We start from the raw sequence: 56,781 nt of genomic DNA, 5'->3' as shown, positions 1-56,781 counted from the left end.
CATGACTTCGGTCTGCCAGGTCTCATCGCCCTCTTCGCGCCAGCGGATGCGCACTGCGAGTTTGTCGTGACCGTCGGCGAACACCTTGCTGGTGACCACGATCTCGCGACCGGCGATCGCCTTGACGGCAAACTGTCCACCGTCGAGGGTCGGTGCGGTGTTTTCAATGACGATGCGCGGCAGCAACAGCGCCTGCGACAGCGGGATGTGCGGGTTGTAGCTCAGTTCGGAGGGTTTTTCAGCAGTCATTGAGCATCTCTCCTTAACGCCCCAAGGACGCTCGTTTGCCTGTTTGGCGGTCACGGCCGGGCCTGCGCCCGGTGATGAAATCTCTCAGGTTCCGAGCGGCCATCGCCGGGAAAAGTTCACAGGGATTTGCCCCGCCACAAAATCGGATCGATTTCGCAGTGCAGTGGTCAATCCACTTAAGCACTTCCTACGCCAAGTGCCACACGGAGGTTTACCCGATGACTATTCCGATTCCGGCCGAAACACCTGACCCGAATATCGACAAACCGGTCCTGCCCGAGACCGAACCGCAACCAATCCCCGAACAGGAACCCCCTGGCACCACGCCACCGCCCAAGGAGGAACCGCCGACGACCATGCCGCCGGTGATTGTCTGATCAGCGAGGATCGCTGTGATCCTTCTCGATGCGGTCCTTATCCGGCTGATCCTTCTCGAACACGCTGACGATCCGCGGCATGACACTGAAGATCCCCAGCGCCAGCAACGTACTGAACACCGCCGTCGCCTCGCGGCCCAACCCGGCCGCGACGCCGATGGCGGCGGTCATCCACAAACCCGCGGCGGTGGTCAGACCCTTGACGTGGCCTTCGTCGCCTTCGTGATTCTTCAGGATGGTCCCGGCGCCGAGAAAGCCGATGCCGGCGATTACCCCTTGCACCACCCGACTCATGGCATCGGCCTGAGACCCGGACAATTGCGGCACCAGCACAAACAACGCCGCGCCGAGGGCCACCAGCATGTGCGTTCGCACCCCGGCGGCCTTGCCTTTGTGCTCGCGCTCGAACCCGAGAATCCCGCCCAATAGCGCCGCCATGAGCAGGCGCACGGTGATCCGCGTCAGCTGCGATGCATCGCCGATGTCGGCGAATTCCGCTTGCAGGGTTTCCCACACTTCATGCCACCAGGCGTTCATCCTGCAGTCCTTGTAAAGAGGCGATAAAAGGTGGACAGCAGCGACCATTAATCGGTTGCGTAGAACGATCGGCGCAGCGTAGGCCCTAACCCTTCAGATCCCCTGTGAAAAAGGACTGGCCCATGCCCCTGCGTATCGATGACAGCAATCCGGAATCGAAAGTATGTTTTTTCACCGTTGAAAATGGTGAGGAAATCCGGATCTGCGACACCCTGGAAGTCAGGACAGATAGCGAAAAATCCATGTCGTTCGTCGAAGTGTACGGCCGGCGCATCTACGTCACCGAAGCCGAAGCGGATGCATTGACCGTTGCAGGTGCCAGCGATGGACGCAAACACCTGAAGGCCGACGACAGTGATTCGGTGATTTGACTGACCTCGATCAACGACCGGCGCAGACGTCTGGGATAGGCATCTGCGCCCTGGCCGGCGTGCTGCTTCAAGTTGTCGCAGGCATGCCTGAAAAAGCCATCTGATACGCTTTTTATTGAAATACCTGAGTCTGTTATGCAAACAGATCGGCGCTCATAGTTCCCCGGCCTGATGGAGGCTGATGAGCGAACGACCATGAGCGAACGAATCCCCGTCCGAACCGTAGAAGCATCTCCCCAGATAAAAACAGTACCGGCGCGCCCAATGAAGGCGAAGCACGCCACCAGCGATAACCAGATTTTCACCCGCAGCTTCACCGGCCTGTTCCGCACCTTGCGCATGAGCGGTGCGGGATTTCTGTTCCTGCTGTTCTTCGGCACCGTATGGCTGAACTGGGGCGGTCGTCAGGCAGTGCTCTGGGACCTTTCCGAAAGCAAATTCCACATCTTTGGCGCAACCTTCTGGCCACAGGATTTCATTCTGCTGTCGGCGCTGCTGATCATCGCCGCGTTCGGCCTGTTCGCCATTACTGTGTTCGCCGGCCGGGTCTGGTGTGGTTACACCTGCCCGCAGAGTTCGTGGACATGGATCTTCATGTGGTGCGAAAAAATCACCGAAGGCGAACGCAACCAGCGCATCAAGCTGCAAGCAGCGCCCTGGAGCCTGAACAAACTCGCCCGGCGCGCGGCCAAGCACACGTTGTGGCTGGCGATCAGTGTGCTGACCGGCCTGACCTTTGTCGGCTATTTCACCCCGATCCGGCCACTGGCCGAAGAATTGCTGACCCTGCGGATCGGCGGCGTAAGCCTGTTCTGGGTGCTGTTCTTCACCGCCGCCACCTACATCAATGCCGGCTGGCTGCGCGAAGCGGTATGCATGCACATGTGCCCGTATGCGCGGTTTCAGAGCGTGATGTTCGACAAGGACACTCTGGCGATTTCCTACGACGCCGCCCGAGGCGAAAACCGCGGCCCGCGCAAACGCGACGTGAAACCCGCCGAAACCGGGCTCGGCGATTGCATCGATTGCCAGTTGTGCGTACAGGTCTGCCCGACCGGCATCGACATCCGCGACGGCCTGCAAATGGAATGCATCGGCTGCGCGGCGTGCATCGACGCCTGCGATTCGATCATGGACAAGATGAATTACGCCCGTGGCTTGATCCGCTATACCTCCGAACGCGAATTGCAGGGCGGCAAGACGCATCTGCTGCGTCCGCGACTGATCGGCTACGTTGCAGTACTGGTCGTGATGATCGGCGCACTCGCCCTGGCATTGGTCGAACGGCCAATGGTGTCGCTGGACGTGACCAAGGACCGTGGCCTGTTCCGCGAGAATGGTCAGGGGCAGATCGAAAACATCTACACACTAAAGGTCATCAACAAGACCCAGCAGCGCCAGGACTACAACCTGAGCCTGGTGGACGGTGACGGCTTCCAGCTGCAAGGCAAGACCCAACTGAGCCTGGCGCCGGGCGAGATTGTCGATGTGCCGGTGTCGGTGGCGATGACTGCCGAACGTGCGGCCAGCAGCTCGCAGACCTTGAGCTTCAGGATTGCCGACAGTGATGAGCCCGAGATTTATAGCGTGGCGAAGAGCCGGTTTGTTGCGCCGATGAATCGCTGATCCCTTAGACTGCGGCGCGGCCATTCGCGAGCAAGCTCGCTCCCACAGAGGAATACGGTCAACTGTGGGAGCGAGCTTGCTCGCGAATGAAGGCGACACGGTCTTCCAGAAAGAAATCAATCCGGACCCAAGATGAAACGCTACGAAAAATTCGCCGACGACATCGCTGAACTGATCCGCTCCGGCGTCCTCGGCCCCGGCCAGCGGGTGCCGTCGGTGCGCTACGCAAGTCAGACCTACGGCGTCAGTCCGTCCACCGTGTTCCAGGCCTATTACCTGCTGGAACGCCGCGGCCTGATCCGTGCCCGCCCGCGTTCCGGCTACTTCGTCAACACCCACGCCCCGAGCCCGTTCTCGGAGCCGGTGATCAGCAGCCAGGTCAACGAATCCACCAAGGTCGACGTCAGCGAACTGGTGTTCTCGGTGCTTGAGTCGATCAAGGACCCCAGCACCGTGCCGTTCGGCTCGGCGTTCCCCAGCCCGACCCTGTTCCCGCTGCAGCGCCTGTCCCGTTCACTGGCCAGTGCTGCGCGGGAAATGGACCCGCGCATGGTGGTCACCGACATGTCGCCGGGTAATCCGCAATTGCGTCGGCAGATTGCCCTGCGCTACATGGTCGGCGGCCTGATGCTGCCGATGGAAGAACTGCTGATCACCAACGGCGCCCTCGAAGCGCTGAACCTGTGCCTGCAAGCGGTCACCGAACCCGGCGATCTGGTGGCCATCGAAGCCCCGGCGTTTTATGCCAGCCTGCAAGTGCTGGAGCGGCTGAAACTCAAAGCCGTGGAAATCCCCGTGCACCCGCGCGACGGCATCGACCTCGGCGTGCTCGCCCAAACGCTGGAGCGGCACCCGATCAAGGCCTGCTGGTGCATGACCAGTTTCCAGAACCCGATGGGCGCAACCATGCCCGAAGCCAAGAAACAGGAACTGGTGGAGCTGTTGAAGCAGCATCAGGTGCCACTGATCGAAGACGACGTCTACGCCGAACTCTATTACGGCCAGCAGGCGCCGAAACCGGCCAAGGCCTTCGACACTGAAGGTCTGGTGATGCATTGCGGCTCGTTCGCCAAGAGCCTGGCTCCCGGCTACCGCATCGGCTGGGTCGCCGCCGGGCGCTACGCACAGAAAATCGAACGACTGAAACTGATGACCTCGCTATGCGCCTCGATGCCCGCGCAAGCGGCTATCGCCGACTACCTGCAACACGGCGGCTACGACCGCCACCTGCGCAAACTGCGCTACGCCCTGGAAGAGCAGCAAAGCGCGATGCTCGCGGCCATTGCTCGCTACTTCCCGGCGCAGACGCGCGTGAGCCAACCGGCTGGCGGCTACTTCCTGTGGCTGGAACTGCCACCGCAGATGGATTCGTTGAAGTTGTTTCAGATGGCATTGGCGCAGGGGATCAGCATCGCGCCGGGGCCGATATTTTCGCCGACTCAGCGCTTTCGCAATTGCATTCGATTGAACTACGGCAGCCCGTGGACCGAGGATGCGGAGAAGGCGATGGAGACGCTGGGACGGATTGTGCGGTCGTTTTGAGTTACCGGTGATCGTTCCCACTCTCTGCGTGGGAATGCCTCAAGGGACGCTCCGCGTTCCAGCTCTGGAAGGGACGCGGAGCGTCCCGGGCTACATTCCCACGCAGAGCGTGGGAACGATCGGTAGGGTTTTAGCGCCCGCCGCCGAGGTCGACAAAGGTCCCGGTGGCATACGAAGCCTTGTCCGACAGCAACCACACAATCGCTTCCGCCACTTCATCCGGCCGCCCGCCCCGCGCCATCGGAATCGCCGACTCCAGCTTGCTGACCCGATCCGGGTCGCCGCTCAAGGCGTGGAAATCGGTATAGATGTAGCCCGGACGCACCGCATTCACCCGAATCCCCTCGCCCGCCACTTCTTTGGACAGGCCGATGGTGAACGTATCCAGCGCACCTTTGGACGCTGCGTAATCGACGTATTCGTTAGGCGAACCCAGCCGGGCGGCGACCGAGGAGACGTTGACGATGCTGCCGCCCTGCCCGCCGTGTTTGGGCGACATGCGCAGGATGGCGTGCTTGGCGCAGAGGATCGGCGCCAGCACATTGGTTTTCATGATTTTGAGGATGCGGAATTCGGACATTTCGTCGACCCGGGACTTGTGTCCCACGGTGCCGGCATTGTTCACCAGGGCGGTGACGCGGCCCAGTTCGCTGTCGACCCTGTTGAACAGCGCGACCACTTCGTCTTCGATACTGACATCGGCGCGCACGGCGATGGCCGTGGCGCCGCGCTCGCGCACCTGGTCGAGCACCTGGTGAGCCGCCTGTTCGTCCGTCTGGTAATTGATGCAGATCCGATAGCCTTGCTCGGCAGCCAACAACGCAGTGGCGGCGCCGATTCCACGACCGCCGCCAGTGATCACAATGACTTTATCCATGCTGGCCTTTCCCCCGATGCACACGTAACAGTCGGGGCAAGAATAACCGCCATTGCCGGCTTTTGCATGACCTGCGATTAGCGGCTCAACTCACCGCCAATTGTTTGCCGCGCACGATGTCCTGCAGGAAGCGATCGGCCGGCATCGGGTGACCGAGCAGATAACCTTGCAGCGAATCGCAGCCCAGTTGCGTCAGGAAGTCCTGTTGCGAATCGGTTTCTACACCTTCAGCAACGATGCGCAGGCCCAGCGCCTGACCGAGGGCGACGATCGCCGAAACGATGGCCGCGTCATCACTGTCGTGCTCCAGATCGCGGACGAAACCGCGATCAATCTTCAGCTCATTGGCCGGCAAACGCTTGAGGTACATCAGGCTTGAATAACCGGTGCCAAAGTCGTCGATGGACAGGTCGACGCCCATATCGGCCAGCTCCTGCAACACCGTCATGCTCGCGTCGGCGTCGCTCATGGCAGTGGTTTCGGTGATTTCCAGGGTCAGGCTGTTGGCCGGCAAATGATGAGTGGCCAAGGCCTTGGCCACGCTGCGCACCAGCCCTGAGTGGCAGAACTGCAAAGCCGACAGGTTCACCGCGATCCGCCAGTCGGTGTAGCCCAGCACGTACCACTCGCGCATCTGCCGGCAGGCTTCGTTGAGCACCCATTCGCCAATCGGAATGATCAGCCCGGTCTTCTCTGCCAGATCGATGAACTTGTCCGGCATCAGCATGCCGTGGGTCGGATGTTCCCAGCGCAACAGCGCCTCGGCACCGACCGGACGACCGTCTGCCGCATGGAATTTGGGTTGGTAATGCAGGCTGAACTCGCCGTGTTCCAGTGCAGCGCGCAAATCCTGCAGCAGTTGCAGTTGCTTGCGCGCGTTGCTGTTCATCGAGGCGTCGAAGAAGCTGTAACCGTTCTTGCCGCCGCCCTTGGCGTGGTACATCGCGGCGTCGGCGTTCATCAGCAGTTCCTGGGCGTTCTGGCCGTTGCCCGGGTACAGCGCGATGCCGACGCTGGCGGAAATCTGCAGGTCATGTTCGGCGACCCGGAACGATTGCGCGATCAGGCCGACCTGACGGGCCGCCAGCCCCAGCGCATCGTTGGGTTCGGTCAGGCGCACCAGCAGGACAAATTCATCGCCGCCGATCCGCGCCAGGGTATCCAGGCTGCGCAAGTCTTCACGCAGACGCACTGCCACTTCGCGCAGCAACTGGTCGCCCATGTGGTGGCCAAAAGCGTCGTTGACCGGTTTGAAGCCGTCCAGATCGATGAACATCAAAGCAAAGCAACCGCCCTGCTCGTTGACCTTTTTCATCGCCTGATTGATCCGGTCATCCAGCAGCATGCGGTTGGGCAGGCCGGTCAGGGTGTCGTGCAGCGCCAGTTGGGTGAGTTCGCGGTTGGCCACGGTCAACGAATGGGCCAGATCGGCGGTGCGGGCTTCAAGGCGGGCGTCGAGAATCGAAGTCAGCAGCGCGATGGCCAGCACCGCCAGCGTGGTGATCAACACCAGATTGTCGAGGCCGTTGCCGTTCAGGCCGCTGAGTGCCGCACCGCAGAAACTGCCGTCAGGAAACCGCGCCGCTGCCATGCCGGTGTAATGCATGCCGACAATCGCCACGCCCATGACAATCGCCGCCCCGGCACGGAACAGTCGCACGTAAGGCGAATGCTGACGCAGACGAAAGGCGATCCACAGCGCTGCGGCCGACGCACCGACCGCGATCAGCAACGAGGCGCCGAACAGCGTCGGATCGTAGTCGATGCCCGGTTGCATGCGCATCGCGGCCATACCGGTGTAATGCATGGCGCTGATGCCGGCGCCCATGATCAGCGCACCAAAGGCCAGTTGCCAGGCCGGCAGTTTCGGCTGGCTGACCAGCCACAGGGCGAATCCGCAGGACAGCACGGCGATCAGCAATGAAAGCGCCGTGATCGAAATGTCGTAACCGAGACTGATCGGCAGCTTGAACGCCAGCATGCCAATGAAGTGCATCGACCAGACGCCGATGCCCATGGCAAACGCCCCGCCGGCCGTCCATAAATGCACGGCGCGGCCCTTGGCAGTGGCAATGCGCCCGGTGAGATCGAGCGCGGTATAGGAAGCAAGGATCGCCACACACAGCGAAATGAAAACCAGCGTGAAGGAATAGCTACCGATGAGCATGAAAATTCTCGTGACCACCCCGCTGTACTGCGTCCGTTCTCGGCGGGGCCAAATGCGCCGATTGTACTGATTGCGTAAAAGAATTCACTGACAAAGTTATCAAATAGCCATCAACCCGATGAAACGCTTGTTTGATCGTCTGACAAGCCTCTGATTCAGGGTTCTGATCGTTCCAACGCTTTGCGTGGGAATGCAGCCCGGGACGCTCCGCGTCCCTTCCAAGGCAGGACGCAGAGCGTCCGTGGAGGCATTCCCACGCAGAGCGTGGGAACGATCAACGATCAACGATCAACGATCAATGAGACTAGCGGTTATCAGTGGTTTCCAACTGGCCGTCCCAACCACCGCCCAGCGCCGCGATCAACTGCACGCTGGCGATCAAGCGGTTCTGCAGAATATTCAGGACAGTGCGCTCATTACTCAGGGCAGTCGCCTGCACCACCACCACATCCAGATAAGCGATTACGCCAGCCTTGTACTGGTTTTCGGTCAGACGCAACGAGTCCCGTGCCGCATCAAGGGCTTCCTGGCGCACCGCCGCTTCGTCCTCGTACACCTTCAACTGCACCAGGTAGTTTTCCACTTCACGGAAGCCGTCGAGCACGGTCTGGCGGTATTTGGCCACGGTCTGGTCGTACACCGCTTCGGTGCGGTCGACTTCGGCCGAACGGATGCCGCCGTCGAACAGCGGCAGGGTCATTTTCGGCCCCACCGACCAGAAGCGGTTCGGCAGGCTGATCAGGTTCTGCGAGGTACTGCTGCTGTAGCCGCCGCTCAAGCTCAGGCTGAAATCCGGGTAGTACGCAGCCTTGGCCACACCGATGTTGGCATTGGCGGCGATCACCGAACGCTCGGCCGAAGCAATGTCCGGGCGGCGTTCGAGCAATTGCGACGGCAGGCTCAGCGGGATCTGCGGCAGCTTGGGAATGTCCTGGGTTTCGGCAATGTTGAATTCGGCGGGCGGCTGGCCGGTCAGTACCGCGATGGCGTTTTCGAACTGCGCCCGTTGCCAGACCAGGTCCACCAGATCGCCCTGGGCCGTTTTCAGCTGGGTCTGCGCCTGCGCCACCGCATCGCGCCCGGAAACCCCGGCGTTGTACTGGTTCATGGTCATTTTCAGCGAGCGCTCGTAAGCCGCGACTGTCGATTCGAGCAGGCGTTTCTGCTGATCGATCACCCGCAATTGCAGGTAGTTCTGCACCAGTTCCGACTGCTGGCTCAAACGCATCGCCGCCAGATCGGCGTAGCTCGCCTGGGCACTGGCTTCATTGGCTTCGAGGCCACGACGCAATTTGCCCCAGACATCCGCTTCCCAACTCACGCCCAGTTGCGCGTTGTAGGTGTCACGAATCCCGCTGGCGGAACTGCTAAGGCTCGAACTGCTGCTGCCGGTGCCCTGACTGGAGCGTGTCTTGCCGGCGCTCAGATCGACGCTCGGGTAAAACGCCCCCCGCGCGCTGCGCACCAGGGCCTGGGCTTGACGGTACTGGGCTTCGGACTGGGCGACGGTCTGGTTGGAGCTGTTGAGTTTCTCGATCAGCTCGTTGAGCTGACGGTCGCCATACAGCTCCCACCAGGCACCACGCGCCAGGGAATCGCTCGGGTTGGCCTGACGCCAGCCTTCGGCTTCCTTGTACTGGGCGATTTCGGCGGTCTGCGGGCGCTGGTAGTCCGGGCCGACGGCGCAGGCACTGAGCATCGCCACGCACAGAGACAGGCTCAGCAGGCGCGAGCCGCGAACGGTAGCCAGATTGATAAGCGAACGGTCAGTCATAGCGGAATTTCCAGAGCGGCATCGGTGCGCACGCCACGCCATTTGTTGAAACGATGGCGCAGCTTGTCGAGATAGAGGTAAACCACAGGCGTGGTGTAAAGGGTCAGCACCTGGCTGAAGACCAGCCCGCCGATGATGGTCAGGCCCAGCGGCTGGCGCATTTCGGCACCTTCAGCCCGGCCGAGCAACAACGGCAAGGCGCCGAGGATCGCCGCCAGCGTGGTCATCAGGATCGGCCGCAAACGTTGCAGACAGGCGCTGCGGATCGATTCCAGCGGCGCCATGCCTTGATGACGCTCCAGTTGCAACGCCAGGTCGATCATCAGGATCGCATTCTTCTTCACCACGCCGATCAGCAGGAACAGCCCGAGCAGCGAGATCAGGCTGAACTCGCCGCCCAGCGCATAGATCGACAGCAACGCACCGACGCCGGCCGACGGCAATGTCGAGAGGATTGTCAGCGGGTGAATGTAGCTTTCATACAAAACGCCCAGCACCAGGTACACAGCCAGCAACGCACCGAGGATCATGAACGGCTGACTCTTCTGAGTCGCGGCGAAAGCGTCAGCGGTGCCGGCCATTTTCGCGATCACGTCTTCCGGCAGGCCGACCTTGGCAATCGCCCGCTCGATGGCGGCGCTGCCCTGCTCCACCGTCACGCCTTCGGCCATGTCGAAGGCAATGCTCTCGGAGGCGAACTGGCCTTCGTGGCTGACCCGGTCGTCTTCCAGGCTGTTTTCATAATGGGCGAACGTCGACAACGGAATCCGCGCACCGTCGGCAGTGATCACCTGAACCTGCTTGAGCGTCACCGGATCCTGGGCATATTTCGGATTGACCTCCATCACCACCTGATACTGGTTGAGGCTGTCGTAGATCGTGGAAATCTGCCGCTGACTGTAGGCGTTGTTGAGCACGGCGGTGACCATGTTCATGTCCACGCCCAGGCGCTTGGCCTGATCGCGGTCGACGATCAACGTCACCTGCTGCGCACCGCGCCCTTCACGGGCGTCGATGGCCGTCAGTTCCGGCAAGGCTCGCAGCGCGGTGACCACTTTCGGGTACCACTCGCGCAAGGCGCCCAGATCACCACTTTGCAGGATGTAGCTGTACTGCGACGTGGTCTGCTCGCGGCCGCCGCCGAATTGCAGATCCTGGTCGGCCATCAGCATCAGTTGTGCGCCTGGCACTTTGGGCATTTCCTTGCGCAGGCGCTCGATGACCTTTTGCGCCGAGATATTGCGTTCCTTGATCGGCTTCAGGCGTACCAGCATGAACGCGTTGTTGGTGCCGTTGGTCCCACCGATGAACCCGGCAACACTCTCGACCGCGTCGTCCTTGAGCACCGCTCGGCGGAAGGTCTCCATTTTCGGCTGCATCACGCTGAACGACAGACCATCGTCACCGCGCACGAAACCGATCAACTGGCCGGTGTCCTGCTGCGGCATGAAGGTTTTCGGCACGACGACATAGAGGGCGACGTTCACCCCGACCGTGATGATCAGGCTCAGCAACGTCAGGCGACGGTGACGCAACACCCAGTCGAGGCTGGTGGCGTATTTGCCGACCATCCAGTCGTTGGTGCGCCGGCTCCAGCGTTGCAGGCGGTTTTCCTCGCCCGGCTTGTGGGGTTTGAGCCAGCGGGCGCAGAGCATCGGGGTCAGCGTCAGGGAAACCACCAGCGACACCACGATAGCCGCCGCCAGGGTGATGGAGAATTCGCGGAACAGGCTTTCGATGATCCCGCCCATGAACAGGATCGACAGGAACACCGCCACCAGCGAGACGTTCATCGACAGCAAGGTAAAACCGACTTCCCTGGCCCCGAGGTAGGCGGCCTTCATCGGTTTTACGCCTTCGTCGATGTGCCGGGAAATGTTCTCCAGCACCACGATGGCGTCGTCCACCACCAGCCCGGTGGCGAGAATCAGCGCCATCAGCGACAGGTTGTTGAGCGAGAATCCGTAGAGGTACATCACTGCAAAGGTGCCGACCAGCGACACCGGCACCGCCAAGGTCGGAATCAGGGACGCGCGGAAGTTACCGAGGAACAGGAACACCACCAGAATCACCAGTGCCACGGCGATTAGCAGGGTCATCTCCGCCTCATGCAGGGTAGCCTTGATCACCGGCGAACGGTCCATCGCCAGGTTCAGTTTGACGCTGGCCGGCAAGACCGCTTGCAACGCCGGCAACTGCGCCTTGATCTCGTTGACCGTCTCGATGATGTTGGCGCCGGCCTGGCGGTTGATCACCAGCAGCACCGCCGCGTCATCGTTGAAGAAACCGCTGTTGTAGCGGTCTTCCACGCCGTCGCTGACCTTGGCCACGTCTTTCAGACGCAGGGCCGCGCCGCCGTTGTAGTGGATGATCAGCGATTCGTAATCCTTGGCTTTCTCCAACTGGTCGTTGGCCTGAATCTGCCACAGGCGCTGGTCATCCTCGACCGAGCCCTTGGGCCGGCGCACGTTGGATTCGGCGATGGTCTTGCGCACATCGTCGAGCGCTACGCCGTACTGGTTCAGCGCCTGGGGTTCGAGTTCGATGCGCACCGCCGGCAGCGAGCTGCCGCCGATCTGCACTTCACCGACGCCCTGCACCTGGGACAGGCTCTGGGACAGGATGGTCGAGGCCAAGTCGTAGAGCTGACCCTTTTCCAGCACGTCCGAGGTCAGCGACAACACCATGATCGGTGCCTGCGACGGGTTGACCTTCTTGTAGGTCGGCATGCTGCGCATCCCGCTCGGCAGCAGGTTGCGCGAAGCGTTGATCGCCGCCTGCACTTCCCGCGCCGCGCCGTTGATGTCGCGGTCGAGGTCGAATTGCAGAATCACCCGGGTCGAGCCCTGGCTGGAGCGACTGCTCATGGTGTTGACGCCAGCGATGGCGCCGAACGAGCGCTCCAGCGGCGTGGCCACCGTGGAGGCCATGACTTCCGGACTGGCGCCGGGCAGGCTCGCCTGCACGACGATCACCGGGAAGTCCATTTGCGGCAGCGGCGACACCGGCAGCAGGCCGAAGCTCACACCGCCCAGCAGCATGATCGCCAGGCTCAGGAGCATGGTCGCCACCGGACGCTTGATGAAAGGGCCGGACAGGTTCATGGCTGTTCCACCGGCTCCACGGCCGACGGTGCACGGCCCCAGCGCCGACCGAGACGATCGAAGTACAGGTAGATCACCGGGGTGGTGAACAGCGTCAGCACCTGACTCACCAGCAACCCGCCGACCATCACCAGACCCAGCGGTTGACGCAATTCAGCGCCGGAACCGGTGGCCAGCATCAACGGCACTGCACCGAACAGCGCCGCCAGCGTGGTCATCAGAATCGGCCGGAAGCGCAACAGCGCCGCCTGATAGATCGCCTGCTCCGGCGCCATGCCCTGGGTGCGTTCGGCGTCGAGGGCGAAGTCGATCATCATGATCGCGTTCTTCTTCACGATACCGATCAGCAGGATGATGCCGATGATCGCGATCATGCCCAGATCGTTGCCACTGAGCAGCAACGCCAGCAAGGCCCCCACCGCTGCCGACGGCAAGGTCGACAGGATGGTGATCGGATGAATGTAGCTCTCGTAAAGCACCCCGAGCACGATGTACATGGTCACCACCGCCGCCAGAATCAGCAGCAAGGTGCTCGACAACGAGGCCTGGAACGCTTCGGCTGCGCCCTGGAACTGGGTCTGCACGCCGAGCGGCATGCCGATGTCCTTTTGCACCTGCTCGATGATGTCCACCGCATGCCCCAGCGCCACGCCCGGCGCGAGGTTGAACGACATCATCACCGCCGGGAACTGGCCGATGTGGGTGATCGCCAGTTGCGCCTGCCGTTCCTCGACGTGGGCCAGACTCGACAACCGCACCTGCCCGCCATCGGTGGTCTTGACGTGAATCTGGTCCAGCGCCTGCGGGCCGATCTTCTCTCCAGCCTGAGCCTGCAGCACCACACGGTACTGGCTGGCCTGGGTATAGATGGTCGAAATCTGCCGCTGGCCAAACGCGTCGTACAACGCATCGGTGATGTTCGATACCGACACGCCCAGCCGTGAAGCGGCATCGCGGTCGATCACCAGGAACACCTGCAAGCCCTTGTCCTGCAAGTCACTGGCAACGTCGGTCAGTTCCGGTCGCTGGGCCAGCGCCTCGACCAGGCGCCCGCTCCACAGGCTGAGCAATTCGGAATCCGGCGAGGACATGCTGAACTGATACTGGGTGCGGCTGACGCGGTCTTCGATGGTCAGGTCCTGCACCGGCTGCATGAACAGGCGGATGCCCACCAGTTTGTCCAGTTGCGGTTGCAGGCGGGCAATCACTTCGGTGGCGGTCAGATCACGCTGGCCATGAGGCTTGAGGTTGATCAGCAGCCGACCGCTGTTGAGCGTGGCATTGTCACCGTCGACACCGATGTAGGACGACAGGCTTTCCACCGCCGGATCTTCCAGAATCACCTTGGCCAGCGCCTGCTGACGCTCGCCCATGGCGGCAAAGGAAATCGACTGTGGCGCTTCGGAAATCCCCTGGATCACCCCGGTGTCCTGCACCGGGAAGAAGCCCTTGGGCACCACCATATAAAGGAACACGGTCAGGGCCAGCGTACCGATGGCCACCAGCAGGGTCAGCGGCTGGTGCTTGAGTACCCACTGCAACTTGCGCCCGTAGGCGGCAATCATCCAGTCGATAAACGCACCGCTGGCACGGTAGAAGCGGCCCTGTTCATGTTCTTCCGGCTCACGCTTGAGCAGACGCGCACACATCATCGGCGTCAGGGTCAGCGAAACCACCAGGGAAATCAGGATCGCCACCGCCAGGGTGATGGCGAATTCGCGGAACAACCGCCCCACTACGTCGGCCATGAACAGCAGCGGAATCAGTACCGCGATCAGCGACAGAGTCAGGGAAATCAGGGTGAAGCCGATCTGCTTCGCGCCCTTGAGCGCGGCCTGCATCGGGCTGTCGCCCTCCTCGATGAAGCGCGCGATGTTTTCCAGCATCACGATCGCATCGTCGACCACAAAACCGGTGGCGATGGTCAGCGCCATCAAGGTCAGGTTATTGACCGAGAACCCGGCCAAATACATCACGCCGAACGTACCGATCAGCGACAACGGCACGGCCACCGACGGAATGATCGTGGCGCTGGCCCGTCGCAGGAACAGGAACGTCACCATCACCACCAGCGCGATGGCGATCAGCAATTCATGCTGCACGTCGGTCACGGAGGCGCGGATGGTCTGGGTGCGGTCGGTCAGCACGACAACGTCGAGACCGGCCGGCAGGTTGTCGGTGATGCTTGGCAGCAGCGCCTTGATCCGGTCGACCACCTCGATCACGTTGGCGCCCGGCTGACGCTGGATGTTCAGCAGAACCGCCTGATTCTGGTTGGCCCACGCCGCCAGACGCTCGTTTTCGGCGCCGTCGACGATCTGCGCGACATCCTTGAGCCGCAATGGCGCGCCGTTGGCGTAGGCCAGGATCAGGTTGGCGTAATCCTTGGGCGAGGTCAGCTGGTCGTTGGCATCGAGCATCGACACCCGGGTCGGGCCGTCGAAGTTGCCCTTGGGCTGGTTGACGTTGGACGCGCCGATCAGCGTGCGCACGTCCGACAGGTTCAGGCCGTTGGCGGCGAGCGCCTCGGGGTTGACCTTGATCCGTACCGCCTGACGCTGACCGCCGGCAATGCTGACCATGCCGACGCCGCTGATCTGGGCGATCTTCTGCGCCATGCGCGTATCGACCAGATCATTGAGTTTGGGCAGCAACATGGTTTTCGAAGTGATGGCCAGGGTCAGCACCGGGGTGTCCGCCGGGTTGACCTTGTTGTAAACCGGCGGCGCCGGCAAGTCGGTCGGCAGCAGGTTGGTCGCAGCGTTGATCGCGGCCTGCACCTGCTGTTCGGCGACGTCCATGTTGATGTCGAGGCTGAAACGCAGGGTCAGCACCGAGGCACCGCCGGAGCTGGTCGAAGCCATTTGCGTGAGACCCGGCATCTGCCCGAACTGACGTTCCAGCGGCGCGGTGACGGCACTGGTCATTACGTCCGGACTGGCGCCGGGATAAAGAGTCATGACCCGGATAGTCGGGTAATCGACCTGCGGCAACGCCGACACCGGCAGCAGGCGATAGGCAATCAGACCGGCCAGCACGATGGCCAGCATGCTCAGCGTGGTGGCGACCGGGCGGAGGATGAACAGGCGCGAAATGTTCATGCGCCCTTCTTGGCCTTGTCGGTGACGGTGGCGTCAGGCGCGTTCGCGGCCGACTTGCCTTGCAGGTGCTCGGTCGGAGTGGTCGGTACGTCCTTGCTGTCGTTGACCACTTCCACTTCGCTGCCTTCCTTCAGGCGGTCGGTGCCTTCCAGCACCACGCGATCGCCAGCGGCGAGGCCTTCGGTGATCACGGTGTTTTCGCCGTCGCTGGCACCGATCTTCAACTGGCGGATGGTGACTTTCTTGTCGCCGTCCAGCGCGTAGACGAAGGTGCCATTGGTGCCGAACTGAATGGCCGCCGAGGGCGCCAGCACCACACCTTTCAAGGTGTCTGCCAGCAGGTGGATGTTGACGAACTGATTGGGGAACAGCGACTGATCGCGGTTCTCGTAGCGAGCCTTGAATTTCAGGGTGCCGGTGGTCACGTCAATCTGGTTGTCGAGGCTTTGCAGCACACCGGTGGCTTGCAGTTTGGTGTCGCCACGATCCCAGGCTTCGGCGGGCAGCTTGGCGCCGCTGCGGTAGCGGGCAAGCACGGTTTCCAGGCTGTTTTCCGGCAGGGTGAAGGCGACGCTGATCGGCTGGGTCTGGGTGATCACCGCCAGGGAAGTCGTGTCGTTCGCCGCCACCAGGTTGCCGACGTCGAGCTGACGCAGGCCGACGCGACCGGCAATCGGTGCGCGGATTTTGGTGAATTCAAGATTGAGCTTGGCGTCGTTGACCGCCGCCTGATTGGTTTTCACGGTCCCGAGGTACTGGCCGACCAGCGCTTCGGCGGTATCCAGGGTCTGCTTGGCGATGCTGTCTTCCTTGTAAAGACCGCGATAACGCTCGACATCGACCTGGGCGTTCTTCAACTGCGCCTGATTCTGCAGCAAGGTGCCTTCAGCCTGAAGCAAGGCGTTCTGGTACGGACGCGGGTCGATCTCCGCCAGCAGGTCGCCGGCCTTGACCATCTGCCCTTCCTCGAAATAGATCTTCACCAGCTCGCCACCGACCCGGCTGCGCACATTGATGGTGTTAAGCGCCGTTACCGTGCCCAGTGCCTTGTAATACAGCGGGAAGTCCCCGGTGACCGCCGGCGCCACGCGCACCGGAATCGGCCCCGCCGCGCCGCCGAAGCCCGGCCGCATCATCCCGGAACGCCCCGTGTGACCGGCCTGCGCCTTCTCGCCGCCCTCCTTTTGGGTCGAACCGGCGGGCCAGAATTTCCAGCACAGACCGGCAATGACCAGCAAGACAAGCAGGCTCAACAGCCAGCGACGGGAGTTTCGGGAAGACGATTGCATGGAGTGATTAACCATTGGGCGCGTGGGCTTCTTTTACGGGAGGCTGAACGATAAGCACTGGCCGGGATTTAGCAAAGCAGCTTTACCGGCAATTTACCTTCAACTTACGTTTCAAGGTGTGAGGCAAAACACTGATACACAAATGAAAACGGCCTGGACAGGGCCAGGCCGTTAACAATTGTAAAAGCGCTGTTCAGAACACTTATTTCAAAACCGAGAGTGCCGCGTCGTAGTTAGGCTCTTCTGCAATTTCCTTGACCAGTTCGCTGTACAGGACGTTGTCGTTTTCGTCCAGAACAACCACCGCACGGGCGGTCAGACCTTTCAGCGGGCCGTCAGCGATGGCCACACCGTAGTTCTCGATGAACTCGGCGCCGCGCAGGGTCGACAGGTTTTGTACGTTTTCCAGGCCTTCGGCGCCGCAGAAGCGAGCCTGGGCGAACGGCAGGTCAGCCGAGATGCACAGCACCACGGTGTTGCTGATGTCGTTGGCCTGAGCGTTGAACTTGCGCACGGAAGTGGCGCAGGTCGGGGTGTCGACGCTTGGGAAGATGTTCAGCACTTTGCGCTTGCCGGCGAAGTCTTTCAGGGTGACGTCGGACAGATTGCCGGCTACCAGGGAAAAGGCTGGCGCCTTGGAACCGGCTTGTGGCAGTTGGCCGTTGACTTGAACCGGGTTGCCTTTGAGCGTGACTTGAGCCATGAACGGAGTCCTTCTTAACGTTGTTGGGAAAGCATGCAAGAGGCGGAAGTTAACCACGAAATTGTCCGACGACCTATGCCTGAACTGAAATTGTCATGTGCTGGCGCCCAAAACTGGATACACATTCTCCAGGCTTCCCATATCCCTGCTCTCAAAGAAGGTGCTGCTTGTTAAAACGCAAGTCTGCATCTTTTCTTTAACGACCTGTCGATTCCGACCCGAGCCGTTCGACTAAGCCATGAATCCCCTACCTGACTGTGGAGAAACACCATGCGCTTCATGATCATTGTCAAAGCCAGCCACGACTCCGAAGCCGGCGTGATGCCCAGCGAGCAACTGCTGACCGACATGGGCAATTACAACGAGGAACTGGCCAAGGCCGGCATTCTGGTTTCCGCCGACGGCCTGCACCCCAGCAGCAAAGGCGCCCGTGTGCGCTTCAGCGGCGAAAACCGTAGCGTGATCGACGGCCCGTTCGCTGAAACCAAGGAGCTGATCGCCGGCTACTGGATCTGGGACGTGAAGTCCAAAGAAGAAGCCATCGAATGGGTCAAGCGCTGCCCGAACCCCATGCCGGGCACTGAATCGGAAATCGAGATTCGCCAGGTGTTCAGCGCGGAAGATTTCGGTGCCGAGTTCACCCCGGAACTGCGCGAGCAGGAAGAACGCATACGCGAACAAGCCAAAAAACACTGAAGCCCGGATGGAGAACATCAGCATTTTCTGTAAGGCCGGTGGCGACTGAACGAGACACGAGGACTTTTCGACGCGAAACAGGTAGGGTGCGCAACATCACAATGCCACCACTGGATCGCGTCGCGGTTTTTATGGAGTTGTCATCGCAATGAGTTGCTGGACCGTCCTTGGCCTGTCGGCCGACGCCGATGTGCGCACTATCAAACGCCAATATGCCGTCCTGCTCAAACAGACCCGCCCCGACGACGACCCCGAGGGTTTCCAGCGACTGCGCGATGCCTATGAGCAGGCGCTGGCCTACAAGGAATGGCAGCAGTATCACGCGCAGGATCAGGACGAAGTGCAGGAACAAGCGCAGGACCAGCGCATTGAGGAATCCTGGGACTTGAGCGGCCTGACCGTGGTCGAGGTCGACGCCCTGCAACTGGCAACCCGCTCGCTGGACGGGCTCAGCGTTGAAGAGCTCGAACGTCGCCACACCATCGCCCTCGAACAAGGCTGTGCGCACATCTTCGAGGACACGCTACTGCATCACTGCATCGAACACCCGCAATCCTCCGACACTCTGGTGGACTGGGCAGTGCCGACCTTTTTCTGGTTCAGCGCCTGGCAACGGCTGGAGCTGGATGAGGAATCGATCGAGCTGTTGCTGGCCCGGCAGCGCACGCGTATCACGCAACCGATGCGTGATGCCCTCGAACGCGAAGACGTTGACGAATTCCTCCAGGCCTACGCCCGCCGTGCGGATTTCAACTGGCTGGCGATTGAACAACATCAGCAATGGTTCAACCGTGCCCTGAGCCAGATGCTGCTGGATTCGTCTTTCTGGTCTCCCGAGGTATTCGAACGGGTGCGCACCGGTCAGGGTTGGCACGGCGGCACAGGAAATCCCTGCCCTGACGGCGAATGGCAACGTCTGCTGGCTCGACAAAATGCGCCGTTTTTTGTGGCACGCCAGCAACAGCTCGCCCTGGAACCACCCGCCACCCCCGAACACCGCGCCGCCCGCCTGCTGCTGGGTACCGGCTCGTTCAGCGCCCGCCGTGCGCTGGCCCGACGCTTGCGCGAAGAAGACTGGGCGCAGTGCCGCAAATTGAGTTCCGAGCTGTACGCCAATCACCCCAATGTCTGCGCGCAGATGCCCGGCGGCACGGCGTTTTTCTGGCGCGACTGGGAACTGAGTTTCAACGACTGGCCAACCTACGTGGGCGTGGTGTTGGCCTGCCTGATCGGCGCGTTCACCCATTACATTCCGTTGGGCGCGCGCCTCAGTGGACTGATCAATATCGTCATGATCTCGACCGTGGTGTTTGGCGTGATCGTGGCGGGGCTCAATTGGCTGGTGCACAACGTTGCACATCGCGTATGGCGGCTGGATGACCGGCTCAGCGCAAGTCTTTGCCCCGGATCCCTCAAAGACTCGCCGCCGTTCGGCGTGCTGCGCGACTTCGTGCCCGGCGCGCTGATGGTGGCCGGGCTTGGCTGGTTTTTCGGCCCGATTGCCGGCGTGGTGTATGCCGCAACCCTTGCATCGTTCGGACTGGTGCGGCGCTGGCAGTCCCGGCCACGGGTGTCCTGGGAAGAGAGCCGACCTGCCGTGAAAGTCGGCGTGACGATCCTCGGGATTGTAGTGCTGGCCCTTGTGCTCGGCGTGTTCAAGGTGGTCGCCAGCCAAGGCACAGTCAATCGCAATCAGGGCCTGCAACCCTGGACCGAACGCCTGTGCAGCCGCTTGCCGGCCACCACCGCCGAATGCAGCGCACCGGCCACCGTTGAACAGTGGTACGGCAAGGAGGCGCGACCATGAGCAGCAGAGTGATGTTTTGCGTCGGTATTTTCTTCGCGCTGGTGGTGATGGCGCTGACCAGTGCGACCCGACCTTTCCTCCAGCTCGATCTCTGGCTGGATGGACGCGATGCGCCGGTCACCGCTCAGGCCAATGCCCTGAGCCCGCTGATCGCGTGCGTCAACCGGATCGACGTGCAATGGCGAGCGGCCTACGATCGCTACAAGAACCCTCAACCGCCCTTGCCTCGCGACCAGCGCTGGTTGAAGAGCCTCAAGGATTTCGACGACAGTGACGCGTTCAACGTGCGCGACATACAGCGTGATGTCTGCGGTCAGGGCCTCACGGAAAAACTCGAATTGCTGACCTGGCAACCAGAGCTGGCGCGACAGGCCAACGAGTATGTCCGGGCGCTGAATCACGTCACGACGACCATTGCTCCAGCGCGCTTTTATCGAGAGGCGAGTTTCATCTCCGGATCGCAACAGCCCTCCCCTGGCGAACTCGCGGCGATCGAGCGCGTGTCACAGGAGTACATCGGCACTTCGACGGCTCTGCGGCAAAGCCTGCTGCCGCTCGACGCCGCGCAGCGTCCCGAACAGCTCAAGCTGATCGAAGCGCGTCTGGGCAGGGACATTCACTGGGACTTGCTGGCGTACATGATTCAGGCGCGGGAGACCGTCGATGTGCTCGACGAAGCGATGAAAAACCGCACCCTGACCCCGAAATTGCTGGCCGAGACCATCGCAAAGCTGCAACAGGCCTGGAACCGTCGCGAACCCTGGCTCGCGCCGCGCACCGGTGGGTTCCAGAACAAGACCGATGCCGCGCGTGATCTGTGGCTGCGCATTGGCGAGCCGGGGCAAAACTATCTCGAGGCGTTGAACACCCTGCAGGCAGACTGGCAGAACCATGCACAGCCTCAGCGCCTGAGCGAGGACTATTACGCCGTGACCCGCAGTTACGACGGCTTGCTCAGCCATTACAACCGACTGGCACGCGCCAACTTCTGACGCAGTGACCCCGCCGGGTCGTCCGTTGGGGCAACCCGGCGCGCCGGTCTTACTTGGCCTTGAGCTTGAGGTAGGACTGATGCAGATCCGCCGCCCAGCCGTCGATCACGCTTTTCACGTCATCGGCCTTCATCACCTGCGAATCGTTTTCCAGTGGTTTGCCGGTGCCCTTGCGCACCACTTGCGCCGCCACCTTATTGGTGCCGCCGTCGAGGAACACCGCTTCGGTCGCCAGGGTGGTTTCCTGATCACGAATCCCGCTGGCGGTACTGACCGCTGCGGCGACCAGAGCAATCGGAATCACTTCATAGGCATGCAGGCCTTCGGTCTTGCTGCTCACGGCGGTGATGGCCGCGCGCACCACGATCACACCCGGTCCGGGGCCTGAGGCCAACGGCAGGGATTTGCCCAATTCACGCTTGAGTGCCTGATCGTAATAGCTGGTGATGCCGTTGAGGGTCTGCTGCGGAATCTTCACGGTGGGTTGCGGTTTGGGATAGAGCTGGGTCGGTTCGACGTAGACGCTGGTGAATTTGCCGATGTCGATTTTCGGGTCGATCCAGCGCATCACTTCGGCCCCCGACGGAGATTTGGCCTCCCTGAGCTGACTGTAGTCCTTGAGGAAGCCTGAGTATTCGTCGGGTGCGACGGTTTTGCTGGAGCAGCCCACTACGCCCAGCGTGGCAATGCACAGGGTGCTCATCATTACGGCTAGCTTCATGCTGTAACTCCTGTCGGAAGGCCGAATTTATTGCGTCGGGGGGAGTTACAGGTATAGCTGAATCCGCGTCGTTTGCGATCAGAAACGCCGACACTGGGCAATGCCGGGCCCGGACCTTTGAAGGGCCCGGGCCATCACCGGTACTTGAAGCTTCCTGCTACCAGCTCGAAGTCTCCCCGCTCCTCAACGCCATCTCCCGCCGGCTGTTTGCCCGCATCGCCTTGATCAGCGACACCGTGCCCACCAGCAAAATTGCCGCTCCGAACAGAAAATCGATGTTGTACAGCTGGAAATCCTGCACCGGCCCCACCAGCACAGTGCGTACCACGCCGATTCCCACCAGCGTGGCGAGGAAGTCGATCCCCGGTTCATCGCGGTAGAACACCAGCAGCAACGGCAGGCACAGCACCAGCAGCATCAACAGCACCACGACCTTGAACGAGCCTTTGCGCTCGACGCTGAACGCGCATTCGTGGGGGCCGTAGGCCTTGTAGTCTTCGTCGCGGATCATCGAGTTTTTCTCGTTGATGTAGTCGGCGCGGTTGTACTTCTGGATCGGCGTGAAGGTGTTGGACATCTCCATCAGCGTGGTGATGTTCTTGAAGCGCAGGTCGATACGCTCGCTGCCCTTGAGGTAATACAGCACTGGTTTGTAGCCGTAGCGATAGGTGTCGAAGGGAAACTCGGTGACCCGGCCCTGAACGCTGATCGGGCGCGATTCGAGTTCGGCGAAGGCGCTCTTGTCGGTCGAGGCGAGGTTGCGGCTCAGGGGCAGGACTTTCACCTGTTCAAGGAAGATCGGCGTGACGCCAAACGACCACTGCAACGGTTCCAGGCGCAGACGCAGTTCGTTGCGGCCCAGGTCATAGCGGTTGAAAGTACGTTCGGAGACCACCACCGCGCCGCTGAGCATGAACTCGCCACGCAGGTTGTTGGTGATGCGCAAGGTCAATTGATCCTTGCCCTGCAGCGCCGCTTGTGTGTTCGGCGGCGTGCCGCACCAGGCGGTGCTTTCGCCGACGCCACCGAGCTGACCGCCACGGTTTTCGTTGAACACATAGATGTAACCGGCCCACAGCGTCACCATCAGCAGCAACGCGGTGATGCCCAGAATTTTTTTGCCCGGACTCACTGATCAGACTCCCTTCTTCGTTCCGTCGTCCAGCCGAAAACCCGCTGGCGACGGGGACTCTACCAAAAGGCCACCATCGACCCAAGGGAAAATCCCCGATTCATCAGGGTTCTAGGGGTTTCCCCTGCATCACCTGCGCCGGAACAGCGGTCGCGGTTCGATCACCGAGCGTCCGTACAACACGCTCATCCCGGCCAGGCCCTTGAGCGCATCCTCGGCGGATTTGTCCTCGCGCACCGCGAAGCTGTCGAAACCGCACTGGCGCATATGGCTGAGCTGGTCGCGCAGCACATCGCCAATGGCGCGCAACTCGCCTTTCCAGCCGAAACGGCTGCGCAGCAGATAGGCCTGACTGTAGGCGCGGCCATCGCGAAAGCTCGGGAAGTCGAGGGCGATCAATGGCAGCGAGGTCAGCCATGGCAGCAGGCTTTCGACGCCATCGTCGGGACCCAGCCAGACCGCATGGGTCGAGGGCGATTCAAGCCAGTGGGCCAGCGGCAGAATCAACATCCCGGCGCCGGGCTCCGTTTCAGGCGAACGGATCAGCGTCCATGGATCGTCGAGCACGATCCGCGCCCCGCCCGCCTCCATGCGCAGCAGATTGTTCATGCCGGCACCTCCAGCGCTTTCGGGTAGATCCGTTCCTTGAACGGCTCCAGTCCGATGCGCGCCACGGTATCGACGAACAACTCTTCGGCCTCGCGATAACGGACGAAGGTGCCGATGATCCGCTCGATCACCTGCGGCACTTCAGCGGCGCTGAACGACGGACCGATGACTTTGCCCAGTGCGCTGTTCTTGCCCTGAGCACCGCCGAGGGTGATCTGGTACCACTCGCTGCCGTTTTTATCGACGCCGAGGATCCCGATGTTGCCGATGTGATGATGGCCGCAAGCGTTCATGCAGCCGGAAATGTTCAGGCTGATGTCGCCCAGATCGTGCAGGTAGTCGAGGTTGTCAAAGCGCGCCTGAATCGCCTGGGCAATCGGGATCGATTTGGCGTTGGCCAGCGCACAGAAATCCCCGCCGGGGCAGGCAATGATGTCGGTCAGCAGACCGACGTTGGCCGCGCCCAGGCCCTGCTCTTTCGCCAGTTGCCACAACGCAAAAAGCTGGGATTTGGGCACGTCCGGCAGGACGATGTTCTGCTCGTGGGCGATGCGAATTTCGCCAAAACCGAAGCGCTCCGACCAGTCGGCCACGGCCAGCATCTGCAAACCGGTCACATCCCCCGGTGGCGAAGCCAGGCCCGGTTTGGTCGACAGCACCACGCTGGTGTAGCCCGGCACCTTGTGCGGCTGCACGTTGCGCGCGACCCAGCGGGCGAACGCCGCGTTCTCGGCCAGGTGCGTGCCGAAATCCAGATCCGTATCCGCCAGCGTGCGATAGCTCGGCGGCACGAAAGCACTGGCGACTCGCTGGTATTCATCCTCCGTCAGTTGCGCCGGGCCGTCCTTGAGGTGTTGCCACTCTTCCTCGACCTCTTTGGCGAACGCCTCGATGCCCAGCGCCTTGACCAGAATCTTGATCCGCGCCTTGTACTTGTTGTCGCGACGGCCGTGGCGGTTGTAGACCCGCAACACCGCCTCGACATAGGACAGCAAATGCTGCCACGGCAAGCCGTCGCGAATCTGCAAACCGAGGATCGGCGTGCGCCCCAGACCGCCGCCGACGATCACTCGCAAGAGCATCTGCCCGTCATGGCCGGGGTAAAGATAGAGGCCGATGTCATGCATCATGATCGCCGCGCGGTCCTGCTTCGCCGAGCAGATGGCGATCTTGAATTTGCGTGGCAGGAACAGGAACTCCGGGTTTATCGTCGACCATTGCCGCAGGATCTCCGCCAGCGGGCGCGGGTCGATCAACTCGTCCGCCGCGACGCCGGCGAAAGCTTCGGTGGTGATGTTGCGCACGCAGTTGCCCGAGGTCTGGATCGCATGCATGTTGACCTGCGCCAGACGTTGAAGGATGTCCGGCACCTGGTGCAGCTCGATCCAGTTGAACTGCATGTTCTGCCGCGTGGTGAAGTGGCCGTAACCTCGGTCGTAGTCACTGGCGATGCTCGCCAATGTGCGCATCTGCTCGGCGCTCAGCGTGCCGTAGGGAATCGCCACCCGCAGCATGTAAGCGTGCTTTTGCATGTACAGGCCGTTCTGCAGGCGCAGCGGCAGGAACTCTTCTTCGCTCAACTCCCCGGCCATGAAGCGCTCGACCTGATCGCGAAACTGCGCAACGCGCTCGAACACCAGCGCCCGGTCGTAATCGTCGTATTGATACATCGGCTACCTCATCAGCACTCAGCAAAAATCCTGTGGGAACGAGGCATCTAGAGATTGCGCGATCTGGCGCAATCTCTAGATGCCTCGTTCCCACAGATTCCTGAAAGCACTATGACGTTGCAGCGCAGCCCGTTACAGATTCAGCTGAACGCATAAAAACCGTATCAGGACGCGGCAGATGGCCGCAGGCAGCGCCTGGATCTGATCCGCATAAATGAACAATTCCTGAGCCTGTTTTGTTTCCGGCGGGGTTTCTACAGTGCAGCTCGTGCCAGACCGGGTGGCCTGGCAAGACTTTGCAACCGTGGAAGAATTGACCATGAGCACAGCAACAATCGGACAGGCTTATAACTACAAGGTCGTCCGCCAATTCGTCATCGCCACTGTTTTCTGGGGTGTCGTGGGCATGGCGATGGGGGTATGGATCGCCTCGCAACTGGTATGGCCGGACATGAATCTGGACCTGCCGTGGACCACCTTCGGCCGCTTGCGACCGTTGCACACCAGCCTGGTGATTTTCGGTTTCGCCGGCAGCGCGCAATTTGCCGCCAGTTATTACGCGGTGCAGCGGACCTGCCAGGTGCGACTGTACTCGGACAAACTCGCCGCGTTCACTTTCTGGGGCTGGCAGTCAGTGATCGTGATCATGCTGGTCAGCCTGCCGATGGGCTACACCACCACCAAGGAATACGCCGAAATCGAATTCTCCGGCGCGGTCTGGATGGCCGTGGTCTGGGTTGCATACGCCATCGTGTTTTTCACCACCGTGATGCAGCGCAAGACCAAACACATCTACGTCGGCAACTGGTTCTTCGGCGCATTCATTTTGGTGATCGCCATGCTGCACGTGGTCAATCACCTGTCGATCCCGGTGGACTGGTTCAAGTCCTATCCGGTGTATTCCGGCGCCACCGACGCCATGGTGCAGTGGTGGTACGGGCACAACGCGGTGGGCTTCTTTCTGACCACCGGGTTCCTCGGGATGATGTATTACTTCGTGCCGAAACAGGTCAATCGGCCGGTGTATTCGTACCGCCTGTCAATCGTGCACTTCTGGGCGTTGATCACCCTGTACATCTGGGCAGGTCCCCACCACTTGCATTACACCGCGCTGCCGGACTGGGCGCAGTCGTTGGGGATGGCGATGTCGCTGATCCTGCTCGCGCCGAGCTGGGGCGGCATGATCAACGGGATGATGACGCTGTCCGGCGCGTGGCATCAGTTGCGCACCGACCCGATCCTGCGTTTCCTCGTCCTGTCGCTGGCGTTCTACGGCATGTCGACCTTCGAAGGCCCGATGATGGCGATCAAGACCGTCAACGCCCTCTCCCACTACACCGACTGGACCATCGGCCACGTCCACGCCGGCGCCCTCGGCTGGGTGGCGATGATCACCTTCGGCGCGACCTATCACATGGTGCCGAAAGTCTTTGGCCGCGAGCGGATGCACAGCACGCCGCTGATCAACCTGCACTTCTGGCTGGCGACCATCGGTACCGTTTTGTACATCGCTTCGATGTGGGTCAACGGGATTACCCAGGGCCTGATGTGGCGGGCGATCAACGAGGACGGCACGCTGACTTATTCGTTCGTCGAGGCGCTGCAGGCCAGCCATCCCGGGTTTGTGGTGCGGTTTGCAGGCGGGGTGTTCTTCCTCAGCGGCATGCTGCTGATGGCCTACAACGTGTGGCGCACGGTGCGGGTGGCGGATGTTGCAATTGCCCACCGTGAAGCGCAGATCGCCTGATAAAGGGAGCCGGTCATGTTCGATGTTTTCTTGAATGTGCTGGGTGTGCTGTTTCTATGGTTGGCGGTTGAGTACTGCTTGCGCCATGAAACGGCTGAAAGCCTGGATGAGGCGAGTCTGACGCCGTTTGCGGATGATCCGGAGGTGGCTCGGCGAGTTGAGATGGCTACGGGTAAAACCGTGAAGGCGGTGGCGCCGGAGGTGGCGAAGCCGGGGTGGGTCAACCTCGAAATGTGAGTTGTGTCTGGGACAGCCCCCTCACCCTTGATCGTTCCCACGTCGAGGCGTCGAACCGTCTGCGTGGGAATGCCTCAAGGGACGCTCCGCGTTCCAGCTCCGGAAGGGACGCGGAGCGTCCCGGGCTGCATTCCCACGCGGAGCGTGGGAACGATCTTTCAAACCTTTGGCGTCTGGCGCAGACGCGCCATGCTCAGGGTGTCGACCCATTGCCCGTCACGCACGGCGTAATCGCGGAACAGCCCTTCGGTTTCGAAGCCGAACTTGCGATAGAGGCCGATGGCCGCCTCGTTGTCGGCGTACACCGAAAGCTCGACGCGGTGCAGGTTCATCCAGTTGTCGGCAACGTCCAGCGCCGCCGCCATCAGTTTCGTCCCCACCCCCTTGCCTTGCCAGGCTACCGCAACACTCAGCCCGATGCTGCCGGCATGACTGCGACGAATCCGGGAAAAAGCCTCCAGCCCCAGATAACCGATCACCACCCCTTGGTGCAGTGCCACCAGTTTCAACACCCGCTCGCTGTCCGGCATCAGGCGCTGGCGCCAGATCTCGGAGGATTGAAACGGCATCTGCAACACTTGCCGCGCTAACGCCGGGTCGTTGTAGAGCGCGGTGACGCCTTCAAGATGGCATTCGTTGAAGCGTTCGAGATCAATCGCGGGGTTGTGCTCAAGCATGAACGATCCCTCCTGGATCAGTGCGTGGCCGGTCAATGTAAACCGCTTCCTCACGGATTCGCCATGCCTGTTTAAAGCCGTTGACCGAAACTTCCAGCAAGCCACAACGCCTTGCGCCATTGCCTACGCATCCGCCAGAATCCGCCGGCTTGTGTGCCTTGGGGGCCGACTCTATCGTTTCCGGGTCGCTGATGAATCAGTGATCGGGTCTCGCAGCCCGCGATCTCTAGACGCACAACACCCTCCAGTTTTATGGCGGCTGTACGTGGGAGACCCTCGGGTCTGCCGGTTCTAGAGTCCCGGTCTGCGACCCGCGTATAGCTGCCACCCCTTCGTATCGCAGCGAATCGTGGCAGCTCCATGACTCTGGAGATTCAATCATGATCAAACCAACACCCAATCCACCCGAAACCGACCCGACCTCGCCCTACGAAACCCTCGATTCCAAGAAATTCCACGAAGCCGCCGAACGCGCCCTCGATCACTACCTCAATCCGTTCCACCCCAGAAAACCGCTGCTCAAACCCAACACCCGCTACCTCATCGCCCCCGGCGTCGACAGCGAAGAACTGCTGGCCGACGCCTGCGAAACCCTGACCTCGGCCAAAACCATGGCCAGCGATTTCGCCGGGCTGGTGGACGGCTCGCATCGGCATGTGCTGCTGGGGATTGCGCAATTGATCATGCTGGGGGAACTGGCGGTGAACCGGGCGCTGGATAATCTGGAGTTGAAGACTGAGGCGCCGCTTTAATTCGATGATCGTTCCCACGTCGAGGCGTCGAACCGTCTGCGTGGGAATGCAGCCCGGCACGCTCCGCGTCCCTTCCGGAGCTGGAACGCGGAGCGTCCCTTGAGGCATTCCCACGCGGACGGTTCGACGCCTCGACGTGGGAACGATCTACGATCTGAGAAAAACTACTCAAACCACTCCTGTCGCTCATTGAACGTGCGTTGAATCAACTCCACCAAGGTCTGCACCTCCCCGACCTCCTGCGATTCACTGTTCACCGCCAACCACGCCTGCAACCGCATCGCCTCCTCAAATACCCCCGGCAACGCCACCAGCCCGCGATCAAACCGGCTCATGTACATCGGCAACAAACCAATGCATGCGCTGCACCGGATCATCTCCAGCATCAGCTCGTAGGACTGCATCTGCACCACTCCGGCCAGGCGCTGTTCGACCAGATTGTTCCAGGGCCGGAAGCTGTCGATCTGCCGGTCATGCTGCCATTGCACCAGCATGAAATCGGCAAGATCATCCGGGCTTTCTGGTCGTGCGGTCACGCGGGAGTAGCGTTTGGCGATGTGCGGCTGATATTCCAGTTGCGCGAGGCGTTGCGGTTCGCTGGTGGCGAAGGTCGGGCCGGGGTGCGGGGTTTCGCCGTGGGCGAGCCACAGCACGATGTCGGCGCTGACGGCGCGCAGGGCCAGTTCGCTGTCGAGGGCGATGATCTCAAGGCGCACGCTGGCGTTGCGGCGCAGCAGTGCGATGAGGTCGCGTCCGAGGATGTCGTGCAGGATCGATTCGGCGACCGCCAGCCTGATCAGGGGCTGCTCGATCACCGGGAGTTTGCGTTCGTGGGCCAGGGCCACCAGTTGCGCCTGCAATTGCTGGCCTTCGCGGGTCAGGCTGAGAGCGCTGCCCTGGAAGCTGAACAGCGCACATTGCAGTTGTTGTTCCAGTTGCGCCAGTTGTTTGCGCAGCAGGGTCGAGCGCACGTTGAGGCTGCGGGCGGCCTGCATGAAGCAGCCGCAACGTGCGCTGACCAGAAAGTATTGCGCGACGTCACTGTCGAGCGTCGCGGCTTGCGCCAGCCAGGGTTCATCCTTGTCCTTGGGCCAGCGAAATTCGGCGCTGCTTTGTCGTGCTGCGGGTTCGGTGAATGACATCGATGACTCCCTGTCGATCTTTGTTGTTTGCCTTTGCATAAATCCATTGTGGGAGCGAGCTTGCTCGCGAAGGCATCGGCACACGCAACATCTCATTGCCAGATACACCGCTTTCGTCGGAACGCCGCCCGGAGCAAGCTCGCTCCCACAGAGTTCAGAGGTGGATCTGAATTACAGTTTTTCCTCCAGCACTTTATTGAGCTCGGCCCCGTCGATGCTCAGCGTCGCGGTGTTGAGCATGCCGTCCAGATACGCCTGGGCGATCTGCTCCTGACGTTGAGCCCGCAAGGCCTGGGTCAGTTGATCGCGCAGTTCGTCGAGGGTCGCGATACGGGCCGGTTGCTGTTCGGTGAGTTTGATGACGTGGAAACCGGCGCTGCTTTGAACGGGATCGGACACCGCGCCAACCTTGAGTCGCGCCACGGCACCACGCACTTGCGGCACCAGTTGCTGCAACGGTTGCAGGCCGGTGTCACCGCCACGTTCAGCGGTCAGGCGGTCCTGGGAAAATTCCTTGGCCAGCGCTGCAAACTCCGCCGGGGCCGCCTGGGCTTTCTTGCTCAATTCCGTAGCCTGCTTGCGCACGGTTTCAAGATTCTGCGGCTCGTTCACCCCGAGGAAAATCTGGCTGACCCGATACAGCGCCGGCGTCTGCCAGTTGGCCTTGCCCGCGTCATACGCCTGCTGCAACTCGGCGTCGCTCGGGTAATCCGCCGGCACCTGGCTCACCGACTGCAAATAGTCGCGAAACACGATCTGCTCGGTGGCGGCACGGGTTTGCCGAACCACGTCCGGACGTTGCGCCCAGCCTTGGGCATCAGCCTGTTCCAGCACGGCTTTTTCGGCCAGGCGTGAACGTATCCAGCGCTCCAGCGCCTCACGATTGCCGCGCAGTTGTTCGCGGGTCTGGGGCGGTACGGCGGCCAGCAGCGCCTGCAATTCTTCCGGCGAAACCTGCTGATTGCCTAATCTGGCCACTGCCGGTCCATTGTTCGCCGCAATCACCGGCGCCGGTTGCTGGGCGGCGACCGGGTCATTGCCCGGCCGCACCACCAGCGCCACGGCCACCACCAACAGCGCCACCGCAGCGGCGCTGATTACCATGGCAGGTTTCGTCACAGCGCAACTTCCTCTTGCTCAACCTTTGGAGCCTGAGCGGCAGCGGCGTTCTGGGTGAAATCACGCAGGTAAACGATGAATTCCTGCAACAGACGGTCCCACAATTCCAGGTTGCCGCGCAGGTGATCGTTGCTGACGCCAGCGGCCACCACCACGTCCATTTCCATCACCAGGAACTCGCCCTGCAACGACAACCGGGCAAAGCGGCGGGTCGCGTTCCACTGCTCGGCCACACCGGCCGGCAACTCACCCTGCACGCGCAAGGCGCAGCTGAAGGTGAAGTCGACGTAGCTGCCCTGTTCCGCCACCGCCGGGTTGCCGAAACGCACGGCGTAACCGATGCCCTGGCTGGCGCTGAGCAACTGGACGATGCCGTTCTGTTCGGTCTGGTTGACACGATAACCGGCGGCTTGAAGCACGTCGGTCAGGGATTGCGGGGATACGTGGGAGATCAATTGAGTCATTACGTCTTCCTTGTCCATGAGTCTTTTAATCAGTGCGCAATCGCGGCTTGCGGCGCATCGAATTGAGTCTTGTACAGTTCATCGCCGAAACCCTGAGCCAGCTCATCGAACTTGACCCGGGCGCTGCCGGCGAAGGGCTGGCGAATCTTCATCACCTCGGCCACATCGATGTTTTCGTAGGCGCTGAGAATCTGCTTGGCCACGCCGTACATCTGCTGATTCTTGACCGAACATTGCTGCACTTGTGTGTCACGCTCAGTCAATTGCGCTTGAAGCTTAGACCGTTCTGCCTCTTTGGCACGGGCCAGGACCAACAGCTCTTCGTAGGCCTTCTTGAACTTGCCGGTCTGCTCGTTGCTGGCGGCGACTTGCGCCTGGGCCTGGCTGTGCAAGGTTTGCTGCTGCCCGGCCAGTTGCTCGGCAAGGCCTTTGGCCTTGGCCAGTTCAGCGGTCAATTGCTTGATTTGCGCCTGTGCTGCCTTGGCCTCGTTCTGCGCCGCCAGTTGCGCGGCGCTGGCCTGGGCCTGCTGGCTTTGCAGGGTTTGCAGTTGCTGGGTAGTGCTGCGCAATTGCGTGCGCAGGCGTTCCTCCATGCCTTCGGCGCTCGCCCCGGTGGCGATCAACATCCCGAGCCCAAGCCATAAAAAGCGGATTTTCATAACCCTCTCCCGGCGCTCTAGAAGCGCGTGTTGATCTCAAGCTGCATGACGTCGACGTCGAACGGCGCACCGTACACCGCCTCGGTGCTCATCCAGCGGCCGGTGGCGTAAACGTTCTTTGCCAGGCCGTAGTTGCCGCCGAGGATATAGCCCTTGGCGTTGGTGCCGCCGAGGTGAAAGGACGAGTCGTTGAAGCCATCCGGCAAGGCATCTGGCTGGATGTACTTGTAGCCGGCGAACAGGTTCCAGTCGCCCTGCTTCTTCAGCTCCAGCGCGTTGCCGAGGGTGAACTGGACCATCCACGCATTGGCGCCGCTTTCGATGTTGCCGCTGCTGTCGAGGTTGTTGACCAGTTGCCCGGCCGAACGCTTGCGCATGTCGCCTTCGTCGTAGCCGAGATTGTGGATGTAGTTGCCCTGGCTGCGCAGTTTGAAGTCTTCCGGCAGGTCGGCGTCCCACACCACGTTGAGGTCCAGCAGGTTGAACTCGGACGCCAGGCCGACGAATTGCGGCTGCGGCGTGGTGCTCGGGTTGAGCGGGTTCGGCGTGATGTCACGCAGCAGAAACACGCTGTTGCCCTTCTGCATGAACGCCGCACGCGTACCATCGCTGTCGCAGCCCGGTGCGCCGGCCCAGGGTTCGCAAGGGCTGGAGCGCTGGCCTTCGATGTCGTCGAAGCGGTAGTAGGCCAGCGCGCCTTTCAAGCGGTTGTTGCTGTTGATCGCCCATTTGGCGCCGATTTGCGCGCCGTACAGCCATTTGTTATCGCTTTCTTCCTTGTCGAAGCCGTTGCTGGTGGTGGTGTCGTTGGTGTAGTCCACCGGGAACGCGCCGAGGGTGCCGAACACGCCCCAGTCGCGGTTGAGCTTGTGGTCGAAGATGGCCGCCACGCCGTCGAAGTTGAGGTCGTTGGAATACAGCATGTCGGTGGACAGGAACGGGTTGGCGAAGCGGCCACCGGTCAGGGTCAGCTCATCCGACGGCTTCCAGGTCAGGTAACCCTGATCGAGCCAGATGTCCTTTTTCGAGAAGCCACCGCCGAGGTTCTGGGTGGTCGACACCGGGTTGTTGTCCGAGCCGGTGCCGATGCGGATGCCGGCGGTCCATTGCGGTGAAATCGCCGCTTTCATGCCCAGCCGTGCGCGCAGGCGGAACAGGTTTTCGCGGTCTTCGCGGGTGTTGAGCAACGGCGGCAACGCGGTGCTGCTGTTTGGATTCACGTCGTAAGGGCCGTTGTTGTTGAGCTTGGCAAAGTCGACGATTTCGTTGCTGTTGCTGCCCGAGTAGTAGCGCGATTCGTCACGCAGACGAATGTCACCGTCAAAGCTGATGCGTGACGCCCAGTCCGGGAAAGTGTTGGGCGCGGCCCAGTTTTCCTGTTTGGCGGTGGCCATGACTTCGGCCTTGACCTGATCACGGATCTGGTCGCGCACCGCCGCCGGCACGTATTGCACCCGCACATCGCCCGGTGCGGCGACCGGCCCGGCGGCCACAGCGGTGGACGCCGCAGCCTGTTTGGCCTGGGCCGCTTCGTTCTGGGCCTGGGCGATCAGCGCGTCGGCCTTGTCCTGTTTCAGAATGCCCTGCTCGACCAGCAAGCGGATCAGATTGATCGTGGCGTTCTCCGAGGGCGCTGGCGCTGCCGCGGCCTGACCGACCAGGGTCGCGATGACCATGCCGACCGCCAGGGACAATCGATTCACGTTGGAAATCATCTGCACACAACTCCTTTTCATACAGCTTTATGAATTCGGTTAACCCGGACGCCGCCCTTGCAGGGACATGCGCACAGGCAAGGTGATGGAGGCCGGTGGCCGCTCGCTTAAAGCGGGCGCGTTGCGCAGCGCGGCGAGCACTTGCGTATCGATCTCGGGGTTGCCGCTGGACTTGATCAGCTCGACCCGGGTGATCTCGCCGACACTGCTCAGCCACACATCGGCCTGCAGCGAAAACGCCAGGTTGCGCAGGTCGGGGTTTTCGCGCAGCAGCTTCTGGAAGGTGAACGCTAGGAACTGGCTGTAGGTGCCGTTGCCCAGTCGCCCACCGCCGGCGCCGGCCATGCCACCGCCCTTGCCCGCGCCGATGTTGAACGCGTCGCTGCCGCTCTGGGCGTCGCCGTCGATCTGCATCGGGTTGGCCAGGTCGTCGGCCGGCGATGGCGGTGCTTCCTCTTCAGGCTTGACCTCTTGCGGCTCCGGCGTTGGCTCGGGCTCGACGACTTTTTCCTCGACCGGGGTTTCCGGCTCCGGCGGTTTTTCCGGCGGCGGAGGTGGCGGTGGCGGCAAGGGAATGATCGTCGGCACCTTCGGCGCTTCCCGACGGATACCGCTCATGTCGTTGGCCCACTGCCACAGGAACCACGCGGCGAGCGCACCGAGGATCAGCCCGGCGCCCCACTTCACGTAGCGCAGTGGCGACTTCTTCACCGGTAGAGGCTCGATTGGCAGTTGTGCAGTCATCACTCAGCCCTGCGTCGGTTTGCCGGTAACGAGACCGACCTGGGACAGTTCGAGCCGGCGCAACAGATCCAGCACTTCGATGACCTTTTGGTATTGCACCGTGGCATCGCCGCGCACGATCACCGGGAAGTCCGGGTTCTGCGCCTTCTCGATGCGCAGGCGTTCTTCCAGCTCCGGCAGCGTCACCGGGTAGGCGTCGAGGAACACCTGGCCGCCATCGTTGACCGAAATCGCCTTGGTCTTGGCCTCGGACAGCGACACGGCGGCGCTGGCCTTGGGCAGGTTGATCTGAATCCCGGAGACCTGCGCGGTGGCAGTGAGGATGAACATCACCAGCACCACCATCAGCACGTCCACCAGTGGCGTGATGTTGATGCTGTCCACCGCTGCATCTTCGTCATCGTCGTGGGAGGCATTTACGGACGCCATGTCAGTGCTCCTCAGGCCGGTACGGAGTGATTGGCGTGATGACCGCGCTGATGCGCCGCCTCACTGGACTGGCCTTCGCCGTGCATCTCCGCCAGACGGGTGATGAACTCGTCGACAAACACACGCATGTCGGCGCTGACTTCCTTGTTGCGAGTGATCAGGCGGTTGTAGCCAAACAGCGCCGGGATCGCGACGAACAGGCCCATGGCGGTAGCGAGCAATGCTGCCGCCATGCCTGGCGCGATGGCGTTGATGTTTACGTCACCGGCCATGGCCGTGCCGAGGAACACCACCATGATCCCCAGCACGGTGCCGAGCAGGCCGATGTACGGGCCGCCGGCGATGGCGTTGGACAGGGTCGAGAGTTTCGAACTCAGTTGCTGGTTTTCCCGGGTGCGCACGCCGTCCATGGAGCAGCGGATCGCTTCGATGGTCGCCGCCGAAACCGACGAGGTATCGGCGCCCTGCTCGCGGCGGGTGCGGATCTCTTTCACCGCCACCTGATACAGGCGCCACAGCGGCGAATGCTGCAAGCGCTGGGCGAGCTGGGTGTCGTCGGCGAACATTTCCAGGCGAGTGCCAACCTTGGCGAATTGCACGCGGAAGTCTTCGTTGGCGGCGGTGACGCGGCTGAGGGTGCGGTTCTTGCGCAGCATGATGATCCACGACTGGAACATCATCAGCACCAGCACCGCGATGATCACCCAGGCATCGACCGGCACGGCGTTGAGCAGGAAACCGAGGCTGCCGAAACCGAAGCCGGACTGTTCTTCATCGACGCCGTAAGCCACCAGTTTCGACTCGGCGCCCTGGGAAGTGGCGTCAGCCAGCAACAGCGGCGCCGGACGGGCGACTTTCGACAGACGCAGCTCATCGATGGCACCCACGAACGGCTGGAAAGGACCTTCATGCAGATCAGCGCCGATGGCCATGACCGAGTTGAACGCCGGCATCGCTTGAGCGAGCGATGCGCCTTCGCGACCGTTGATGTACAGCGTCACTTTGGCGCCTTCAGCGGTCAGTGCGACGTGCTGCCATTGACCTGGATTCAGCGGTTGCGTGGCGACGGCGCGCTGGCCGTCGATTTCCACGAACGGTACGCCCTGATTCACACCGACCAGCAGGCTGTGGGCGCCTTCGCGACGGGCCAGAATCAGTTGCTCGCCGTTAGCCTGATCCAGTCGCAACCAGGCACTGAAGGTGAACGCGCTGCCGGCGTTGTGCTGCAGCGACGGACTGGCCGGCAACAGCAACGGCTGGCCGCTGAACTGCAAGGCCCGGCCTACTACGCCGTCAATCGCGCTGCCAGTGGCGCTCTGCGCGGTGTTGCCGTAGGCGGTGGTGTCTTTTGCCGGGGTGCCGGTGGCGCCCTCGAAGTGATAGAGCGCGGTGTAATTCGGATCGAACGTAAGCTGGCCGTTGCCAGTGGCCGGCGCCTTCTGGTTGCCGTAGTACATCCAGATGTCCTGACGCTGACCGCCCTCGACATTCGGCACGTCGACCCAGATCAGCGCCATGCCCATCAGCGCGTCGAAGCTTTCGATCTGGTGGTTGAGCACGGTCTTGTCATCGGCGGCGACGAAACGCAGGTCCGAGCCGTCCTCTTTCACGCCGTCAAACGTGAAGTTGCCGGTGTGCAGGCGCACCAGCAGCGCGGTGCGGCCAAGGGCCTGATTGATCGCGGCGCCTTGCGGCGTGGTGTCGACGGCGATCTGTTTGCGGTAGTGCCAGTCGTCCTGCCACCAGGCCTGAGCCGTGGCCGGGAGCACGAAGCCCAGGCAGATCAACAACGAAAGGAAAAGGCGCTGCATGGAGGTGCTCCTTGTTAGAAAGTGGCCTGAAGGTTGAAGTGCAGGCGCGATTCCTGTTTCGAGGTGTTCGGCCCTTCGAGTAGCGGGTAGCCCCAGTCGAGGCTGCCGGACAGCCATTTGCTGAGGCTGGCGCGGGTGCCGAGGCCGACGCTGGCCAGGGCGTAATTGGCATCCTGGTCCGGCAGTTCGTCGCGCAGGTAGAGTTGCGCGCCCTCGGCGAAGGCGTAGAAGCGCCAGTCCTGCATCCAGCCGCCGACGTACTTGGCCAGCGACGGTGTGCGCAGTTCTTCGCTCAGCAGAAAGCCGTCATCGGCGGTACGTTCAGCGGCCAGATAGCCGCGCACCGAAGTCGCACCGCCAGCGGAGAATTGTTCGTTGGAAACCAGCGGCCCCGACGCCAGCTGGAACGCGGCTTTGCTTGCGCTCTGCCAGTCGCTGTCGAAGGTCCAGGTGAAGTTGGTATCGCCCTTGAGCACGGCGAAACTCGGGTTGGCGCGGTAGCGTTTGTAGTCGAAGTCTTCGTCGGAGCTGCCGTAACCGAAGAAGCTTCGAGTGGCCGCGACCAGGCTCAGGCCGAGGCCGAGCTGGCTCTTTTCGCTGTAGCGATAGCCGTTGTAGGCGAAGGTGAACGGCGCGTATTTGAGCGGCACCTTGTCGCTTTCGCCGGACAGGGTCAGGCGCTCGTCGAAGTCTTTGAAGTCGATGCCGGCCGACAGCGAGTTCGACCAGTTGCCGCTGGACGGGATCGTGTAGATCGCCGCTAACCCGTAGGAATGGCCCTTGCCGAGCACGTTGCTGCCGCCGAGGGTGGCGACGTTGCTGTCGGACTGGTAGCCGGAGAACTGCACGCTCCAGCGCTCGGTCAGCGGCGCGGTGTAGGAGCCCGACCAGACCTTGGCATTGTCGGTTTCCTGGGGCGCGGTGAAGAACGTCAGGTTGACGCTGTGCCCCAACTGCCAAAGATTGTTGTAACCGAGGCTGGTGACAGTACGCAGTTTTTCGGTGTCGGCGCTGTAGTCGTTGTTCAGGCCGACGCTGGCGGTCCACGGGTTCTGGTCTTCGACTTGCAGATCGACGTCCATGGTGCCGGGGCGCTGACCTTCGCGCACCAGCGGCATCACCTGCCGGCCCGGGGTCTTGTTGAGTTGCGCCAGTTCGCCCTGGACCTTGGCGAAGTCCGGCACCTCGCCTTCCTTCAGCGCCGGGACGTTGTCGCGGATGTCCAGCGGCGAATAGTGTTTGGCGCCGACCACACGCACCCGGCCGACCTTGGTTTCGCTGACTTGCAGATAGACGATGCCGTCGGCCACGGCTTGCTCCGGCAGTTCGACGAACACCGATTGGTAGCCGCGTTCCTGATAAGCCTTCTGCAAGGCGTCTCGCGCGCCTTCGATGTCGCTCAAGGCCTTTTGCGGGCCGAGGAACGGGTACACCGCTTCTTCGATGGCCCGCGCATCGAGCACAGTGTTGCCGCGCACGAAGTATTCGTTGACGTCCACCAGACGTTGCGCACCTGCGTTTGCGGCCTCATCGGCGAACGCCGGCTGCACGCCGGCCGTCACCAGCAGCCAGCCCCACAGCGCCAGCCGTGACGTGAAAATCTGCTCCACACTACCCCCTGAAATTCGCGATGACCTGTTGGCGCTCATGCGCCTTGCGTGTGCGTCAATTACTGGCGTTGTTAATTGCTGACGTGCGGGGCCCGGTGTGTTTGCCCAGCCAGGTGTGCAGCAGCGCGAAGTTCAGCGAGAACTCGGGCATTTGCAGCAGCGCGCCGCAGAACACTTCACCGATGATTTTCTGGATGAGCTGCACCGCACGCGGCTCGTTGAGCAACGTGGCGATGTCGCGACTGAGGACGTTGAAGCTCCAGACTTTCTGGTTCAGGCCGAGGCCGACAAACCAGCGGAACAGCAGGTTGTAATTGAGCTGTTCATAGAGCTGCTGCTCGCTGGGCACCGAATACAGCAGTTGCAGCAGCAGGATATGCATGACCGTCTGCGGGGCGATCAGCATGCCGGGTTGGGCATCGAGGTCGTGCAGGAGGTCGCGATGGGCGTCGAGCAGGTCATCGATCTGCGGGCGCAGCAGCACCAGCGAATGACCCGGCGGAATATAACTGGAGACCTCTTTCAAGGCGCCCTGCCAGTCATCCTGCGACACGATCCAGACCCACGGCGCACCGTAGCGATACACCGAAACCGGCTTCTTACGCGCGGCTTCAACGATCTTCGACAGGCGTTGATCGAGTTCCTGCATGCCTACTTTCGAGTAGCGTTCCATAGTCCCCATTGCCTCACTCCCGGCGTCCCGCCTCGGCTTGTGAAAAGCGCCCAAAGGGCCCCTCAAGCGCGTTACATAGGCATGACCGGACTGGCGATGTGCTACCGAACTTTTGTCATAAAAGCTTCATTGCGGAAATCGAATGAGATCGATCAGGCACCATAAAAACCTGTGGGAGCGAGCTTGTTTTATTGGTCAGGAATAAACCGGCCAGGTATCGACGATCTTGCCGCCACGTACCGCCAGCAAATCACCGAATTGCAGGAGGACGGCTTCGGTCTGGGTCGGTCGCAGAAAGACTTGATCCTCCACCGTCAGCCCCACGGCATTCGAACCATTGACCATCTCCTGATTCGAGCTACGGCCGTAAACGCCATTGCTTTGAAGCCCCGGCGGCGATTCGAACTCGGCCATCCAGTTACCGCCGTAGATGAAGAAAGTCTGGCGCTGGTTGGTGTCCCACCACGAAAACAGTTTCGACTTGTCATCCAGCGCCGGAATGTTTACTGCTCCGGTGCTTTTCAACACCGGCGTGGCGATGTACGCGGCGGGTTCGTGTTCAACCAGAGAAGGCAAGTCGTAATGAGTCGGCTTGAGCATCGCCGTGCCCACCGACACCTCAGTGCTCAGGTGCTCGTTTTCATGCATGCGGTAACTCGGGCTGCCGGCAGTGTTCAGGCACAAGCCGTCGTGCCAGAGCGCCGGGTATTGCTGCCGGATAAAGTCGACGCAGCGCTGATAAATCACCATCACCCTGGCGAACAGTTCCTCGGGCGAACCGAGAATCCCCGGCACACCCATACCCACGAACGGGTCGTAGCCCATGAACCCGGCGAATTCCAGATGCTGCGGGTTGGCGGCGATCAGCGCGAGCATTTGCCCGAGCACGTTCAGATCGCTGACGCCGCCCCGGTGCAGGCCGACGTCCAGCTCGATGTTGATCCGCATGCGAGTGCCCAAGCCCTGGGCCAGCGCGAGGTATTGCTGCAAGCGTTCGGGGTTGTCGATCAGCCATTGCAGTTGTTTCGCCGGGTCGAACGGGCCTTTGTGGGTCTGGTAGAAAATCTCCGCCGAACGCACCGGTAGCGGCTTGCCGAGCAGGATGTCCGATTGCGGAAACGTCACCGCATCATGATTGAGAAACGGCTGATGAAACGACATCAGTCGCTGCGTCCCTGCCCGTTGGCCGATGTAGCTGAGCAGGCCCGGTGACGGCAGGGATTTCTCCACCAGCCGCAACTGCTTGCCCGCACGATTGACCGAACGCATCACCACGTCGATGTTGTGGTCGAGGCGATCCAGATCAATCAGCAACACCGGGCGCATCGGGCCTTTGCTCTTGAGTTCATTGTTCAGCGCCCGGAAATAGTCGCTGTAAGGCCCGCCGCGATCCCCCGGCCGCAGCCATGCGCCAACCCCCACCAGCAAAGCGCCGACACCCAAAGTCCCGAGCACGAAATTACGTCGATTGACCGCCATCAGCTCACCCCCAGAATCGACGACAGATGCCCGTTGAGAAACTTGCCGCTCGGGTCCAGCGCCTGGCGTACCTGAATGAATTCCTGCCAGCGCGGATAGAGCGTTTGCAACGTGCGGGCGTTGAGCGTGTGCAATTTGCCCCAGTGCGGCCGGCCGTTGTACTTCCAGAAGATCGGCTCGATCGCGGCGAAGAAGTTATGGTGGTCCATCTGGTAATGCTGGTGGACCGAGATCGAGCAGCTGTCGCGGCCCTCGAACATGCTCAGCGGAATGTCGTCGGCCTTCACATAGCGGTATTCGATGGGAAACCAGGTGCGCAGGTCCTTGTCGCGGATCAGCTTGAGAATCTCCCGCAGACACGCCGGGCCATGTTCAGCGGGCACCGAATATTCCATTTCATTGAAGCGCACGGTGCGCACGTTGGCGTAGATGTCGAACGAGTCACCAACCCGGTCATCAAAGCTCGCCAGATGCCGCAGGCTGTTGAGCAGCGAACTGCGCAAGTCCGGGAAATCGCTGCCGTACTTGTCGATCTTCTCGATCAGGGTCACGAACTCGTTGCCGCCCTCCTCTTCAGGCGGGATCGGCGGCGTGGGCGGGTCGGTGGTTTCGTTGAGGGCGATCGACAAGGCGTAGTCGGAATGGGTGACGACGAGCATTTCCCAGTGCTGGTTTTCGCTTGTGTTCTTGTCGATGTCTTCCAGCAGCTCTTCGGTCCTGGCGATCCATTGGCGTTCGCGCAGGCGATAGGCCGGGCGGTTTTGCAGGCGGATTTTGGTCGCCACGCCCAGCGCGCCCAGGGATACACGGGCGGCGTTGAATACCTCGGGGTGACGCTGGCTGTCGCAATCCAGCACTTCGCCGCTGGCGGTGACCAATTGCATCCCGCAGACGTGGGCGGAATAGGACTGGAAGGTTTTGCCGGTGCCGTGAGTCGAGGTGGAAATGGCCCCGGCCAGGGTCTGATAATCGATGTCGGCCATGTTTTGCAGGGCCTGACCGACGTCCTTGAGCGGTACGCCCATGCGCGACATCGGCGTGCCGGCGGCGAATTCGGCTTGCAGGGTTTTCGGGTCGTGATCGAGCAGGCCGTTGAAGTAGCTGAGCGACAACAGCGTACCGTCGGTTGGCACCAGCGCGCTGAAGGAATGCGCCGAGCCGACCGGGCGGATCTTGCCAGTTGCCTGCTGAATGATCGTCGTCAGTTCATCCAGATTCTTCGGCGCCACCCGCGCCGCCGGCAGGCAGCTCTGGCCGCCCGACCAGTTGCGCCAGGGAATCAGCCGTGGCGCGCGCATCAACTGGCCCAGCGCCGGATTGGAAGCCAGCGCGCTGAACGCTCCGACGATGCTTGCCCGTTGCAACAACTGCCGGCGTGTCAGATCTATCGGCATGCCAGGATCCTTATTGTGGGAGCGGCTGATCGGCCATGAAGCCGATCAACTGAAGGAATTGCTCTTCCGAGCACTCGACGCACTGGCCCATCGGCGGCATGCCGTTGTAGCCGTTGATGGCGTGGTCGAGCAGCGTATCGGCGCCCTGCTGGATGCGCGGTTCCCAGGCCTTGCGGTCACCGGTCAACGGCGCATTCGCGGCAGGGTTGGCGTGGCAGAGCTGGCAGCTGTTGGCGTAGATCTGCGCCAGCGCCGGGTCTTTGGGAATGGCGTTGTTGGTGCTGGCCGGGGGCTTGGGGTCTTCGCCACAGCCAGGCAGCGTCATGGCCAATGCCAGTAATAATGTGAGTCGGATTGCCCGCATAACGGCCTCGCTTATTGTTGTGGTCACACCTTAAGGCAGGCAGGTCGGCGGGTTGAGGGCATTGCGGGACATTGAGGGGGGCAAACGGGGCCAGCCCATTACCGAAGACGATCGTTCCCACGCGCCGCGTGGGAATGCCTCAAGGGTGGATGCCCGCTCTGCTGTGCGGTTTCGCGTGACATTCGCGTGACATTTGCGGGTTTAAATTTCGGCGCGTTCAGGCGTATAACCGTTACAGACTTTTTCAATGACGCGGGGTAGCGACATGACCACAGCAAACATCCTTGGCAACCTGTTCCCTTCTGTCAGCGACATCCCGGAAAAATACCGCCTCGACGGTCAGGTCGAACAACGCGAATACCTGGTCGATGGCGAGTTGCGCCGCTGGGACGGCCCGCTCGCCACCGTGCGCAGCCCGGTCTATCTGCAGGGCGACAACGGCGACGAACAAGTGATCCTCGGCAGCACGCCGCTGCTGGACGCCGACACCGCCCTCACCGCCCTCGACGCCGCCGTGCGCGCCTACGACCGGGGCCAGGGCCTGTGGCCGACCCTGCGCGTGGCCGAACGCATCCAGCACGTCGAGGCCTTCCTCGGGCGCATGCGCCAACAGCGCGATGCCGTGGTGAAACTGCTGATGTGGGAAATCGGCAAAAACCTCAAGGACTCGGAAAAAGAGTTCGACCGCACCTGCGACTATATCGTCGACACCATCAATGCACTGAAAGAACTCGACCGCCGCTCCAGCCGCTTCGAGCTGGAACAGGACACCCTCGGCCAGATCCGCCGCGTCCCGCTTGGCGTGGCGCTGTGCATGGGCCCCTACAACTATCCGCTGAACGAGACCTTCACCACGCTGATTCCGGCGCTGATCATGGGCAACACCGTGGTGTTCAAACCGGCCAAGCTCGGCGTGCTGCTGATCCGCCCATTGCTTGAAGCCTTCCGCGACAGCTTCCCGACCGGCGTGATCAACGTGATTTACGGCAGCGGCCGTGAGACCGTCAGTGCGCTGATGGCCAGCGGCAAGATCGACATCTTCGCCTTCATCGGCACCAACAAGGCCGCCAGCGACCTGAAAAAACTGCACCCGAAACCACACCGTTTGCGCGCCGCGCTGGGGCTGGATGCGAAGAACCCCGGCATCGTTCTGCCCGAGGTGGATCTGGACAATGCCGTCAGCGAAGCGGTTACCGGCTCTCTGTCGTTCAACGGCCAGCGCTGCACCGCGTTGAAAATCCTGTTCGTGCATGAAGACGTGGTCGAAAACTTCATCGAGAAATTCAACGCCAAACTGGCCAGCCTCAAACCGGGCATGCCGTGGGACAGCGGGGTTTCGCTGACGCCGCTGCCGGAGTCGGGCAAGGTCGATTATCTGCATGGTCTGGTGGCCGATGCGCAGAGCAAGGGCGCCCAGGTGGTCAACCCTGATGGTGGCGAAGCGCGGGCCTCGTTCTTCTATCCGGCGGTGCTGTACCCGGTGACGCCGCAGATGCGCGTGTATCAGGAAGAGCAATTCGGCCCGGTGGTGCCGATCGTGCCGTACCGTCACCTCGACACCGTCATCGACTACGTCCTGGAGTCGGACTTCGGCCAGCAACTGAGCATCTTCGGCACCAACCCGGTGGCGGTCGGTCGACTGGTCGACACCTTTGCCAACCAGGTCGGTCGGATCAATCTCAACGCCCAGTGCCAGCGCGGTCCGGACACTTACCCGTTCAACGGGCGCAAGAACTCCGCCGAGGGCACGCTGTCGGTACACGATGCACTGCGGGTGTTTTCGATCCGTACGCTGGTGGCAACCAAGTTCCAGGAACCCAACAAGGATCTGATCAGCGAAATCATTCGCGGGCGCGATTCGAACTTCATCGCCACCGACTACATCTTCTGAGGAGGAATCAGCGCTGAGTACTTTCAGCCCCCATCGCTGGCCGCCGCTGTTGCGGCGGATCCTGCGGCCATTGCTTGATCCGTATCGACGCTATCGCCATGCACGAACCATTCACGCGGTGCGGGTCGCACTGGGGTTGTTGGCGACGATCCTGCTGACCACCGGCATCAATCTGCCCCACGGCGAATGGGCGTCGGTGACCATGCTGGTGGTAATCGGCGGCTTGCAACACCACGGCAACATCGGCAAGAAAGCCGCCGAACGCGCCACCGGCACCTTGATCGGCGCCGGCGTCGGCCTGTTATTGGTGGCGCAGCATGCGTGGCTGGGCATGCCGTGGCTGACCTATTTTGCAATGGCGGTGGTGTGCGGATTCTTTTCGTATCACGCCATCGGCAAGGGCGGTTACACCGCCCTGCTCTCGGCCATCACCGTTTTCATCGTCGCCGGGCATGGCGACAACCCGATCACCGACGGGCTGTGGCGCGGGGTCGATATCCTGATCGGTATCGCCCTGGCCCTGGCCTTTTCTTTCGCCCTGCCGCTGTACGCGGTGTACTCGTGGCGCTACAACCTGGCCGATGCGTTGCGTGATTGCGCCACGGTGTACGGGCGGATCATCGGTGGCCAACCGGTGACGGCCGACGAACACTTGAAGTTGATGAGCCGGCTGAACGCGGTGATGGTGCAACTGCGTTCGCTGATGCCGTCGGTGTCCAAGGAAGTCAAAGTCTCGATGACCGAACTGGACGCGATCCAGCGTAACCTGCGCATGTGCATCAGCACTCTGGAAATCCTTGGCAACATCCGCCCGGACGCCAACGATCCCGACGCCATGGCGCACCTGCAAGCGGCGCTCAGGGCCGAGCACCGGCATATTCGCGTGCAATTGATCGGCATGGCCCGGGCGTTGAAAACCGGCGCATCCCAGCGGTTGGGACGCCCGGTGGAATTGCCGGACGCCAGCCTCGACACGCCGGTCTACAGCCCGCTGGACGGTTACCGTCTGTTGACCCGGCAACTGGCAGCCAACATCAGCGAGATGCGCCAGCGTCTGGCGAAGACTGCGCCGCGCTGGAATATCTGAGGTTTACTGCGCGGCCAGGCGCCGCGCCTTCAGGCCCCAGCCCTGTTGCATGCCGGCAGCGGCCAACAGGATCGCCGCCACGCCGATCCATTGCAGGGTTTGCAGTTGATGACCGAAAGCAAACCAGTCGACGAAAATCGCCGCGATCGGGTAGATGAACGACAGCGCGCCGGTCAATGCGGTCGGTAATTTCTGGATCGCACCGTAGAGCAGAACGTACATCAGGCCGGTATGGACAATGCCCAGCGTCACCAGACTGGCCCAAGCGCTTGGTGCCTCGGGCATTGCCGAGAAATGGGCGAACGGCGCGAGCAGCAACACACCGGTGCAGACCTGGATCAGCGCAATCAGATGCGGCGGCGTGCCGCTCAGGCGCTTGATGATCAACGCAGCGATGGCGTACAGAAACGCCGCCCCCAGCGCCAGTGCGATCCCCGTCAGGTAGTCACTGCCGCCCTCGCCCTGCCCGCCGTGGGCACTGACGATGGCCAGCATCCCCATGAAAGAAATCGCCAGCCAGAACAGCTTCTGCAGGGTGATCTTTTCGCCGAGAAACAGCGCCGCCAGCCCCACCAACATGAACGGCTGCACGTTGTACACCGCCGTCCCGATGGCAATCGAAGCCCGTGAATAAGAAGCGAACAGCAATACCCAGTTGCCGACAATCGCCACCCCACTGAGCACAGCAAGCAGGAATGTGGCGCGGGTCAGAATGCCTGACCGCAGGAAGCCGAAAGCGGCGCAGATCAGCAACAAAGTCCCGGCGCCGAACACGCAGCGCCAGAACACCACGTCCAGCACCGGTTGCCCGGACACCAGCACGAACCAGCCGATCGTCCCGGATATCAGCATGGCGGCGGTCATTTCGAATGAGCCGCGACGGATTGTTTTGTCCATCATCAATCTCCTTAATGTGTGGCAAAAGTATGCCAAGCGAGACCGAGGCTTCTCCAGCGCAAAAAGCAGGCTACACTCGATTTCTGCCTTTTTTATCAAGGGTGGTTTGAGCCATTCGCCTAATGCAGGAGTTTTGTATGACCGACGATATCGACCAGATCCTGATCGGGGCCTTGATGGAGGATTCGCGGCGCTCGCTCAAGGCGCTGGCGCAGATCAGCGGGCTGTCCTCGCCCAGCGTGGCCGAGCGCTTGCGCCGCCTGGAAGAACGCGGTGTGCTCAAGGGCTACACCGTGGAGATCGACCCGAAGTGCTTCGGTTATCAGTTGCAGGCGATTGTCCGGGTACGGCCATTGCCGGGGCAATTGCAGGAAGTCGAGCGGCAGATCCTGTCGATTCCCGAATTCACCGAATGCGACAAGGTTACTGGCGAGGATTGTTTTATCGCTCGTCTGCATGTGCGCTCGATGGAGCAGCTCGATACCCTGCTCGACCGGCTGAATACCCTGGCGGAAACCAATACCGCGATCGTCAAGAAGACCCCGGTGAAACGTCGATTGCCGCCGATGGGATAAGCGGCGAAGATTGAGTTTTTCCGGCGAAGGATTGGCGGCATGAAAATTCAGGCAATGATGCTGGCGGCGTTGATGCTGGCTGGGTGCGGGACGGTGCAGACCGTAGCATTCAGTGACAAGCATTCCACCGAGCAGTTGAAGGCTAACAAATCCTACTGCGGCGCCGTACCGCGCATCTACAGTGGCGTGACGTACGACTTCTGCCTGCTGCACGCCGAAAAGCCGGATGACGTCGATGCGTTCAACTACAAGAACGCGACGCCGGGCCTGCTGGTCGATGCGGCCGTGTCGGGAGTGCTCGATACATTGCTGTTGCCCTACACGATCTATAAGCAACAGGCTGATGGCAGCATCGTGATCAATTGATCGCCTGCTCTCTTTTTCGCAGGCAACAAAAAACCCGCTTTCGCGGGTTTTCTGTTTATAGCGGTGCAGCGATCAGTCGTCGCGGCTCATGATGCCGAAGATCTGCAACAGGCTGACGAACAGGTTGTAGATCGATACATACAGGCTGATGGTCGCCATGATGTAGTTGCGCTCGCCGCCATGGATGATGGCGCTGGTCTGGAACAGGATGCAGACCGACGAGAACAGTACGAAACCTGCGCTGATCGCCAGTTGCAGACCGCTGATCTGGAAGAACATGCTCGCCAGCGTCGCGCCCAGCAGGACGAAGAAACCGGCGGTGATGAAACCACCGAGGAAGCTCATGTCCTTGCGGGTGATCAGCACGTAGGCCGACAGACCACCAAACACCAGTGCGGTCATCGCGAATGCGGAGCTTACGACTTCAGCGCCGCCCTGCATGCCCAGGTAACGGTTGAGGATCGGGCCGAGCAGGAAACCCATGAAACCGGTCAGGGCAAACGCCGACACCAGGCCCCAGGCGGAATCACGAAGCTTGTTGGTGAGGAAGAACAGCCCGTAGAAACCGATCAGCACCACGAAAATGTTCGGGTAGCCGACCCGCATCTGCTGGGCTACGAACGCCATCACACCGCTGAATGCGAGGGTGAGCGCCAGTAGACCGTAAGTGTTGCGCAGGACGCGGCTAACCTCTAGCTGCTCAGCCTGCACGCTGTTGTGAACTGCGTAATCCTGTTCGCGCATGGCGACACTCCTGTTGGTTTGAAACGTTCAGTCGCAAAGATCATAACAGACGCTCTGTAACAAGCCATGCACAGAGTTTGACAGTGTGTTTCATTCAGGTATTATGGCGCCCGCAACGCAACGGAGGTGTGGCCGAGTGGTTTAAGGCAACGGTCTTGAAAACCGTCGACTGTAACAGGTCCATGAGTTCGAATCCCATCGCCTCCGCCATATTTGATACGACAAAGCCCTGATTATTCAGGGCTTTGTCGTTTCTGGCTTTCAGGAAAAATTCTCCTCTGTCTAAGGATCATTTCCACATTTTTTCGCCAGTTTCCGCAACTTGCTCAGCGGTTTATCAGATCCGCCCACAAATCAGTGCTGCGTATGCGGCCGCTACAGCCGGCGCAAATTGCCTCACCTGCTGCAATAACGCGGCAGGTGAGGCGTCTACCAGCACTGCACGGTACAAGATGTAGGTATTACCGACTTTGCACGGTTCGCGGCGCCCCCGGACAGGCATAGATGTTGCCAAATGCGCCCTCTTCATAATCTCGGTCGAACAGGTTTTTCACTTCGATATTCAGAAGGTTGAAGCTGTTATTCGGGATGTTCATCAGCCGCGAGACTGAGCGCAGCACGTTGTCCCTGATCACCTCGGCATCGACATACGCATAGTCACCTATTACCCGCCATTCAGGCGTCAGGCTGCCGGCAACGTTGACGTCGAATCCACGACTACGCCTACCTTGGGCGAATCGTCCTCGCGCTTCAGCAGGCGCTCCGTCAAGAGCAACCGCAGCGGGATGCCGCCTGAATCAGGCGCATCCGCAGCAGTGACGTTAGAGGTTCAAATGGCTTGACGCGATCGTCTGCGAGGAAGGCTTTCAGATCCAAGTGCTGGTGCGGTTTGGCTCATCATTGCGATGAACTCTTTAGCTCGCTCGAACCCCCACTCCATTGCACCGGTCATCGTTTCGCCCGGTCGGGAATCGAAACCCTCCTCCAGGAGCATGGTGCCGGCTTGCCCGTATACCCCCAGAAACAGCTGAACGTCGCCAGTTTTGGACGTGCGAACTTGCACGTTTACCAGCTTCCCGTCCGGGAGTATTTCATCCTTGTTTCGAAAATGGATCTCGGGATTGGCCCAACCCCAATAAACGCTTCCACGTGTGCGCATTTCTGATCTCCAATTTCGGTGATCGAGTATGCATCACATTACATTCCGCATCCTATGAACAAGATGAACTCATCAGCGCGAAAACTCTTACTGAGTGGGTTTTAAGAAATTATTGCTGGAAGACTCATCGATAAGTTCTTCGTCGATGGCTGGCACGTCTGGACACGTCAGGCTGTCTGCAAACGCGATCCAGGCTGCGTAGGAACACTTTTGCCTGCTCAGCGCATCCTCCCAAATTTTGCCGGTCATCTCATCTGACACGACCAGCATCATCAGATGATTTGTTGTGGCTTCCAGATCGATCAGATGTTGATGGGATTTGAAGCGAAAATCATCATAAGCCTTCATTAGGACACGCTAACCGATTAGGGCTGGCTCGGAATTACGAGCCGCTATTCCTATGAAATCAGTATGGCACTAACCCTATAGGTTAGATACGAAAGAGAAATCCCCCTCTCCTTCACAGTCAGCCGTTATAGCGTCAAGGACGAGCTCGCCCATGGAAACGATAAAACTGATTCAGCCGGCCCCGGTTGTGCGCGATGAAAACGGGATGTACCAGCACTCCGACATGCTCGACATACCCGACTTCGAAGCATCGGGACGCGGCGCGGGAAAAAGCAAAACTGGAAGCGCTTGAGAAAGGTGACGAGCCGCTCGCCGAACGGATCGGGGAATTCCAGTTTTGCGACATTCGCCCAAATGCGCGTCAGAGATCAGCGATGTGAGCGACGTCCGTTCCATAACTCAAAGCAGGCCCCTTGTAGAGTGCGGTCTGTAGAGGACAGGGCCGTAAGGTCATCTCTGAAGACCCGGTGCCAGATGTATGCGCAGTCGTGCCGCCACGCAGCCAAGGAAAGCAACCTGTTCGCCGATCATTGCGCCTCGAAGCGTTGTTCATCGAGGCGCAAATCACTTTCTGCCCTGCGGCATTTCAATCGATAAGTTCTTTGGCCGTGGCTGCCAGTTGACTGCCAACACGATCTTTCAGCGCTTCAATAAACCGGGTGATTTTCGCATCGACAAACTGCCGGGAGGTATAAACGGCGTACACGTTGCGCTCATAGGTATGGTAGTCAGGCAAAACCCGCATGAGCTTGCCGGAACGCAAATCGTCGATGGCCGTGAACCCGGCCAGCAAGCCAATCCCCGCACTCTCTCGAATCGCATGCGCCATCGCATCCATATCGTTGACGCTGAAACTTGGCCCTGTCGGGACGAATGTCGCGTCCCCCGCTTTGCTCTTTAGCTGCCACTCATCCCGCACATAGTCCACGGTACTTAACAACAGACACTGGTGATCGCGCAGATCTTCAGGCGTCTGCGGGGCCGCATGCCGTGCCAGGTAATCTGGCGACGCCACCAGCACACAATGGCTGACACCGATCTTCTGGCTGACATACGCCGAATCGGGGAGCGCGCGGGCGATCAGAATCGAGACATCCAGTTGGTCTTCCAACAGGTTAGGCATGCGTTGCGAGAGCAATAAATCCACGGTCACTTCAGGAAATTGCTGGCGGTATTCCAGTACAGCCCCGGTGACCAGATGCCGAGCCAGTCCAGGGACGCAATGTACCCTCAGTGTTCCCCGAGGCTCCAGCGCGGCATTGCTGGCTTCGGCTTCGGCACTCTCCAGGTCAGCCAGAATTTTCGTGCAGCGCTCGTAGAACCGTCGCCCCGCATCGGTGACCGAGAGGCGTCGGGTCGAGCGCTGCAACAGGCGCGTATCGAGCACGTTTTCCAGCGCAGAGACCGCACGCGATACGTTACCGACCGTTGAATCCAGATGATTGGCCACGGCCGTAAAACTGCCCATCTCGACAACCTTTATGTACACCGACATGTTCGAAAGCTTATCCATCGCGACCTTCCTGTAGATCTGACGCTCACCCGTGATAACGCGCATTTTTTCCGGATGCTACACGTTCGGCCCGAGGCTCGATATTACCTCTGGCGACAACAATCATTCCCTCTGGCCCGTCTAAATCGATGGGCGCTCCTTCCATAGACTTGGTTGCACAGGCCGCCTGAACAGGCGCCGGGTTTGATACGAATCTCCGACAACCAACTGAAGGGCACAATCATGAAGATTTCCTACGATCCGCTTTATCTTTTCATCGGGGGTGAATGGATCAGTGCCGACGGGCGCGATACTGCCGCCGTCGTTAACCCGGCTACCGGCCGGGAAATCGGGCGCGTCCCACTTGCCACCGCAGGCGATCTTGATCACGCCTTGGAAGTGACTCGCCTGAGCTTCGAGCAGTGGCGCCAGACCGTACCTGACCAACGCGCCAGGATCCTCAAGCGTGCCGCCGACCTGATCCTCGAACGTGCACCGCAGATTGCCGCGCAGATGACCCTGGAGGAAGGTAAACCGCTGGGTGAAAGCCTGGATGAAGTGACCCGCGCGGCAGAGTATTTCGAATGGTTCGCCGAAAGCGCACGGCGTATCGATGGCCGTGTGGTCCCGGCCAACCGGCCAGGCGTATTGCAACTGGTCAAACGCCAGGCTATCGGCCCAGTGGCCGCATTTACACCGTGGAATTTTCCGGCCATTACCCCGGCACGCAAGCTCTCGGCAGCGCTGGCCGCCGGTTGCAGCGTCATTCTCAAACCTGGTGAAGAAAGTCCCTCCACAGCGTTGGCCCTGGCGCGTGCACTCGACGATGCAGGATTGCCCAAGGGTGTGTTGCAAGTGGTCTTTGGCGTACCGGACCAAGTGTCCAGCCATCTGATCGCCTCGCCAGTCATTCGCAAAGTGACCTTCACCGGTTCGGTGCCCATCGGTCGTTTGCTGTCTGCGCGAGCTGCTGAAGGCGTCAAGCCCATCACCCTTGAACTGGGGGGGCACGGACCGGTGCTGGTGTTCGAGGATGCCGACATTGAAAAAGCCGCTATCGAAGGCGTCGCCAACCGCTTTCGCGGCACCGGGCAGGTGTGCATTTCATCCACTCGGTTTCTGATCCAGCGTGGCGCCTATCAAGCCTTCGTCGATCATTTTGTCGCGGCGACCGAAGCCCTGAGGATCGGTGACGGCCTGCATCCGGACACTCAGGTCGGCCCCCTGGCCAACCCAAGGCAATTGGCAAAAATGGAAGAACTGGTCGCCGATGCCGTCGAGAAAGGTGCACGGGTATTGGTCGGTGGTGAAGCCTTGTCAGGCGAAGGCTACTTCTTCCAACCCACGGTTCTGGCAGATGTGCCGATGAACGCCCGCGTCATGCACGAAGAACCCTTCGGCCCCATTGCCGTACTGATGCCGTTCGATGAACTGGCCGATGGGCTGCAGGAAGCCAACCGCCTGCCCTACGGACTCTCGGCCTACGCGTTCACCTCCAACGCGCGCACGGCCATTGATGTCGCTGACGGATTGGAGGCCGGGATGATCGGCATCAACCAATATCGCATCGTCGCAACCGAGCTCCCGTTCGGCGGCATGAAAGAAAGCGGTCACGGCTCCGAAGGCGGCATTGAAGGCATCGAGCACTATCTCACCCACAAATTCATCAGCCAGGTTTAAGGAACTCGCCCATGTCCAAGCTCGATTTCAGCAGCCCTCGCGAAGCAGCGCGCGCGTTCACGCCGAAGCTGTCGCAATTCGTCGACTCGACGCTTTATCCGCAGATCTGGAGTGACCCGGCGCTGTCCCCGCGCGACCGTAGCCTGATCACCGTGGCGGCCTTGATAGCCGGTGGTCACTCGGAAGAGTTGCCTGCCCACTTGCGCCGGGCGGCTGGCAACGGAGTGACCCGCGACGAAATGGAAGCAGCGATCACGCACCTGGCTTTCTATGTGGGCTTGCCTGGCGCCATTACCGCATCGGCGATCGCCAACGCCACGTTCAGCGAAACGGAGAACAATTGAATGAAAGCCATCAACATCAAGCAGTTTGGTGCGCCAGACGTCCTGGAATTAGTAGAGGTCGCCAATCCTGAAGTCCGTCCTGACGACCTGCTGGTGCGTGTCTATGCCGCCGGGGTGAACCGTGCGGACCTGACTCACCGGACCGGTGGGTACGGCCATCCGAACTTCGGTGACTCCCTGATCATCGGCCTGGAAATCGCCGGCGAAGTGATCGGCAAAGGGAGTGCGGTTACAGGGTTCGAGGTAGGAGATCGAGTCATGGGCGTGGTCGGCGGCGGTGCCTACGCCGAGTTGGCCCGCATCGATTACCGCATGGCCATGCACATCCCCGCGCAGCTTGATTATGTACACGCGGCAGCCATTCCCGAGGTCTTCGTCACGGCCCATGAAGCAATGATGCATCTGGCTCGGCTCAAGGCTGGCGATTCAGTGTTGATTCACGCGGCGGCTGGCGGCGTCGGTTCTGCCGCTGTGCAGTTGGCTTACGCCACCGGCGCCACGGTGTATGCGACAACCGAAGGCAGCAAGTTGGCGCGTGTCGAGCATTTGGGCGCTGACGTGGCGATCGATTATAAGACGCAGGACTTCGCTGAAGTGATCGCCGATAAAACCCAGGATCGCGGCGTCGATGTGATCATCGACTTTATCGGAGAACCCTACTTCGCCCGCAATATTGCATCCCTTGCACGGGGCGGTCGCTTGGTTCAGGTCGGGATTCTCGCCGGTGGCGGGAACGTCACGGTGGCGCTGGAGGACATCCTTTACCGCCACTTGCAAATCATCGGTACGGTCATGAAGTCGCGCACGCAACCGGAGAAGCACGACATGATCAAGCGTTTCCGCGAGCACTGGCTTGATCGCTTCGAGGGTGCCGGAAGCCTTGAGCCGGTTGTCGATTGCACGTTTGCGCTCTCAAGGGCTGCCGATGCTCACCGCCGGATGGAATCTTCACAGAACGTCGGGAAAATCATTTTGACGATGCGACCTGAAGACTTGATTCAAGTATGACCACAGGGGGGGATATAGCTGAAAAACGGTGCCCTTGATGGGCACCTTCAACGGGTGTGGGGAACACCTCTGAGCAGTGCGCTCCTAATCGGCTGAAGAGGGATTGCGACGGCGAAAAGCCCTTATTCCAGGCGAACGCAGTGGCGCTCGAACAATCTCGGTCGGTGCCCAGGTGATGGTTATAGGCGACAGAGCCACTGCGATGGCGAACGCATTCAGTCCCCCTGTGCCGATAACATCAGAGCAGATAGCGCTTTTTTCGCCATTGAAGGTACACGCGGCAAGATTATCAAAGAGCATCCGAGTGCGAGTGCAATCGCAAACCCGATCCCGGTGGACGCGCCGGTAACGACGGCAACCTGATCAGCGAATTTACCTGACATAACTGACTCCTCAATCTCGGTTGTATGGCTCGACTGGAACCAAAGTGCGGCCATTTTGCGAGGAGTCAGGCGCGCAGCGGCACTGCCATAAATGAACATTGGCCGTTCATTTATGTGAGGCGTCAGCGAAGGGATGATCGTTTAGATTGAGGTCAGCTGATTAAAAGCATGACCCGCAATCGAGAATATTCCGGAACCGAAGGGTTCCAGAAAGGAGACCTTATGCCTCACAAAGAAGTAGCTCTGGCGGAACCGCGGCGCTGGCTGATGTTCGCCATATTGTTGGTCGGTGCATTCTTGCCGCCGCTGGATTTTTTTATCGTCAACGTAGCGCTGCCCTCGATTCAGCAATCGCTGGGCACAGCCTCCTCCGCTGAACAGTTGATCATCTCTTCGTATGCAGCCCTTTATGCCGTGACACTGATCACCGGTGGGCGCCTTGGGGACATCTTTGGTCGCATGAAAATGTTCTTCGTTGGCCTGATTGGTTTTGCTGTTGCCTCACTGATCTGCGGTGTCGCCGAGTCCCCCTGGGTGTTGATCGCCGGACGCTCGCTGCAAGGCGTGACGGCAGCCATCATGGCGCCTCAGGCACTCGCCTCAGTGCAGGCGATATTTCCGGAGTCCGAAAAGGCCTTGGCGCTGAGCCTGTATGGCGCGGTGTTTGGCTTGGCGTCGGTAATCGGCCAGGCGCTAGGCGGGATTCTGATTTCGCTCAATCTGATGAACCTGGGCTGGCGGGCGATATTTCTGGTGAATCTACCGATTGCGTTGCTGGTCATCCTGATCGCCATCCCTGTGGTCAAGGAAACCCGCGCCCTCCAGCCCAGCAAGCTGGATCTGGGAGGAACGCTGTTGTCGATGGTGACGCTTGCGGCGCTGATCGTTCCACTGATCGAGGGACGTGAAGCAGGCTGGCCGTTGTGGGCCTGGCTGTCGCTGGCAGCGGCGCCACTGCTGGCCTGGCTGTTCTGGCGCTACGAAACCCGGTTGTATCAGGCGCAAGGCGCGCCGTTGCTGAGCCCTGCTGCACTGCGTGCGCCCGGGCTGGGTCGCGCATTGCTGGTCGCGCTGACCTTCTACGCGATCGGCGTGTTCTTCCTGTTGTTTTCCATTTATTTACAGGGAGCCCTGCATACGAGCCCACTCAGTGCAGGCCTGGTCTTTCTGCCATTCGGCGCTGGTTTCTTGCTGGGTCCGCTCGCCACCCATCAGTTCCGGCGTTTGCTGGGGTCTTATGTGAATCCCTTCGGAATGGCACTCGAAGTGCTGGGTTTTGTGCTGTTGGCCTGGCTCGTGGCGCGCACACCGGCGGCCGTCACGCCCTCTGCGCTGTCCCTTGCCGTGATTCTCTTTCTGATCGGCTTCGGACAAGGACTGGCCCTTCCGACATTGATGCGCATGATCACGGGACGCGTGGCACCGGCGTATTCCGGCATGATTGCGGGCATCACCAGTTCCACCTTGCAAATCAGCACGTCGCTGAGCGTGGCGATCATCGGTGGCATCTTTTACACGCTTCTGGGCACGAACACGGATGCGGCGGCCGTCACCCACGCCTTCACCGTCGCCATACTGTGCATCGCTGCGTGTCTGGCGGCAGGCGCAGGACTGAGCCTGACCCTGGCACGTCAACCTGCTGCATAGCCCCAAACGGTGGTCATGCAGCCGGCAGCGTGAATCAACCGCCTGCCTGAGTGCCGATCATGACGGAGGCCAGGTCGGCAAGCGCGCGCAGACTGTCCATCTGGCGCATGTCCTGGTGGTAGCCCATCCAAATGTCGCGGCCTGGGGGTGGTTCATCCGAATCGATCAGTCGCAGCGCCGTCAACCTGTCGCCCAACGCGCGGGGCAATACCGCGACGCCCTGCCCCTGCGCGCACATTTGCGCCTGGACTGTGCGGCTGCTACTGGTAAACACGGTACGCGCCAGAGGGTAACGCTGCTGCAGCCACTGCACATCGGGATAATGGGACTGGGCAACACTCATGGTGATCAGCCCCAGCCCGTCGCCCTGTGGCTCAGGGTCAGCAGATCCAACGGCTGCGTATAACCCGTAAGTCAGGGAGATCAGCTTGCGGTGCACGATATCGGGCTCGGTGAACGGAACGATTCGAAACGCGATGTCGGCGTCGCGGCGAGCCAGGTCAAACAATCGATGCCCGGCGATCACCTCAGGCACGATCAACGGATAGCGCCGGACCAGTTCAGTCAGCACCGGGGCCAGCACATAACAGGCGAACCAGTCCGCGCAGGAAATGCGCAACACACCTTCGGGCTGTGTGCTGTCCCCCGCCAGGCGTCTTTCGATGGCCAACGCACTTTGCTCCATTTCCTGCGCGAGGCTGAGCAGCTTTTCTCCGCTTTCGGTCAGGACCAGACCCTGGTTGGTACGCAGGAAAACGGGCTGGCCACTGGACTGTTCCAACACCTGCAAGCGCCGCCCC

Annotated in this window: 52 protein-coding genes, 1 tRNA gene and 1 pseudogene (2 of these 54 cut by a window edge); 20 read left to right on the top strand and 34 right to left on the bottom strand. The window is 61.0% G+C overall.

Annotation, left to right across the window (positions count from 1 at the left end):
* On the bottom strand, positions 1-249 hold the 5' end (the start) of the coding sequence (locus AC1MDC_RS14825) for an alpha-1,4-glucan--maltose-1-phosphate maltosyltransferase (protein ID WP_480393241.1). The gene continues 1,749 nt to the left of window position 1, outside the view; only the first 249 of its 1,998 coding nucleotides appear in the window; its start codon is at positions 247-249; its stop codon lies off the left edge, out of view.
* 218 nt (positions 250-467) lie between these two features.
* Here AC1MDC_RS14825 and AC1MDC_RS14820 point away from each other — a divergent pair, with 218 nt between their 5' ends.
* The gene (locus tag AC1MDC_RS14820; RefSeq protein WP_007952133.1) at positions 468-626 is read left to right on the top strand and encodes a hypothetical protein; all 159 of its coding nucleotides are present in this window, start codon (positions 468-470) and stop codon (positions 624-626) included.
* Here AC1MDC_RS14820 and AC1MDC_RS14815 read toward each other — a convergent pair whose 3' ends face one another.
* Positions 627-1,163 (bottom strand): MgtC/SapB family protein, encoded by a 537-nt coding sequence (locus AC1MDC_RS14815; RefSeq protein ID WP_085700696.1) that lies wholly within the window; start codon positions 1,161-1,163, stop codon positions 627-629.
* A 122-nt stretch (positions 1,164-1,285) separates the two neighbouring features.
* Between AC1MDC_RS14815 and AC1MDC_RS14810 the strand changes: the two genes are divergently transcribed.
* From AC1MDC_RS14810 to mapR, 3 genes are all read left to right on the top strand, one after another.
* Positions 1,286-1,534, top strand: a complete 249-nt coding sequence (locus tag AC1MDC_RS14810; protein ID WP_480393240.1) for a DUF3203 family protein — start codon at positions 1,286-1,288, stop codon at positions 1,532-1,534.
* 195 nt (positions 1,535-1,729) lie between these two features.
* A complete protein-coding gene (gene ccoG / locus AC1MDC_RS14805) occupies positions 1,730-3,160 on the top strand; it encodes a cytochrome c oxidase accessory protein CcoG (protein ID WP_480393239.1) in 1,431 nt (476 codons plus the stop codon).
* A gap of 132 nt (positions 3,161-3,292) precedes the next feature.
* Positions 3,293-4,702 (top strand): GntR family transcriptional regulator MpaR, encoded by a 1,410-nt coding sequence (mapR, locus tag AC1MDC_RS14800; protein WP_039772397.1) that lies wholly within the window; start codon positions 3,293-3,295, stop codon positions 4,700-4,702.
* A gap of 130 nt (positions 4,703-4,832) precedes the next feature.
* Here the strand turns inward: mapR and AC1MDC_RS14795 are convergent, their stop codons facing one another.
* From AC1MDC_RS14795 to tpx, 7 genes are all read right to left on the bottom strand, one after another.
* The gene (locus tag AC1MDC_RS14795; RefSeq protein WP_085700699.1) at positions 4,833-5,579 is read right to left on the bottom strand and encodes an SDR family oxidoreductase; all 747 of its coding nucleotides are present in this window, start codon (positions 5,577-5,579) and stop codon (positions 4,833-4,835) included.
* Positions 5,580-5,664: 85 nt separating this feature from the next.
* Positions 5,665-7,746 (bottom strand): putative bifunctional diguanylate cyclase/phosphodiesterase, encoded by a 2,082-nt coding sequence (locus AC1MDC_RS14790; RefSeq protein WP_085700700.1) that lies wholly within the window; start codon positions 7,744-7,746, stop codon positions 5,665-5,667.
* A 304-nt stretch (positions 7,747-8,050) separates the two neighbouring features.
* Complete coding sequence (locus AC1MDC_RS14785; protein ID WP_085700701.1) at positions 8,051-9,520, bottom strand: efflux transporter outer membrane subunit; 1,470 nt, start codon at positions 9,518-9,520, stop codon at positions 8,051-8,053.
* The gene (locus tag AC1MDC_RS14780; RefSeq protein WP_234205163.1) at positions 9,517-12,624 is read right to left on the bottom strand and encodes an efflux RND transporter permease subunit; all 3,108 of its coding nucleotides are present in this window, start codon (positions 12,622-12,624) and stop codon (positions 9,517-9,519) included. Before AC1MDC_RS14780 ends, AC1MDC_RS14785 begins: the two co-directional genes overlap by 4 nt.
* Positions 12,621-15,725: an MdtB/MuxB family multidrug efflux RND transporter permease subunit gene (locus AC1MDC_RS14775; RefSeq protein ID WP_085700703.1), complete on the bottom strand. Its 3,105-nt coding sequence runs from the start codon at positions 15,723-15,725 to the stop codon at positions 12,621-12,623. The genes AC1MDC_RS14780 and AC1MDC_RS14775 overlap by 4 nt, the downstream gene beginning before the upstream one ends.
* A complete protein-coding gene (locus AC1MDC_RS14770; RefSeq protein WP_085700704.1) occupies positions 15,722-17,029 on the bottom strand; it encodes an MdtA/MuxA family multidrug efflux RND transporter periplasmic adaptor subunit in 1,308 nt (435 codons plus the stop codon). Before AC1MDC_RS14770 ends, AC1MDC_RS14775 begins: the two co-directional genes overlap by 4 nt.
* A gap of 187 nt (positions 17,030-17,216) precedes the next feature.
* A complete protein-coding gene (gene tpx / locus AC1MDC_RS14765; RefSeq protein ID WP_085700705.1) occupies positions 17,217-17,717 on the bottom strand; it encodes a thiol peroxidase in 501 nt (166 codons plus the stop codon).
* 270 nt (positions 17,718-17,987) lie between these two features.
* Here tpx and AC1MDC_RS14760 point away from each other — a divergent pair, with 270 nt between their 5' ends.
* The 3 genes from AC1MDC_RS14760 to AC1MDC_RS14750 all read left to right on the top strand — a co-directional run bounded on the left by AC1MDC_RS14760 (position 17,988) and on the right by AC1MDC_RS14750 (position 21,212).
* Positions 17,988-18,413, top strand: a complete 426-nt coding sequence (locus AC1MDC_RS14760) for a YciI family protein (RefSeq protein ID WP_074690904.1) — start codon at positions 17,988-17,990, stop codon at positions 18,411-18,413.
* Between the two features lie 148 nt (positions 18,414-18,561).
* Positions 18,562-20,220 carry a J domain-containing protein gene (locus AC1MDC_RS14755; RefSeq protein ID WP_266200463.1) on the top strand — a complete coding sequence of 553 codons (1,659 nt, stop codon included), beginning with the start codon at positions 18,562-18,564 and terminating at the stop codon, positions 20,218-20,220.
* Positions 20,217-21,212, top strand: a complete 996-nt coding sequence (locus AC1MDC_RS14750) for a DUF3829 domain-containing protein (RefSeq protein WP_266200464.1) — start codon at positions 20,217-20,219, stop codon at positions 21,210-21,212. The genes AC1MDC_RS14755 and AC1MDC_RS14750 overlap by 4 nt, the downstream gene beginning before the upstream one ends.
* A gap of 49 nt (positions 21,213-21,261) precedes the next feature.
* On the opposite strand, the gene AC1MDC_RS14745 is transcribed toward AC1MDC_RS14750, so the two are convergent.
* The 4 genes from AC1MDC_RS14745 to AC1MDC_RS14730 form a co-directional block, all read right to left on the bottom strand.
* Entirely contained in the window at positions 21,262-21,933 is a 672-nt protein-coding gene (locus tag AC1MDC_RS14745) for a DUF3313 domain-containing protein (RefSeq protein ID WP_207986093.1), read from the bottom strand.
* Between the two features lie 157 nt (positions 21,934-22,090).
* Positions 22,091-23,065: a hypothetical protein gene (locus AC1MDC_RS14740; RefSeq protein WP_234205153.1), complete on the bottom strand. Its 975-nt coding sequence runs from the start codon at positions 23,063-23,065 to the stop codon at positions 22,091-22,093.
* A 129-nt stretch (positions 23,066-23,194) separates the two neighbouring features.
* On the bottom strand, positions 23,195-23,674 hold the full coding sequence (locus AC1MDC_RS14735; RefSeq protein ID WP_085700710.1) for a DUF934 domain-containing protein: 480 nt from the start codon (positions 23,672-23,674) through the stop codon (positions 23,195-23,197).
* Positions 23,671-25,344, bottom strand: coding sequence for a nitrite/sulfite reductase (locus AC1MDC_RS14730; protein ID WP_480393238.1), 1,674 nt, complete (start codon positions 25,342-25,344; stop codon positions 23,671-23,673). Before AC1MDC_RS14730 ends, AC1MDC_RS14735 begins: the two co-directional genes overlap by 4 nt.
* Positions 25,345-25,663: 319 nt before the next feature.
* Between AC1MDC_RS14730 and ccoN the strand changes: the two genes are divergently transcribed.
* On the top strand, positions 25,664-27,091 hold the full coding sequence (gene ccoN / locus AC1MDC_RS14725; RefSeq protein ID WP_085703980.1) for a cytochrome-c oxidase, cbb3-type subunit I: 1,428 nt from the start codon (positions 25,664-25,666) through the stop codon (positions 27,089-27,091).
* Between the two features lie 15 nt (positions 27,092-27,106).
* Positions 27,107-27,328 carry a CcoQ/FixQ family Cbb3-type cytochrome c oxidase assembly chaperone gene (locus AC1MDC_RS14720; protein ID WP_085703978.1) on the top strand — a complete coding sequence of 74 codons (222 nt, stop codon included), beginning with the start codon at positions 27,107-27,109 and terminating at the stop codon, positions 27,326-27,328.
* Between the two features lie 158 nt (positions 27,329-27,486).
* On the opposite strand, the gene AC1MDC_RS14715 is transcribed toward AC1MDC_RS14720, so the two are convergent.
* Positions 27,487-28,005 (bottom strand): GNAT family N-acetyltransferase, encoded by a 519-nt coding sequence (locus tag AC1MDC_RS14715; protein ID WP_085700714.1) that lies wholly within the window; start codon positions 28,003-28,005, stop codon positions 27,487-27,489.
* Between the two features lie 380 nt (positions 28,006-28,385).
* Between AC1MDC_RS14715 and AC1MDC_RS14710 the strand changes: the two genes are divergently transcribed.
* On the top strand, positions 28,386-28,757 hold the full coding sequence (locus AC1MDC_RS14710) for a DUF6124 family protein (protein WP_085703976.1): 372 nt from the start codon (positions 28,386-28,388) through the stop codon (positions 28,755-28,757).
* Between the two features lie 164 nt (positions 28,758-28,921).
* Here AC1MDC_RS14710 and AC1MDC_RS14705 read toward each other — a convergent pair whose 3' ends face one another.
* The 13 genes from AC1MDC_RS14705 to AC1MDC_RS14645 all read right to left on the bottom strand — a co-directional run bounded on the left by AC1MDC_RS14705 (position 28,922) and on the right by AC1MDC_RS14645 (position 42,360).
* Positions 28,922-29,899: a LysR family transcriptional regulator gene (locus tag AC1MDC_RS14705; RefSeq protein ID WP_085703974.1), complete on the bottom strand. Its 978-nt coding sequence runs from the start codon at positions 29,897-29,899 to the stop codon at positions 28,922-28,924.
* 171 nt (positions 29,900-30,070) lie between these two features.
* Complete coding sequence (locus AC1MDC_RS14700; protein ID WP_480393258.1) at positions 30,071-31,003, bottom strand: peptidylprolyl isomerase; 933 nt, start codon at positions 31,001-31,003, stop codon at positions 30,071-30,073.
* An 11-nt stretch (positions 31,004-31,014) separates the two neighbouring features.
* Positions 31,015-31,482 carry a YbjN domain-containing protein gene (locus AC1MDC_RS14695; RefSeq protein WP_085700718.1) on the bottom strand — a complete coding sequence of 156 codons (468 nt, stop codon included), beginning with the start codon at positions 31,480-31,482 and terminating at the stop codon, positions 31,015-31,017.
* A 29-nt stretch (positions 31,483-31,511) separates the two neighbouring features.
* Entirely contained in the window at positions 31,512-32,141 is a 630-nt protein-coding gene (locus AC1MDC_RS14690; RefSeq protein WP_085700719.1) for a DNA repair protein, read from the bottom strand.
* A 17-nt stretch (positions 32,142-32,158) separates the two neighbouring features.
* Entirely contained in the window at positions 32,159-33,856 is a 1,698-nt protein-coding gene (locus tag AC1MDC_RS14685) for a putative porin (protein ID WP_480393237.1), read from the bottom strand.
* Between the two features lie 39 nt (positions 33,857-33,895).
* Positions 33,896-34,600: an energy transducer TonB family protein gene (locus AC1MDC_RS14680; RefSeq protein WP_085700721.1), complete on the bottom strand. Its 705-nt coding sequence runs from the start codon at positions 34,598-34,600 to the stop codon at positions 33,896-33,898.
* Positions 34,601-34,603: 3 nt separating this feature from the next.
* Positions 34,604-35,029, bottom strand: coding sequence for an ExbD/TolR family protein (locus AC1MDC_RS14675; RefSeq protein WP_007955109.1), 426 nt, complete (start codon positions 35,027-35,029; stop codon positions 34,604-34,606).
* 11 nt (positions 35,030-35,040) lie between these two features.
* The gene (locus AC1MDC_RS14670; RefSeq protein WP_480393236.1) at positions 35,041-36,840 is read right to left on the bottom strand and encodes a DUF2341 domain-containing protein; all 1,800 of its coding nucleotides are present in this window, start codon (positions 36,838-36,840) and stop codon (positions 35,041-35,043) included.
* A 14-nt stretch (positions 36,841-36,854) separates the two neighbouring features.
* On the bottom strand, positions 36,855-38,450 hold the full coding sequence (locus tag AC1MDC_RS14665) for a ShlB/FhaC/HecB family hemolysin secretion/activation protein (RefSeq protein WP_480393235.1): 1,596 nt from the start codon (positions 38,448-38,450) through the stop codon (positions 36,855-36,857).
* 55 nt (positions 38,451-38,505) lie between these two features.
* Positions 38,506-39,132, bottom strand: coding sequence for a transposase (locus tag AC1MDC_RS14660; protein ID WP_085703965.1), 627 nt, complete (start codon positions 39,130-39,132; stop codon positions 38,506-38,508).
* Positions 39,133-39,318: 186 nt separating this feature from the next.
* Complete coding sequence (locus AC1MDC_RS14655) at positions 39,319-40,527, bottom strand: DSD1 family PLP-dependent enzyme (protein ID WP_480393257.1); 1,209 nt, start codon at positions 40,525-40,527, stop codon at positions 39,319-39,321.
* Positions 40,528-40,601: 74 nt separating this feature from the next.
* Positions 40,602-41,930, bottom strand: coding sequence for a D-arabinono-1,4-lactone oxidase (locus AC1MDC_RS14650; RefSeq protein WP_480393256.1), 1,329 nt, complete (start codon positions 41,928-41,930; stop codon positions 40,602-40,604).
* Between the two features lie 76 nt (positions 41,931-42,006).
* Positions 42,007-42,360, bottom strand: a complete 354-nt coding sequence (locus tag AC1MDC_RS14645) for a c-type cytochrome (protein ID WP_085683848.1) — start codon at positions 42,358-42,360, stop codon at positions 42,007-42,009.
* Between the two features lie 265 nt (positions 42,361-42,625).
* On the opposite strand from AC1MDC_RS14645, the gene AC1MDC_RS14640 reads away from it, so the two are divergent.
* The gene (locus AC1MDC_RS14640; protein ID WP_266200470.1) at positions 42,626-44,251 is read left to right on the top strand and encodes an NADP-dependent glyceraldehyde-3-phosphate dehydrogenase; all 1,626 of its coding nucleotides are present in this window, start codon (positions 42,626-42,628) and stop codon (positions 44,249-44,251) included.
* 46 nt (positions 44,252-44,297) lie between these two features.
* On the top strand, positions 44,298-45,338 hold the full coding sequence (locus AC1MDC_RS14635; protein ID WP_170929792.1) for an FUSC family protein: 1,041 nt from the start codon (positions 44,298-44,300) through the stop codon (positions 45,336-45,338).
* Between the two features lie 3 nt (positions 45,339-45,341).
* On the opposite strand, the gene AC1MDC_RS14630 is transcribed toward AC1MDC_RS14635, so the two are convergent.
* Positions 45,342-46,235, bottom strand: coding sequence for a DMT family transporter (locus tag AC1MDC_RS14630; RefSeq protein WP_085700730.1), 894 nt, complete (start codon positions 46,233-46,235; stop codon positions 45,342-45,344).
* A 137-nt stretch (positions 46,236-46,372) separates the two neighbouring features.
* On the opposite strand from AC1MDC_RS14630, the gene AC1MDC_RS14625 reads away from it, so the two are divergent.
* Both AC1MDC_RS14625 and AC1MDC_RS14620 read left to right on the top strand, forming a co-directional pair.
* The gene (locus AC1MDC_RS14625) at positions 46,373-46,810 is read left to right on the top strand and encodes an Lrp/AsnC family transcriptional regulator (protein WP_085700731.1); all 438 of its coding nucleotides are present in this window, start codon (positions 46,373-46,375) and stop codon (positions 46,808-46,810) included.
* Between the two features lie 39 nt (positions 46,811-46,849).
* Positions 46,850-47,176: a YceK/YidQ family lipoprotein gene (locus tag AC1MDC_RS14620; RefSeq protein WP_085703955.1), complete on the top strand. Its 327-nt coding sequence runs from the start codon at positions 46,850-46,852 to the stop codon at positions 47,174-47,176.
* Between the two features lie 72 nt (positions 47,177-47,248).
* Here the strand turns inward: AC1MDC_RS14620 and AC1MDC_RS14615 are convergent, their stop codons facing one another.
* A complete protein-coding gene (locus AC1MDC_RS14615; RefSeq protein ID WP_007955123.1) occupies positions 47,249-47,920 on the bottom strand; it encodes a Bax inhibitor-1/YccA family protein in 672 nt (223 codons plus the stop codon).
* Between the two features lie 122 nt (positions 47,921-48,042).
* Between AC1MDC_RS14615 and AC1MDC_RS14610 the strand changes: the two genes are divergently transcribed.
* A tRNA-Ser gene (locus AC1MDC_RS14610) sits at positions 48,043-48,130 on the top strand.
* A gap of 251 nt (positions 48,131-48,381) precedes the next feature.
* On the opposite strand, the pseudogene AC1MDC_RS14605 reads toward AC1MDC_RS14610, so the two are convergent.
* The 3 genes and pseudogenes from AC1MDC_RS14605 to AC1MDC_RS14595 all read right to left on the bottom strand — a co-directional run.
* Positions 48,382-48,678 (bottom strand): annotated as a pseudogene (locus AC1MDC_RS14605) (TonB-dependent siderophore receptor); the annotation flags it as partial.
* Positions 48,679-48,749: 71 nt separating this feature from the next.
* On the bottom strand, positions 48,750-49,079 hold the full coding sequence (locus tag AC1MDC_RS14600) for a hypothetical protein (RefSeq protein ID WP_085700762.1): 330 nt from the start codon (positions 49,077-49,079) through the stop codon (positions 48,750-48,752).
* Between the two features lie 87 nt (positions 49,080-49,166).
* Positions 49,167-49,427: a hypothetical protein gene (locus AC1MDC_RS14595; RefSeq protein ID WP_085700763.1), complete on the bottom strand. Its 261-nt coding sequence runs from the start codon at positions 49,425-49,427 to the stop codon at positions 49,167-49,169.
* A 151-nt stretch (positions 49,428-49,578) separates the two neighbouring features.
* Between AC1MDC_RS14595 and AC1MDC_RS14590 the strand changes: the two genes are divergently transcribed.
* Positions 49,579-49,719 (top strand): hypothetical protein, encoded by a 141-nt coding sequence (locus AC1MDC_RS14590; protein ID WP_480393234.1) that lies wholly within the window; start codon positions 49,579-49,581, stop codon positions 49,717-49,719.
* Between the two features lie 294 nt (positions 49,720-50,013).
* Here the strand turns inward: AC1MDC_RS14590 and AC1MDC_RS14585 are convergent, their stop codons facing one another.
* Entirely contained in the window at positions 50,014-50,940 is a 927-nt protein-coding gene (locus AC1MDC_RS14585) for a LysR family transcriptional regulator (RefSeq protein ID WP_480393233.1), read from the bottom strand.
* A gap of 222 nt (positions 50,941-51,162) precedes the next feature.
* On the opposite strand from AC1MDC_RS14585, the gene AC1MDC_RS14580 reads away from it, so the two are divergent.
* From AC1MDC_RS14580 to AC1MDC_RS14565, 4 genes are all read left to right on the top strand, one after another.
* Complete coding sequence (locus AC1MDC_RS14580; protein ID WP_085700765.1) at positions 51,163-52,599, top strand: NAD-dependent succinate-semialdehyde dehydrogenase; 1,437 nt, start codon at positions 51,163-51,165, stop codon at positions 52,597-52,599.
* Positions 52,600-52,610: 11 nt separating this feature from the next.
* Positions 52,611-52,943 carry a carboxymuconolactone decarboxylase family protein gene (locus tag AC1MDC_RS14575; protein ID WP_085700766.1) on the top strand — a complete coding sequence of 111 codons (333 nt, stop codon included), beginning with the start codon at positions 52,611-52,613 and terminating at the stop codon, positions 52,941-52,943.
* The gene (locus AC1MDC_RS14570; protein ID WP_480393232.1) at positions 52,944-53,951 is read left to right on the top strand and encodes an NAD(P)H-quinone oxidoreductase; all 1,008 of its coding nucleotides are present in this window, start codon (positions 52,944-52,946) and stop codon (positions 53,949-53,951) included.
* Between the two features lie 551 nt (positions 53,952-54,502).
* On the top strand, positions 54,503-55,981 hold the full coding sequence (locus AC1MDC_RS14565; protein ID WP_480393231.1) for an MFS transporter: 1,479 nt from the start codon (positions 54,503-54,505) through the stop codon (positions 55,979-55,981).
* A gap of 34 nt (positions 55,982-56,015) precedes the next feature.
* Here the strand turns inward: AC1MDC_RS14565 and AC1MDC_RS14560 are convergent, their stop codons facing one another.
* Positions 56,016-56,781: the 3' portion of a LysR family transcriptional regulator gene (locus tag AC1MDC_RS14560; RefSeq protein ID WP_480393255.1), read on the bottom strand. 95 nt of this gene lie beyond the right edge of the window; the window shows 766 of its 861 coding nt (coding positions 96-861); its start codon lies off the right edge, out of view; its stop codon occupies positions 56,016-56,018.

It is taken from the genome of Pseudomonas sp. 1, from assembly GCF_056626735.1.
The sequence above is the reverse complement of the archived record's forward strand: the minus strand, read 5'-3'. Positions and strand labels throughout refer to the sequence as shown.

Bases quoted from the DNA above. Each gene is read 5' to 3' on its own strand.
- AC1MDC_RS14715 (WP_085700714.1), bottom strand. From the start codon at position 28,005: ATGCTTGAGCACAACCCCGCGATTGATCTCGAACGCTTCAACGAATGC.
- AC1MDC_RS14690 (WP_085700719.1), bottom strand. From the start codon at position 32,141: ATGAAAATCCGCTTTTTATGGCTTGGGCTCGGGATGTTGATCGCCACC.
- AC1MDC_RS14680 (WP_085700721.1), bottom strand. From the start codon at position 34,600: ATGACTGCACAACTGCCAATCGAGCCTCTACCGGTGAAGAAGTCGCCA.
- AC1MDC_RS14695 (WP_085700718.1), bottom strand. From the start codon at position 31,482: ATGACTCAATTGATCTCCCACGTATCCCCGCAATCCCTGACCGACGTG.
- AC1MDC_RS14795 (WP_085700699.1), bottom strand. From the start codon at position 5,579: ATGGATAAAGTCATTGTGATCACTGGCGGCGGTCGTGGAATCGGCGCC.
- AC1MDC_RS14815 (WP_085700696.1), bottom strand. From the start codon at position 1,163: ATGAACGCCTGGTGGCATGAAGTGTGGGAAACCCTGCAAGCGGAATTC.
- AC1MDC_RS14750 (WP_266200464.1), top strand. From the start codon at position 20,217: ATGAGCAGCAGAGTGATGTTTTGCGTCGGTATTTTCTTCGCGCTGGTG.
- AC1MDC_RS14590 (WP_480393234.1), top strand. From the start codon at position 49,579: ATGGAAACGATAAAACTGATTCAGCCGGCCCCGGTTGTGCGCGATGAA.
- AC1MDC_RS14755 (WP_266200463.1), top strand. From the start codon at position 18,562: ATGAGTTGCTGGACCGTCCTTGGCCTGTCGGCCGACGCCGATGTGCGC.
- AC1MDC_RS14735 (WP_085700710.1), bottom strand. From the start codon at position 23,674: ATGAACAATCTGCTGCGCATGGAGGCGGGCGGGGCGCGGATCGTGCTC.
- AC1MDC_RS14600 (WP_085700762.1), bottom strand. From the start codon at position 49,079: ATGCGCACACGTGGAAGCGTTTATTGGGGTTGGGCCAATCCCGAGATC.
- AC1MDC_RS14785 (WP_085700701.1), bottom strand. From the start codon at position 9,520: ATGACTGACCGTTCGCTTATCAATCTGGCTACCGTTCGCGGCTCGCGC.
- AC1MDC_RS14760 (WP_074690904.1), top strand. From the start codon at position 17,988: ATGCGCTTCATGATCATTGTCAAAGCCAGCCACGACTCCGAAGCCGGC.
- AC1MDC_RS14670 (WP_480393236.1), bottom strand. From the start codon at position 36,840: ATGCAGCGCCTTTTCCTTTCGTTGTTGATCTGCCTGGGCTTCGTGCTC.
- AC1MDC_RS14675 (WP_007955109.1), bottom strand. From the start codon at position 35,029: ATGGCGTCCGTAAATGCCTCCCACGACGATGACGAAGATGCAGCGGTG.
- AC1MDC_RS14570 (WP_480393232.1), top strand. From the start codon at position 52,944: ATGAAAGCCATCAACATCAAGCAGTTTGGTGCGCCAGACGTCCTGGAA.
- AC1MDC_RS14630 (WP_085700730.1), bottom strand. From the start codon at position 46,235: ATGGACAAAACAATCCGTCGCGGCTCATTCGAAATGACCGCCGCCATG.
- AC1MDC_RS14710 (WP_085703976.1), top strand. From the start codon at position 28,386: ATGATCAAACCAACACCCAATCCACCCGAAACCGACCCGACCTCGCCC.
- AC1MDC_RS14625 (WP_085700731.1), top strand. From the start codon at position 46,373: ATGACCGACGATATCGACCAGATCCTGATCGGGGCCTTGATGGAGGAT.
- AC1MDC_RS14790 (WP_085700700.1), bottom strand. From the start codon at position 7,746: ATGCTCATCGGTAGCTATTCCTTCACGCTGGTTTTCATTTCGCTGTGT.
- AC1MDC_RS14720 (WP_085703978.1), top strand. From the start codon at position 27,107: ATGTTCGATGTTTTCTTGAATGTGCTGGGTGTGCTGTTTCTATGGTTG.
- AC1MDC_RS14745 (WP_207986093.1), bottom strand. From the start codon at position 21,933: ATGAAGCTAGCCGTAATGATGAGCACCCTGTGCATTGCCACGCTGGGC.
- AC1MDC_RS14585 (WP_480393233.1), bottom strand. From the start codon at position 50,940: ATGGATAAGCTTTCGAACATGTCGGTGTACATAAAGGTTGTCGAGATG.
- AC1MDC_RS14595 (WP_085700763.1), bottom strand. From the start codon at position 49,427: ATGAAGGCTTATGATGATTTTCGCTTCAAATCCCATCAACATCTGATC.
- AC1MDC_RS14640 (WP_266200470.1), top strand. From the start codon at position 42,626: ATGACCACAGCAAACATCCTTGGCAACCTGTTCCCTTCTGTCAGCGAC.
- AC1MDC_RS14705 (WP_085703974.1), bottom strand. From the start codon at position 29,899: ATGTCATTCACCGAACCCGCAGCACGACAAAGCAGCGCCGAATTTCGC.
- AC1MDC_RS14775 (WP_085700703.1), bottom strand. From the start codon at position 15,725: ATGAACATTTCGCGCCTGTTCATCCTCCGCCCGGTCGCCACCACGCTG.
- AC1MDC_RS14820 (WP_007952133.1), top strand. From the start codon at position 468: ATGACTATTCCGATTCCGGCCGAAACACCTGACCCGAATATCGACAAA.
- AC1MDC_RS14645 (WP_085683848.1), bottom strand. From the start codon at position 42,360: ATGCGGGCAATCCGACTCACATTATTACTGGCATTGGCCATGACGCTG.
- tpx (WP_085700705.1), bottom strand. From the start codon at position 17,717: ATGGCTCAAGTCACGCTCAAAGGCAACCCGGTTCAAGTCAACGGCCAA.
- AC1MDC_RS14770 (WP_085700704.1), bottom strand. From the start codon at position 17,029: ATGGTTAATCACTCCATGCAATCGTCTTCCCGAAACTCCCGTCGCTGG.
- AC1MDC_RS14810 (WP_480393240.1), top strand. From the start codon at position 1,286: ATGCCCCTGCGTATCGATGACAGCAATCCGGAATCGAAAGTATGTTTT.
- AC1MDC_RS14660 (WP_085703965.1), bottom strand. From the start codon at position 39,132: ATGGGGACTATGGAACGCTACTCGAAAGTAGGCATGCAGGAACTCGAT.
- AC1MDC_RS14620 (WP_085703955.1), top strand. From the start codon at position 46,850: ATGAAAATTCAGGCAATGATGCTGGCGGCGTTGATGCTGGCTGGGTGC.
- ccoG (WP_480393239.1), top strand. From the start codon at position 1,730: ATGAGCGAACGAATCCCCGTCCGAACCGTAGAAGCATCTCCCCAGATA.
- AC1MDC_RS14565 (WP_480393231.1), top strand. From the start codon at position 54,503: ATGACCCGCAATCGAGAATATTCCGGAACCGAAGGGTTCCAGAAAGGA.
- AC1MDC_RS14685 (WP_480393237.1), bottom strand. From the start codon at position 33,856: ATGATTTCCAACGTGAATCGATTGTCCCTGGCGGTCGGCATGGTCATC.
- ccoN (WP_085703980.1), top strand. From the start codon at position 25,664: ATGAGCACAGCAACAATCGGACAGGCTTATAACTACAAGGTCGTCCGC.
- AC1MDC_RS14780 (WP_234205163.1), bottom strand. From the start codon at position 12,624: ATGAACCTGTCCGGCCCTTTCATCAAGCGTCCGGTGGCGACCATGCTC.
- AC1MDC_RS14730 (WP_480393238.1), bottom strand. From the start codon at position 25,344: ATGTATCAATACGACGATTACGACCGGGCGCTGGTGTTCGAGCGCGTT.
- AC1MDC_RS14700 (WP_480393258.1), bottom strand. From the start codon at position 31,003: ATGGTAATCAGCGCCGCTGCGGTGGCGCTGTTGGTGGTGGCCGTGGCG.
- AC1MDC_RS14615 (WP_007955123.1), bottom strand. From the start codon at position 47,920: ATGCGCGAACAGGATTACGCAGTTCACAACAGCGTGCAGGCTGAGCAG.
- mapR (WP_039772397.1), top strand. From the start codon at position 3,293: ATGAAACGCTACGAAAAATTCGCCGACGACATCGCTGAACTGATCCGC.
- AC1MDC_RS14575 (WP_085700766.1), top strand. From the start codon at position 52,611: ATGTCCAAGCTCGATTTCAGCAGCCCTCGCGAAGCAGCGCGCGCGTTC.
- AC1MDC_RS14580 (WP_085700765.1), top strand. From the start codon at position 51,163: ATGAAGATTTCCTACGATCCGCTTTATCTTTTCATCGGGGGTGAATGG.